Below are 42,545 nucleotides of genomic sequence, written 5' to 3'. Positions count from 1 at the left end.
TCAAGCTCAGGAGAAGGAAGACCAGCGTCTTGAGCAGCTCAACCTGTTTGAATAGCGGCTGCCTTCAGGCAGCTCAAGTTGTTTAACCGCTTTGAGCGGTTCAGAATCTCAAGCCACCGGCTTTGCCGGTGGTACTTGACTCAGATGGCCGAAGAAGGCGCGGTGCAGGTCTTCAGGCCGGTGCTTGGCAATGACTACATCCTCGGCGCGGTGGGCGTGCTGCAATTCGAGGTGACAATGGCGCGGCTGAAGGATGAATACGGCGTGGAGGCAATCTCCGAGGGCATCAATTACAATCTGGCCCGCTGGGTGAGCTGCGACGACCCGAAGAAGCTGAAGGCGTTCGAGGCCAAATGCCAGGGCAACTTAGCCTTTGACGCGGAAGGGCATCTCGCCTTTCTTGCTTGCTGACGGCCAGTGGCGGCTCAAGCACACTGCCGAGCTGTTCCCGGAGAGTGTGTTTCATAAGACAAGGGAGCATAATTAATAATAGGTAAACCCCCGGCAAAGCCGGGGGTTTACCTATTATTAATTATGGGCTATTCTTTCTGGAGAGAGTCAAGGTTATAGGTCAGAGCCGCACTCAGAGCTGATAAAACGAATGATATTTGATCCTGTTCCAATCAAAGCACAACTCATCCCTGCCATCAGAAGAATTGGCGAAAAAGGGAGCAGCGCAGATGCCTTTGACGGAACAGGCATTATTGACCGATTGGCAAGATTGCAAAACCCAGATGTACATAGCCAGCATGAGCGGGAACGATTCAACGAAATCATCAAGTTTCTCCGTGATGTTGTTGATCGTCCCGACGCTGTTCTTGAAATTCCTTACGAACGCGACACTATCCTTGTTCACATGGACGGCAGAGTGCTGCCCATTGAATCACTGGGAACAGGCATTCATGAGGTGATCATTCTGGCTGCCGCTGCAACCGTGCTTTCTGAACATGTTGTCTGCATTGAAGAACCTGAACTGCATCTCAATCCCATTCTTCAGCGCAAGCTAATCCGTTACCTTTCTGCGAACACCACCAATCAGTATTTCATCACCACCCATTCCGCCGTGCTGATGGACGTTCCTGATGCCGAGATTTATCACATCAAGCTAGTCAACGGCTCATCTGTAGTTGAGCAGGTGACATCCGACCGCCAGAAATCAGCGGTGTGCGAAGATTTAGGCTATCATCCGTCTGATCTGTTTCAAGCAAACTGCATCGTCTGGGTGGAAGGGCCGTCAGACAGAATCTATCTGAACTGGTGGCTGAAAAGCATGGCCTCAGACCTCGTTGAAGGAATTCAGTACAGCATCATGTTTTATGGCGGCAGGCTGCTGTCGCATCTGTCTAATGCAGAAATTGAAACGCAACATCTTGACAATTTTATCTCGTTGCGCAAATTAAACAACAGAAGCGTAATCCTGATCGACAGCGACAAGAAGAGTGCTCGTTCACCAATCAATGCAACTAAATCACGATTGAAAAAAGAATTTGATAATGGGCCGGGCCATGCGTGGATAACCGAAGGTCGGGAAATTGAAAATTATCTTCCTGCGGAATGGATTGAAGCGGCAATAAAGGAAATTCACCCGCAGGCAAAGAAAATTGGCCCGTTTGAGAAATACGACAATACGCTGAAGATTATCGGTGGTGGAAAAGGAAAAGAAACGCAAGCCGATAAAGTTAAGGTGGCACGTCACATAACGGACATAACGGAAAACCATGATCCTGATTTTTCACTTTACGATCTCAAACAGCAGGTCAGGTTTATCCGGGAGTCAAATCCGGCTCCAGCTTCCTCGGAAAAGAAGCAACGAGTCCCGGCATCGCCTTAGCCGGAGCTGAAAATGTGCTTATGACGCTCACGCCGGTCGGCTATGCGTCGTCGCGGAACTTCATGGAAACCTTCTACGACAAATGGCTGAGTTCGGAACAGAACATCAGCCCGGCGGAGGCATTGCATCAAACCCGGCTGCAATTCATCCGCGACAAAAAGCCGACAAAGGACTGGGCACCGTTTGTGCTAGTGGGGAAGTGAAACTGTACGCGGCAGACAAGCTGCTGTACAATCCATCTAAAGGGCTTGCTCATCAGCAAACAATCGTGCCGGAAAGGTGACAACATGGAAAACGTGCAGTACATCTCAGATGAAAATAACAAAATAACCGGGGTGATTGTTCCCATTCGCCTGTGGCGCGAGCTGCAAGCTGACAAGGAAACGGCGTACCTCCTGAAAAGCGTGACGATGCGGGAAAGACTGCTCCAGGCTAAACGAAGAAAGGATGGAATCTCGTTCGAGGATGCCTGTGAGAAACTTGGAATTTGATCCTTCTGCCTTTGATGATCTGGCGTGTCAATCTCCGCTGAAGCTTATCCGCGAGGGAAAGCCGATGAAGGATCAGCAACCAATCGCTTGCAATTCACGGCATAGCCTCTTAAAGTAAGGCAAAAAATAACCTCTGCATAATTCAGGACAAATCATGTTTGATATCTTCATCAAGACGCACTTTTCCGGCGGCCATCATCTGCGTGAGTATCCCGGTAACTGCGAAAGACCGCACGGTCATAACTGGAAGGTCAAAGTAACCATTCGTGCGCGGCAGTTGGACAAGCTCGGCATGGGCGTTGATTTCAAAGTGCTGAAGCAGCAGGTGAATGCCGTGGTGGATGAGCTGGATCACCACGATCTAAACGAGCATCCTGCCTTCCAAGACCGCAATCCCTCGTCCGAGCATATTGCCCAGTTTCTCTTTGATCAGTTAAAAGAGACGCTGGCCACGGAACGGTATCAGCTCCATTCGGTTGAAGTACGGGAAACCGACTCCAGCGGCGTGATTTATTACGGCGAATCAAGGTAAACAAGCTGAATCTGATAACAGCTCCATCGTTGCCTTTTCCACCTCCTCTACGCTGACCAGTTCCATACATTGAAAATGCCCCTGCGGGCAATGGGTTTTCATGCAGGGGCTGCACGGTATGGACTTGCGTACAACAGTTGCCCGCGTGGAAAAGGGGCCGGTGGCAATGTGGTTAGTGGAACCGAACACTGCGACTAAGGGCGTGTTCAAGGCAGCGGCCACGTGCATCAGCCCAGAATCGTTGGTGACAAAGACCTGGCAACGCGCGATGCAGGCTAAGGCCAATGCCAGACTGGTTTTGCCGGTTAAATCTAGTACCCGCTCCCCTACGGCGGTCACAATTTCCGCCGCCGCCTTCTGATCCGCCTTTGTTCCAAAAATTACGATCAGGCCACCGGTTGCCTTGGCTAATCGTCCAGCAAGGGCAGCGTATTTTGCGCTGGGCCACCGTTTGGCCGGGCCGTAGGCTGCGCCAGGATTAAGACCTATGACCGGTGCATTTTGCCTCCCTCCCTGCAAGGCCTGCCTCAGCAATTTCTCTGCCTCCTGCACTGCTGCTGGATCAAGAAAAAGCTCTAACGTATCTTCGGCACACTGTAAGCCCAGACCCACCAGCATCTCCTGGTAATAATGCACCTGATGTTTTTTATCGATATCTGGGTGCTTGCGTACTCCGTGCGTTAGCAGCAGCCCTCGACCATCGGTGGTGTAGCCTGCCCGTACCGGAATGCGGGCGAGAAAGGCGATTAGGGCTGCTTCAAAGGCATTCTGGAGAAGGATGGCGAGGTCAAAATCAGCAGCCCGCAGCTCGGCGGCCAGGCGGATTTTGCCCATTAGCCCTTGGTGCCGCCCCTGTTTGTCGTAGAGGATAATACGGTCAATATGCGGACAAGCGGTGAAGACATCTGCCACCCAAGGCTGGGCCAGCATGGTGATATGCGCCTCTGGGAAATTGCGGCGAATGCTCCGCACCGCAGGCGTGGTCATGACCGCATCGCCGATCCAGTTAGTCGAACGGATCAGGATGCGGCGGGGAACAACGCGAGGAAAGAGTTTCATTTTTGACAGGAACTCATTAAGAAGAGTATAGTAAGGATAGATAAGAGGACACAGGTTGCATTCGCAGAGGTATTATTATGAAAAAGGCACCGTTTCTTTCACTGCCGGTTTGGCTCCAGGAAATCTTCAGTGATCCGTTTAAAAAGTATCTGATCCTTTCCCTCTGTCTGCTTGGCATTGGCATCTATTTTGCAGAACAGCACACTGCGGAGCATGTCGATTCCACCCAGCAAGATATTGTCTTCTTTTTTCACAACCAATGCCCGCATTGTCAACAACAAAAGAAATTCAATCCCTACCTAAAAAACAAGTACCCAGACCTGCACTGGGTAGAATATGACACCGCAATCCAAGAAAACAACAGGCTTTTTGCCGACTTTGTCCAGCGCAGCGGCCTGAATCAGCAGCATATCGGGGTGCCCTTAACGTTTATCGGACCCTATGTGGTTGCCGGATTTGACAGCCAGGAAACAACCGGTGCTGCTCTCGAAAGAGCGATCCAAGCCTATCAGCAAAACGATCCGTCTCTTTTTAAAAAGGAAGACGGATACCGGACAGAGAAAGAGACGGTAACACTGCCGCTTATTGGAGAGATCAAGTACGCCGATTACTCCCTTTTTTCCCTAGCCGTTGTTTTGGGGTTGGTTGATGGCTTCAATCCCTGCGCCATGTGGGTGCTAGTGTATCTTATCTCCATCATTTTGACCTTAAACAGCCGCAAGAAAATCTGGCTCTTGGTCGGTACCTTTGTCGGGGCTTCAGGGGTGCTCTATTTCCTGTTCATGACTGCTTGGCTCAATGCCTTTCTCGTCCTGGGCTATCTCCGCATTCTGACCTTACTCATCGGGCTGGTCGCCGTCGGCACCGGCATTCTGAATTTTCGGGAATACATCCAGACTAAGGGCGAGCTGGTCTGCAAGATAGGGGATGCCCAGTCCAAGAAAAAGACGATGAACCGGATTAATCAGATCGCACAGGCCCCGCTCAATCTTTTTACCATCTTCAACATTATTGTCCTGGCCTTTATCATCAACTCCATTGAGTTTGCCTGTTCCGCTGCCCTGCCCGCCATTTACACTCATGCCCTTTCTTTGAAAGCCCTGCCCGCGATTCAGCACTATGCCTACATCCTGCTCTATGACTTTTTCTTCATGCTGGATGATCTGATCATTTTCAGCCTTGCTGTTCTGGCAGTCAACACCGATATCGGCCAGCGATATGCAAAATACTGCAAAATCATCGGCGGCATCGTTCTCCTGCTCCTGGGCGGCATCATGGTCTTTCATCCCGGTCTGCTGCGTTAGCAGAACATTCAGCAACAGGCAGGGTTGCGTGCCATAGTACAGCAAGGAGCAATCGGTTTGAAGCGGAAAACGAACCATTTCCTCCTGATTGGTCACGTGTACGGCTCGTTTACTAAGGAGTTTGGCCGAGTAGGAAAGGAGTTATACTCGGCAAGAAAGAAGTTGAAGTCGGCAGCAGAGGAGTTTGGCTTGGCAAAACTCCTTTCGTAGTTAGCCACAAAGGAGTTTTGCCGACTACAACTCCTTTCCTACTCGGTAAGACTCCTTTGGTACTCGGCCAAACTCCTTTTCTGCCGAGTAAGATTCCTTTCCAAGTCGGCAGAACTCCTCTTTTGCCAAGCCAAACTCCTTGGCAAGCGAGCAAGAAAGGTTCACTCCCCGCTGCAAGAGGTCTAATAAAAAAGCCCGGCTTTTTAGCCGGGCCTTGAAACCGAAAGACGACAAGGGCAACCCGCAATACTCCGGGCTGCCTGCCCTACAATCTACCTCTCAGTGCTTGCTGGCTCCTTCAGCACCGATTCCCACATACGTCCGTACCTTCTCGGACTCAAACAGCTCCTCTGCTTCCTTCTCCCGCTTCATCAGGGAAACCAGAATGCCCAGCAGGAAGGACAGGCCCATCGAGAACACGCCTGGGTTCTTCATCTTGAAGGGCGCGGGCTTCACGGCGGCCTTCTTGGTGTCCACCTCAGCCTTGGCAGCAGTCAATTCAGCTTCCTTGCTTGCCTTCACTTCAGGGGTGATGTCGGCTGCTTTGAGGGCCTTCTCGATGCCAGCGACCTTATCCGTGGCAGCAGTCAGCTCTTTCTTCGGTGCAGCCTGCATAACATCCTCATACACGGTCGGCGACAGCATAATCAGTGTCACCGCCACGATCATGCCAGTGAAGATGCTGGTTACTGCGCCTGCGGTGGTGAATCGCTTCCAGACGATAGACAGCAGCAGGGCCGGGAAGTTCGCACTGGCGGCCACGGCAAAGGCCAGACCGACCATGAAAGCCACGTTCTGCCCCTTGAACAGGATGCCCAGCAGGATGGCGGTGATGCCTAGACCAATCGTGGCGGCCTTGGCCACCTTCATCTCTTCTTTCTCATTCGCTCTGCCACTGCGGAACACACCCACGTAGAGGTCATGCGACAGTGCCGAGGCACCGGCCAGCGTCAGACCAGCAACGACCGCCAGAATGGTGGCAAAGGCGACTGCGGCCAAGAAGCCCAACAGCAGGCTGCCGCCCAAATTCTCAGCCAAGACCATGGCGGCCATGTTGCCGCCTTTGTCGATGGCCATGATGATGTCTTTGCCCACCAGCACTGCTGCGCCGAAGCCAATGGTCACGGTGAGGATGTAAAAGTAGCCGATGAAACCCGTTGCGTAGAACACGGACTTGCGCGCCTCGCGGGCATCGGGCACCGTGTAGAAGCGCATCAGGATATGCGGCAAACCGGCGGTACCAAACATCAGGGCGAGACCCAGCGAAAAGGCATCGAGCGGATCAGAAACCAAGCCGCCCGGCTCCAGGAACTGGGGGGTGTATTTCGTCGCCGCCCGCTGAAACAGCTCGCCGTAGCTCCAGCCCACCTGGCTCAAGGTCAGGAGCACCAGCAGGGTTGCGCCGCCCAGCAGCAGCACGGCCTTGATGATCTGCACCCACGTGGTGGCGAGCATTCCGCCAAACAAAACATAGGCAATCATCAGGCCGCCAACGATGTACAAAGCCCATTCATAGGGCAGGCCAAACATCAGTTTGATCAGCGTGCCTGCTCCGACCATCTGCGCGGTCAAATAAAAGAGCACCGTGACCAAAGAACCGATGGCCGCTGCGGTTTTGATTGGCTTTTGTTTGAGACGGAACGCCACCACGTCGGAGAAGGTGAATTTACCGAGGTTGCGCAGCGGCTCGGAGATCAGGAACATGACGATGGGCCAGCCGACCAGCCAGCCGACCGAGTAGATCAGGCCGTCATAGCCCTTAGTTGACACCAAACCAGCGATGCCGAGAAAGGAAGCCGCGCTCATGTAGTCGCCAGCCAAGGCCAGGCCGTTCTGGAAGCCGGTGATGCCGCCGCCTGCGGCGTAGAACTGACTGGCGGTTTTAGTTTTCTTCGCTGCCCAGTAGGTGATGCCCAAGGTGGCAACGACGAAGAGCAAGAAGCAAAGGATGGCAACCGGGTTTAGGGTGCCGATGACAGTCTGCGGTGCTTGCGTTGGCATTCTGCTCAACCTCCAAAGCGTTTTTTGATGCGTTTGACCTTCTCGTCATAAACGCTGTTGGCCCAGAAAATGTAAATGCCGGTCAGCACCCAGGAAAGGATGATCACGCCGACCGCGATAGGAATGCCGATGGTGATTGCGGAACCCTCGGCCAGCTTGCTGGCGAGAAAAGGCTTGTTGTAAGCGATCAGCGCAATGAAGCCGAAGTACAGCACCAGCTCAGTGATGGTCAAAATCAGAGAAACCTTGTCCTTCTGACGGGCAAGTTCCTTGAACTCAGGGTCTTCAAGGATGGCGTGGGGCGTTTTGTCGCTCATTGTTGTCCTCCTTTTACCGGTTGATGGTGATGGGCCTGTGTTTTTTTTTTCATGCGCGGCTCCTGGATAAATAGTTAGTCAGAAGTGAAACCTGTTGATGTGCAAGATTGCAGCTCAATACAGCATGTTGTCAGATGTAGGGGCGAACCCCTATGTTCGCCCTGTTCCCGCCAGTCATGGGCAGGCACAGGGGCCTGCCCCTACGAATTGCGGGGTCGCTTTTCCGCCAGCCGGAGCCACATAACGGCCCAAAAGGTCTGCTTAACGGCTCTCAGGAGCCATTGAACGGCTCGCTGGATCGGTTCAACGTATCCAGGGATACGTTTTCCCTATCGCCAGATACGTTGACCGTATCATCGCCATACGTTCCGCGTATTCTGAGATGCGTTTTTCGGTCAGCGACCGAAATCGCCCACCTTGTAGGGGCGAAAAATTTTTCGCCTCTACGGATTCCACCCTTCGCATACCACGCTGTTGCAGGGCGACAATCAGCCCTACAAGCAATTACATACCATATTGTACAAAAAATTGCCGTAAAGAAATTGAGACTGATTATTTTTTATACCGCAGCACTCAATTTTGGCGCAGCAGCAGCGGTCGCCCGACGTTGTGAAGCTGCCGCAGGGTTTTCACCTGGCCATTATCCAGTTTTTTCAGGAGAAAGAGGAAGAGATAGGCGCATTGAAGGGCATCTTCGAGGGCATCATGAGCCTTGAAGCGCGGCAGCTTGAATTCTTCGGCCAGCTCATTCAAATTGCATGGAAAAGATTGGTCGCAGTAGCCGTGCTCACAGACATAGCTGGTCTCTTTATACGCCTTGACCAAGCGCAGGGTGTCAATGGTTGGGTTAGCCAGAGTGCCGCCGAGCACCTTTTTGGTCGCTCGATTGAGATAACCGAGGTCGATCTCAAGAAAATGCCCGACCAGCAGGGCATCACCGCAGAATTCGACAAACTCCGGCAGCACCACCTTGATTGGCTGGGCAGCACGGAGCTGATCTGGCGTGATCTGATGAATAAACGTGGCTTGATTGTGTTTGAGATTCAAGGGCCGCACCAGACTATGAAAGACCGTGCCCATTTCAATCTGCATATTGCTGATCTTGACCGCGCCAATGGAAATAATTTCGTCCTTGTAGCTCAGTCCAGTCAATTCGGTGTCCAATACGACGAAGCTGTAGTCGGTCAGCGGCCTATTTTGGTCGAATTGAGCGAAGCGGCGGCGGTTCTCCACCAGCAAAGGATGCGGCTGGCGCTGTTCCAGCAGCTCCCGCAGATAACTGAGCAGGCTCATAGCGCAGGAAAGCAGGTTTTCAGCACACCGTGCAGCCGGTCAATCACCTCAAAGGCATCGCGGAGCATTCGCCGGTCGAGTTCCGACAAATCCGCTGGCGCGATGTGATTATCAGGCGGTGTGTTTACTTCAAGCTGATTGAGCTGATGCACCAGCCGAAGCTGCATCTGCATCTCGTAGGCATCAGTCGCTGCTGCCAGCAGTTCCTCGCTGAGAATCTTTTCTTTGCCCAACACCTGGAGCCTGGCCAAGGTGTTTGTCTCACGGATGCCGTGCTGCAAGGCCAAGATGCGGGCGAAATTGACAAAGGGGGTCAAGCCCTGCACCTTGATGTCGAGCTTGTTCTTGTGCTCGCCGTCCTTCTCGACAATGAAGTTTTTGAAGAAGGAGAGCGGTGCTTTGGCAGACAAGCACTGTCGGGCGAGGTGAAAGAGGTACAGCTCGCTTTTTTTGGTCAATCTGTGCAAGTGCTGGCGCAGTTCGTCGGCTAAAATGGCCTTGCCAAAGCCTGCCCGGAAATCAAAAAAGATGCTGGCATTCAGCACTTCCTCTGGCTCAGGCAAGGCAGCCCAGTCGCTAAAGCATTGTTTCCAGACTGAGAGCGGTTGCCGCCATTTTGGATTCACTGCCATGATTTCGCCAGGGCAAAGCGGGTAGCCGCACTGCACCAGATGGTCGATGGCAAGACGAGCAAGGCAGGTGAAATACGCTTCGCAGTCAGCAGCCTGCTGCTCATCTGCCGGGTCTTCATAAATGATGGCATTGTCCTGGTCTGTACGGAAGGTTTGCTCCTTTCGACCCTCAGAACCCATCAGCAGCCAGCAGTAATCGACCGGCGGCGGCCCCAGTTCTTCCTCTAAAAGGGTGAGTAGCCGCTCCAAAATTTGATCGTTGAGGACCGCAATCATGCGCGAGATGTTTCCTGCCCTGGCCCCTTCCTTAATCAGATTGCGGATTAACTCTGGAATCTTGCGCGAGAGCGGATACAGCCCGGCAATGGTCTGTTGCCTGCCGATTTCTTTGAATAATGAGTAGGGCGCATGGCCTTGGAGCAAGGCAATGTCATGCGAAGTGATCACGCCGATGATTTTATCCTTCTGCTCCACGGCCAAATGATGGATGGAACCGGACATCATCCTCAGCAATGCGTCAAAACAGGAGGCTTGAGACAGAACCGTAGCCACTGGCGCGGACATCACCGCCCGAATTGGCTCATTATAGTCGCGGCCTGGGGCCAAGACCTTGTTGCGCAGGTCACGGTCGGTGACAATGCCGATGATCTTCTCCTCGTCGCCCGGCTCGTGGATGAGCAGCGAGGCCACCCGGAACTCGGCCATCTTGCTGGCCGCCTCGCGGATACTGCTGTCCGCTGCCACCTTGCGCGGCTCCTGTCGGATGATGTCACCAACCTGAATGGAGAAGAGATGCAGGCTACTGTCGCTGCTTCGACCTACTCGGTGGCGACGTAGCTCGCTGTAGGCGGCAGCCACAACCTTTTCCGAGAAGCTCTTCAGGTAGTATTGGGAGAATCCGGGCTGGCTTTTGATCAGCTCAAGGAAGACTGCTTTTGGCAAAAGATAGCAAAAGGTGTCTTCTACGGTTTCCACGTCCAGATTCGCTGGTGTGCCGCGAATAATACCGAGTGCGCCGATGTATTCGCCCTCGCCGCGCCAGTCCTTGAGCGTGACTGCACCCTCATCATCGATGAGAAACGACTTTACCCCGCCCTGTTGAATCAAATAGAGGTAGTTGATCTCACTCTTGCCTGCTTGCAGCAGCCGTGTACCCTTGGGAAAGAAGTCCACTTTCACCTGGCGGGCCACCTGACTGATGACTTCCGGGGCCAGTTCCTTGAACGGCATGATCTTGCCGAGGAATTCGGCCACAACTGCCGGAGCTGCGGAATGCGCATTGCCTTTCATCGAATTCATCTCCTGGAACAGACAGCTTGGACGGCTGCTACAGCCTAATCATGGCTATCTTAGCGGCAGAGTGGCACTCTGGTAAACAGAAAAAAGCAGGGCAGAGAGAGCCATTTCTGCCGGGTTGCGTTTTTTTCTTGGCAGGAGCGGCCCTTTTTGTGTATGATTTTAAATTTTAGTGTCCCCGCAGCCGCGTATCGACAAGGTGTCAGAGAGCGTGAACGTTCCATTTGCAGAGATTCCCAAAACAGGCAGCCATTACGCAGTAAGCGATGATGCTTGGCTGGCAGAGACTGGCTTGCTGCGCATAGCTCCAGTTGCAGCAGAGTTAAATCTTCAGTGCAAAGGCGAGAGTCGGGCTGAGGTAGAGGGCTTTCTGCGCACGGCTGTGCGGCTTACTTGCGATCGTTGTCTGAACGACTACGACTTTACTGTCGATGCTACCTTTCATCTGGTATTAGAAGTACCGGATGAAGCTGACTGGAAGGTCAAAGAGCTGGAATGCACGGCTGCCGACTTTGACGTGGTGCAGGTTGATGAACCAATCGCTGACTTGGAAGACATCCTCCGGCAGCAGTTGTATCTGAGCTTGCCGATCAAGCAAGTTTGCTCGCCAGACTGCCAAGGTCTCTGCCCGCATTGCGGTGCTGATCTGAACTGCGGTGGCTGTACCTGCTCGTCCGAGGAGGCGAAGAATTCCCCCTTTGCCGCTTTAGCGGCGTTAAAGAAGATAAAATAATCCATTCTGCCCTGCTTCAGGGCAGAGACGCACTGTTCAAGGAGAAGACAAATGGCCTTACCAAAGAGAAGACATTCCTATTCCCGTACCCACAAGCGGAGAGCACACGATTTTCTTACCGCTCCTTCCGTAGGCCGTTGTCCTGAATGCGACGAGCCAAAGATGCCGCACCAGCTTTGCTCTGGCTGCGGCAAGTACAAGGGCAAAGCCATTTATCAGCTGGGCGACGAGCTGGCTTAAGCCGCTGTGAGAATAGCCCTTGATGCCATGGGCGGCGACCGAGGCACCGGGCCGCTGATTGACGGAGCTGTCCAGGCTGTCGAGCAGCATCCAGGGCTTGAAGTGATCCTGCTCGGCCCAGAAGACTTGCTTCGCAAGGAGCTGGCCCAGCGGGGCAAAGGCGCGGAGACGCGCCTTTCCGTCGTTCATGCCCCGCAGACTGTCTCGATGGACGAGGCGGCGGTGGACTCAGTGCGCCGAAAAAAGGACTCCACCATCATGGTGGGCTTTGATCTGGTCAAGCAAGGCCAGGCAGATGCTTTGGTTTCCGCTGGTCATTCTGGTGCGACTATGACTGCCGCCATCCTCCAGCTTGGACGGCTGAAGGGCATTTCCCGGCCCAGCATTGCCAGCGTATTCCCAACGCTCAAAGAACCGGTACTGGTGACAGACATCGGTGCCAACGTGGACTGCCGCCCGCAGCATCTCTATCAGTTCGCGGTCATGGCCTCGTCCTGCTCTGAGCTGCTACTGAACCGGGCTAAGCCCCGCGTTGGGCTTCTCAGCATCGGCGAGGAACCGGGCAAAGGCAACGCGGCAGTGAAGGAAGCCTACGATCTGCTCAAGGCAAGCAGCTTGAACTTTATCGGTAATGTCGAAGGCCGCGATGTGTATAGCGGCGATGTCGATGTGGTTGTCTGCGATGGCTTTGTCGGCAACATCGTCCTGAAGATCAGTGAAGGACTGGCCGAAGCGATCCAGCAGATGCTCAAGACCGAGATTAAGAAATCTTTAGGTGCCAGCCTTGCCTCCTTCTTCATCCGCCCGGCCTTCCGTGCCTTCCGCAAGCGGGTGGATTACGCCGAATACGGCGGCGCGCCCTTGCTCGGCATCAACGGCGTGGGCATCATTTGTCATGGCACTTCCTCCGCAGTGGCCATCCGCAACGCCATTAAGGAAGCAGCCAAGATGGCTGAATGCCAGGTCAACGCGGCCATCACCCGTCATCTCCAGCAGGAAGCGGTGCAGGCATGAGGCGGGCAGCTGTCCTTGGCACTGGCTCTTGTCTGCCTGAACGGCTGCTAACCAACGCGGAGCTGGAGCAGATGGTGGAGACCTCGGACGAGTGGATCACTGCTCGCACTGGCATCCGCACGCGCCGCATTGCCGGCGAGAACGAGCAGAACTACCAGCTTGCCGCGCAGGCCGCCCGCCGCGCCTTAGATGCCGCCGAAGTCCGTGCTGAGGAGATCGGCCTGATCATCGTTGCCACCATCAGCCCGCACATGCTGGTGCCTTCCTGCGCCTGCTTTGTTCAGACCGAGATCGGGGCAGCGAAGGCCTTCGCCTTTGACTTGAACGCCGCTTGCTCCGGCTTTCTCTACGGCTTGGATGTGGCGGCTAAATACGTGGCCGCTGATCCGAACATGAAGGTGCTGGTGATCGGCTCGGAGACCTTATCTGCCCGCGTTGATTGGGAAGACCGCAACACCTGCATCCTCTTTGGTGACGGAGCCGGGGCCTGCGTGGTTGGCAGCGCGGAAGGGCGCGGCATCATCGGCAGCCGCCTCTATTCTGACGGCAGTTTGTGGAACTTGCTCTGCATGGACAGCCCGGCCAGCCGCAACCCAGACCTGATTGCCCCGGCCAGCAAAGGCTGCTTTATCCAAATGGCAGGCCGCGATGTGTTTAAGTACGCAGTCCGGGCCATGGAAAACGCGGTCACAGACCTGCTGACCCAGCAGCAGCTTTCTATCCAGGACATCGCCCTGATCATTCCGCATCAAGCCAACATCCGCATCTTGGACAATCTTGCCGAACGTCTCGGCGCGCAGCCAAGTCAGATTTTCTGCAACGTCGATAAATACGGCAATACCTCGGCAGCCAGCATTCCCATTGCCTTGGATGAGGCGGTGCGCGAAGGTCGGCTGCATCGCGGTGACAAGCTGCTGCTCTGCTCCTTCGGTGGCGGCTTTACCTGGGGTTCGATGCTGCTGGAGTGGTAGCTGATGATGCAGACAGCGATCTGGTCTCGATGCAGGCATCGGGGCAAACCGCATGCAGGCTTGCGAATGAACCGCAAGCATACATGCGAACAGATCGTAAGCCTGCATGCGAATACATTGCAAGCACGCATCGAGATGCCCTCGTCTCTATGCAAAGGAGAACACGGTGGATTACTTTCTGACTGAAGAACAGCGGATGATCAAAGAGACCGCCCGCGAGCTGGCCAATGAAAAGATCATTCCCAAGCGGGCCGAGCTGGACGAGCGCGACGAGTTCGCCGCCGAGCTGCTGGCTGACATCGCCAAAGCTGATCTCTTTGCCGTGCTGGTGCCGGAAGCCTACGGCGGCATGGGCACTGGCGCGTTTGACATTGTGCTGGCTCTGGAGGAGCTGGCGCGGGGCTGCGTCGGCGTGGCCACCAGCTTTGCCGCCTGCGGGCTTGGCATTTTGCCGATTCTCATTTCCGGCAGCGAGGAGCTGAAGCAGAAGTATCTGCCGAGCGTGGCGGAGGGTAAACGCTGGGCCGCGTTCGGCCTGACTGAGGCCAATGCCGGTTCTGATGCCGCAGGCATCCGCAGCACGGCTGTGGACGGCGGCGACTGCTGGATACTCAACGGCACCAAGCAGTGGATCACTAACGGCGGCGAGGCGCAGATTTACTCCATCATAGCCCTGACCAACCCGGAGAAGGGCATTCGTGGGGCCTCGATGTTTGTGGTGGAGGACGGCGACCCCGGCTTCTCCTACGGTAAGAAGGAAAGCAAGATGGGCATCCGCGCCTCAGCCACCCGCGAGCTGGTGATGAAGGACTGCCGCATTCCCAAGGATAGGCTGATCGGCAGAAAGGGCACCGGCTTTATCACGGTGATGAAGACCTTGGATGTGTCGCGGCCCGGCATTGCCAGCTTGGGCGTTGGCTTGGCGCAAGCGGCGCTTGACGAAGCGGCACGTTACGCCAAGCAGCGCGTCCAGTTCGGCAAGCCGATCATCAGCTTTCAAGCTGTGCAGCACATGCTGGCTGACATGGCTATTCAAACCGAGGCGGCGCGGGGCTTGGTCTATGGCGCGGCCCGGCACATTGACGCGCATCCTGAGGACGCAAGCAAGATTTCATCCATGTGCAAGGTCTTTGCCACGGATGCAGCCATGAAAGTGACGACAGATGCGGTGCAGGTTATGGGCGGCTACGGCTACATGAAGGAGTATCCGGTCGAAAAGATGATGCGCGATGCCAAGATCCTGCAAATCTATGAAGGCACCAACCAGATTCAGCGCAATGTCATTGGCCAGGAACTGAACCGGGAATACGCATGAAGATCATCGTCTGCATCAAGCAGGTGCCAGATGCCAAGGACGTGCGTCTTGACCCCAAGACTAACACCTTGGCCCGCGAAGGTGTGGCTGCAATCATGAATCCCTTTGACCGTCATGCCTTGGAAGAGGCGGTGCGCTTGAAGGAGCAGCTCGGCGGCACGGTCACGGCTTTGTCGATGGGGCCGCCGCAGGCCAAGGACGTGCTGCTGGAGGCGATCTCCTGCGGCGCAGACGAGGGCGTACTGGTCTCTGATCGGGCCTTTGCTGGCGCGGACACGTGGGCGACCTCCTACACCCTTGCCAAGGCAGTGCAGAGCTTGGGCGCGTTTGATCTGATACTCTGCGGCAAGCAGGCGATTGACGGCGACACAGCGCAAGTCGGGCCGGGCTTGGCGGCGCAGCTCAAGCTGCCCTATGTCACCTGTGTGCAGAAGACCCGCGAGGCTTCGGCGGCCATGCTGCGGGTGGAGCGGATGATGGATGACGGCTACGATGTGGTGCAGCTGCCGCTGCCTGCCTTGCTGACTGTGGTCAAGGATATCAACGAGCCACGGGTGCCCTCGCTGAAGGGCAAGATGCGGGCGAAGAAGGCGGAAATCAAGGTGCTGTCTGCTGCGGACATCAAGGCGGAGCCGCAGTGCATCGGCTTGGCTGGTTCGCCGACCAAGGTGGCGCGGGTGTTCTCGCCAGAGCCGCGCGGCAACCGGAGGATGTTTTCTGGCACAGCGGTGGAGCAGGTGAGTCAGTTGGTGGCGGAGATTAAGGGGTATTTATGAGAACAGTCAAATATACCTGTTGGCAAGACGGAGAGTTCTATTTAGGCTATCTGAATGATTATCCTGAGTATCAGACTCAGGGGTATTCAAAGGAAGAGCTGATTGCTAACCTGAAAGACTTGCTGAATGATATTGAATCGGACGAGATTCCGTATCTTCGGAAAGTGGAAGAATTGGTTCTTGCCTGATGAAGCGAAGAGAGCTGATCAAGCTGCTCCAAGAAATGGGATGTACCCTTGTGAGACATGGCGGTGCGCATGACTGGTACACGAATACAGAAACGAAGCAGTCTCAGGCTGTTCCGCGTCATGCCGAGATAAATGAGAACTTGGCAAAGTCAATACTCAAGAAAATGAGCGGTAAATAATTGACCAACTTAAATTCAATGCGGAGCTGATTGCCATGAAGATTTATACCGTTATTGCTTTCTTCGCAGTATTAAGTTTTGCTGATATTGCAGCAACAGCAGAACTCCCAATTCCACGCAGTGTTCCCGGAGACAAAGGGAAGTATTTCCTTTTGGAAATGCAAAAGAACGGAGATGTTGTCACAGCTTTGCATAAACGTGTCGGCGTTGACAGCGTTGGATACACCAAAACAGAGACCAACTGCGCAACTATGCAAATGCGAGAGTTGGGCTATAGCGAAGAGTCTCCTGCGGCTATAAAAGAAAATCCAACAAAGTGGTTCGATCTTGTACCGGGTTCCAGCAAGAGTGACTTGGCAAATTTTGTCTGTAAACAATAGCAGTCAAGCAAGCCAAACTTTCTGAGCGAAATAATATGCTCATAGTTGACACCACCTTATGTATCGGCTGCGGAGTCTGCGAAGCCAACTGCGCCTTTGGAGCTATCATCCTCAAGGACGGCGTTGCCGTGGTCGGCGATGGATGCAAGCTCTGCGGCTCCTGCGTGGACAACTGCGAACCCGGTGCCTTGCGCATTGAAACCGCCGCCAAAGCCGCGCCAAGCGACCTGTCCGCGTGGTCTGGCATCTGGGTCTTTGCCGAAGCACGGCACGGCGTGGTTGCGCCAGTGGCTTTCGAGCTGCTGGGCATCGGCAGAAAGCTGGCTGATCAGCGCGGCACTGCGCTGACCGCCGTACTGCTGGGTGCCAATGTCGAAAACAAGGCTGCCGAGCTGATCGCGGCGGGCGCGGATAAGGTGCTGCTCGCCGATGACCCCGCCCTTGCTCAGTACCGCGAGGACGTGTACGGCAAGGTCTTGGAGCATTTGATTCTTCAGCATAAACCTGAAGTGGTGCTGGCCGGGGCAACTGCCATTGGTCGTTCAGTCATTCCGCAGGTGGCGAATGCCTTGGGCGCGGGCCTGACTGCCGACTGCACCGCCCTTGCCATCCGCCCGGAAGACGGTGTGCTGCTGCAAACCCGCCCGGCTTTTGGCGGCAACATCATGGCAACCATCGAATGCCCGCAGACACGGCCTCAGATGGCGACCGTGCGGCCTAATGTCATGGCTCCGCTTGCGCCTGATTCGGCCCGTGTTGGCGAGGTGATCAAGGTTGCTCTTGCGCCGGAGCTGCTGGCTTCCAAGGTCGAGGTGCTGGAAACGGTGTTCAGCCAAGAGCAGCAGGCGAATATTCAGGAAAAGGAAGTGCTGGTCAGCGGCGGGCGCGGCTTGGCAAGCGAGAAAGGCTTTGCCCTGCTCCACGAGCTGGCGACCGAGCTGAACGGCGCGGTGTCCGCCTCGCGGGCCGCTGTGGATGCAGGCTGGATAGGCTATCCCTGTCAAGTTGGCCAGACCGGCAAGACGGTCAGCCCCAAGCTCTACATCGCCTGCGGCATTTCCGGCGCGGTGCAGCACACGGTCGGGATGCAGTCCGCCGAAACCATTGTCGCCATCAACCGGGACGAAAAAGCCCCGATCTTCGACCTCGCCACCTACGGCTTGGTCGGCGATCTATTTGAAATCCTTCCCCTGCTGACGCAGAAAATCAGGGAGCAGCGCAGGCTATGACACTTGCAGAAAAAACAGCGTTAGTCACCGGCGGCAGCCGAGGCATAGGCCGGGCAATCTGCCTGCGTTTGGCCGCTCAGGGCGCGAACGTCGGCATCAACTACGTCAGCCGGGCCGCTGCTGCTGAAGAGGTTTTGGCGGAAATTACCGCTGCGGGCGGCAAGGGCTTTGTCATCGGCTTTGACGTGACCGACAGCGCGGCAGTGCAGAACGCGGTGAAAACAATTTCCACAGACCACGGCGGAGTTGATATACTGATCAACAACGCCGGCATCACCCGCGACGGCCTGATGGCCCGGATGAAGGACGAGGACTGGGACGCGGTGCTGAACACCAATCTCAAGGGCGCGTTTGTCTGCTCGAAAGAGGCGATGCGCGGGATGATGAAGAAACGCTGGGGCCGGATTATCAACATCAGCTCGGTGATCGGTTGCGTCGGCAACGCGGGCCAAGTGAACTACGCGGCAGCCAAGGCAGGGCTGATCGGCCTGACCAAATCAATGGCCAAAGAGCTGGCCTCGCGTAAAATTACGGTCAACTGCGTTGCGCCGGGGTATATTGTCACGGACATGACCACCGAGCTGCCAGAGGAGATCAAGGAGAGCATCCTTGCCAACATTCCGCTCGGCAGCATCGGCCAGCCGGAAGACGTGGCCGCCGCCGTGGCCTATCTCGCCGCCGAGGAAAGCGGCTATGTCACCGGTCAGACGCTGCATGTCAATGGCGGCATGTACATGGGCAATTAAGGCGGAAAGCCTGCCTCAAATGCCTTGCTGGGCACTGCGAACGCCGCATCCGAGGCTTCAAACGAGGCGTTTTACGCTTCAAGTGCCTCGCTCGCGGTTTACAATGAGGCATTTGATGTTTCAAACGTTGCATTCGACGCTTGAAACGAGGCGTTTGAAGCGTTGAATGAAGCATTCGCAGCTTCAAATGAGGCATTTGATGTTTTAAACGTCGCATTCGATGCGTGCAATGGGGCGTTTGAAGCGTTGAATGAGGTGCTTGCGGTTGCAAACGAGGTATTTCAAGCTTCAAACATCTCGTTCGCAGTGTGAAACGAGGCGTTCGCAGCCGCAAGTGGAGCGTTTGCAAGCGCGGACAAGGCAGTTCAGCGCGAGGAACAACTGTTCGGAACGGCGGATTTCCGTCCGAAATTTTTGCATATCTAAAAAAGAACTATCAGGAGAACGAGCATGGCAGTTGCAGAGAAGATGATCGACATCATTGTGGAGCAGCTCAGTGTAGATAAAGAGAAAGTAGTGCCAAAAGCCTCTTTTATTGATGACCTCGGCGCAGATTCTTTGGATCAGGTCGAATTGATCATGGCGATGGAAGAAGAGTTTGATGTGGAGATCCCGGATGAGGATGCCGAGAAAATTAAGACTGTTCAGGATGCCATTACCTACGTAGAGCAGCATCAGGCATAGCTGGTGTCGCACGGCATAGGGTCAGAAGCCGACAAAATCAACAGGATCAGTTGGATGAAACGACGGGTTGTGGTGACTGGGGTCGGCCTCGTGACCCCGCTGGGTACTGGAACAGATAAGACGTGGCAAGGGCTGATGAGCGGGCGCAGTGGTGTCGGGCCGATCACTCGCTTTGATGCTTCTGCTCATGCCTCGCGAATTGCCGCCGAGGTCAAGGACTTTGAGCCAGAACGCTGGTTTGAGCCGAAGCAGGCTAAAAATCTTGATCATTTTGTCCAGTATGGCGTGGCCGCAGCAGTAATGGCAGCAGAGGACAGCGGCTTGGAAATCACCGAGGCCCTGGCAGAGCGGGTTGGCGTGATCACCGGCTGCGGCATGGGCGGGTTGCCAACGATTGAGGAATACCATTCGGTACTGCTGGCCAAGGGGCCGCGCCGGATTACCCCCTTTTTGGTGCCGAGGATGATCCCCAATATGCCTTCTGGCCACATATCCATGCGGCTAGGAGCTAAAGGCCCGAATCTGGCTCTATCCACCGCCTGCGCTGCTGGTACCCATGCCGTAGGCGAGGCCTATCGGCACATTCTTTTTGGCGATTGCGATATCGCTGTTACCGGCGGTGCGGAGTCGGTTATTTGTCCGATGGCGGTTGGTGGTTTTGCGGCGATGAAAGCCCTTTCCACCCGCAACGAAGATCCTGAACATGCTTCGCGGCCTTTTGATCGCGACCGCGACGGCTTCGTCATGGCTGAAGGCGCAGGCATGATCCTGATTGAGGAGTTGGAGTCAGCCAAGCGGCGCGGGGCCAAGATTTACGCGGAGCTGGTCGGCTACGGCCTGAGCAGCGATGCCTATCATATTGCCGCGCCGCCCGACAACGGCGAAGGCGCGGCCCGCTGCATGAAAATGGCCCTCCGCAGCGCGGGCATGAACCCGGACGAGATTGACTACATCAACGCCCACGGCACTTCCACGCCGCTCAACGACAGTTGCGAGACGGCGGCGATCAAGACGGTCTTCGGCGATCATGCCTACAAACTGGCGGTCAGCTCGACCAAATCCATGACCGGCCACATGCTCGGCGGCGCAGGCGGCATTGAGGCGGCTTTTACCGCGCTCACGTTGTATCATCAGTGCATTCCGCCAACCACGAATTACGAGAATCCTGATCCGGCCTGCGATTTGGACTATGTGCCGAATACGGCCCGCGAGACAAAAATCCAGGCGGCAATGTCCAATTCCTTTGGCTTCGGCGGCACCAACGGGGTCATTATCATGAAGCGGTTTGAAGGCTGAGATCGTGAGAATTGCTGTTGGCAGTGACCACGGCGGCTTTGAGCTGAAGCAGCAGGTGATTGAGTTTTTGATCAAGGCCGGGCATGAGGTCGAATCAGTAGGCTGCTTCGGTCTGGCATCGGTGGATTATCCTGATTTCGCTGAAAAGGTCTGCGCCTTAGTACAATCAGGCACCTGCGAGCGAGGCATCCTCATCTGCGGCACCGGCATCGGCATGTCCATCGCCGCCAACCGGCACCGGGACATCCGGGCCGCGCTCTGCCACGAAGCCTTCACCGCCCGCATGAGCCGCGAACACAACAACGCCAACGTCCTCTGCCTCGGCGCACGGGTGATCGGCCCGGAGCTAGCCTTGGAAATCGTGCGCACTTGGATGGCGACGGAGTTCGCAGGCGGCAGGCACCAGTGCAGGCTGGATATGCTGAGTTGACCATGAAAATCCCGCATCCTGTCCAGTATCAGGGCAGCAAGAGAAATCTTGCCCCGCTGATCTTGCAGTATTTTCCGGCAAAAGTTGAACGGCTGGTTGAGCCGTTTGCCGGGACAGGGGCGGTGAGCATCGCCTGCGCCGCTGTAGGCAGGGCGGAACGGTATTGGCTCAATGATTGCAACAAGCCGCTGGCTGAACTCTTGCAGAGTATCATCAACATACCGGACGAGCTGGCTGATTTTTACAAAACTCTGTGGCATGAGCAGCTTGCGGACAGCGAAGGGCATTATTACAAAGCGCGAAAGGACTTTAACAACACGAGCGATCCCGGCATTTTTCTCTATCTGCTCTCCCGCTGTGTGAAAGGCGCGGTGCGCTACAACAGCGTGGGTGAATTCAATCAAAGCCCTGATAAGCGGCGAAAGGGTGCAAAACCGGAGACGATGCGGAACAACATCTGCGGTGTTTCCGCCTTGCTCAAAGGCAGGACAGCAGTTTCCTGTCTGCATTATCAAGAGATGCTGGAGGATATAGAAAAAACAGATTTGGTCTATATGGATCCGCCTTATCAAGGAGTCTGCGGCGAGCGCGACAGCAGATATTGCTCCGGCATAAACCATGATGAGTTTGTTGATTTTCTGCATGAGTTGAATAAAAAAGAGGTGCCGTATCTCATCAGCTATGATGGCTGCTGCGGCAACAGGACATACGGCAAAGAGCTGCCTGACAGTTTGAAATTGAAACGGCTGGAAATAGAAGCGGGCAGGTCATCGCAAGCCACGCTGCTGGGTAAAAAAGAAATCACCCGCGAATCGCTCTATCTTTCCGAGCTATTGTTGCAGCACCAAGCAGCAGAGCCGCAGAAATGCAAAAAGCCGCAGTGGGGGCAGCTGCCGCTCTTTGAAAAAAAGAAAGCGTATGTCCGACTGTGATGAGAGAATTTTGGCCTTATGTCGGGAAGTCACTGCCAAACGTCCGCGCACAGTCATTGAGCATATCATTCAGTACGGCTTTGTCACCACGGAAGAACTGAAAGAGCGGCACGGCTACAATCATCCGCCACGAGCGGTGCGCGATGTCCGGGAACATAGCATTCCGCTGGAAACTTTCCGCGTGACTGGCTCAGACGGCAGAAAAATCGCCGCCTACCGCTTTGGCAGATTTGAGCAGGCAGCAACGAGGAAACTTTCCGGCAGAACCGTCTTGTCGAAAAAGCTGAAAGAGGCTTTGCTGGAGAAACATGGCTGCCGCTGCTGCATCTACCGAGAAGAGCTTGCCGCCAACGAGCTTCAGATTGATCATCGGATTCCGTTTGCAATTCAGGGCGACAAGACTTCTGGCGAACTGAACCCAGATGATTTTATGCTGCTCTCTGCTTCGGCAAACCGCGCGAAATCATGGTGCTGCGAGCATTGCGACAACTGGATCAGTCTGAAAAATCCTGCGGTCTGCGCTGAATGCTACTGGGCATATCCTGAGCAGTATTCGCATACTGCCATGCGTCCGCTGCGGCGGCTTGATCTGCTCTGGCAGGGCGAAGAGATCAGCCAGTATGAAGCCTTGAAGGATCGGGCGGCGAATCAGGAGCAGGAAATGCCCGCCTTCATCAAAGAGATCATCAGCAGGGAGCTGAAGCGCAGTGGCAGCTCTTCAGCGGCAGAATGAGAAGGAAAATTCAAACGGATGCTTCCGGCAGCCCTCACGGTGCTGCCGTTTTTTATTGCATGACATGCAAATCATACAGAAGGCGAATATCATGGCGACCTTGAAACAGACTGACCCAGATGTGCATCAATATATTCAGTACGAGCTGGAGCGGCAGGCCAACCAGCTGGAACTGATCGCCTCGGAGAACATCGTCTCTCCGGCGGTGCTGGAGGCGCAGGGGTCTATTTTCACCAACAAATACGCGGAAGGATATCCCGGCAAACGCTACTACGGCGGCTGCGACTACGCCGACAAGATCGAGTTGCTGGCCATTGAGCGGGCCAAGGAGATTTTTGGAGCCGAGTACGTCAACGTCCAGCCGCATTCGGGCAGCCAAGCCAACATGGCGGTCTATTTCGCTGCCCTCAAGCCTGGCGACACCGTGCTGGGCATGGACTTGGCCCACGGCGGCCATCTCACGCATGGCGCGGCGGTCTCCTTCTCTGGCAAGCTCTTCCATTTCGTCTCCTACGGAGTGCGGCCTGACACCGAGACCATTGACATGGCCGAGGTAGAGCGCATCGCCTTAGAGCACCGGCCCAAGCTGATCGTGGCCGGTGCCAGTGCCTATCCGCGCATCATTGATTTCGAGGGCTTCCGCCGCATTGCCGATAAGGTCGGTGCCCTGTTCATGGTGGATATGGCCCACATCGCCGGATTGGTGGCTGCCGGAGTGCATCCCTCGCCCGTGCCGCACGCCCACTTTGTCACCACAACCACCCACAAGACCCTGCGCGGTCCCAGAGGCGGGATGATTCTGGCGAAGAAGGAATATGCCAAGGCGTTGGACTCCAACATCTTCCCCGGCATTCAGGGCGGGCCGCTGGTACATGTGATGGCAGCTAAGGCGGTCAGCTTCAAAGAGGCAATGACCGAGGAGTACCGCCAATATCAGCGGCAGGTTGTGACCAACGCCCAGACGCTGGCTGCGCAGCTCACAGGCCACGGCTTCCGCATTGTCTCTGGCGGCACAGACAACCACCTGCTGCTGATTGACCTGAGCAGCAAGGGGCTGACCGGCAAAGAGGCCGAGCATCTGCTCGAAGAGGCGGGTCTGACCGTGAACAAAAACGCCATCCCCTTTGACACCCAGCCGCGCTTCGTCACCAGCGGCATCCGCATCGGCACGCCGTCCGTGACCACCAGAGGACTGAAAGAGCCGGAGATGGCCAAAATCGCCGACTGGATCAATCGGGTGCTGACCTCCAGAACTCCGGCGGTGATCGCCCAAGTGCGGCAGGAAGTGCGGGAACTCTGCGAGGCTGTACCGCTTTATCCTGAGATGGCACGGGATGAGGAGTTTGCGGCCTAACTTCTTGAATACATGCAGGCGATGCTTCTCGCAGCCGGATTCGGCACCCGGCTGCGTCCATACACCCTTATCTGTCCCAAACCACTCTTTCCTATCTGCAATGTGCCTTTATTGCACATTCTGCTCGATAAGCTGGTCAAAGCTGGCTGTGGGCGGGTGGTAGTCAACAGTCACCATCTCGCCCCGCAGATAGCCGCCGCTGTTGCAGACCGGCCAGAGGTCATTCTTCAGCACGAGCAGGAAGTGCTTGGTACTGGCGGCGGCCTCCGCAAGGCCTTAGCGCATTTTACTGACGGGCCGGTTTTAGTGATGAACGCTGATCTTTATCATCATATCGACCTGCGCCGTCTGCTCATGACCCATACCGCAGGCAACTCCGCTGTCACCCTGGCTCTGCACGACTACCCCCGCTTCAACACCGTCCGGGTGCAGGGCAGTAGGGTTTGCGGTTTTGGCCAAGCGATAGAGGGCGAAACCCGGCTGGCTTTCACAGGCATCCACATCGTCAATCGGGAGGTAGTTGCGCAGATTCCAGCGCAAGGCTTTTTCCACATTATTGATCTCTACGAGCAGCTCGCGCAACGCGGCCAGATCGGCTTTCTCCGGGTTGACGGCTGCTTCTGGCAGGACATTGGCACTCCCGCTGATTACCTTGACTTGCACCGCCGCCTGCTCGCAGAAACACCGCCGTCTTGGGTCATAAGCAGCCAAGCCCAAATCGGTGCAGGGGTGATTTTTGACGACTGGGGTGTGGTTGGTTCTGGCGCGGTGATTGGCGAAAAAGCACAGCTTACACGATGTATAGTCTGGGAAAATGCCAGAGTCGAGCCAGGAATGCAGCTAGTTGATCAAATTATCTCTCCAGCAGGGACTGCGTAAATTCCTTTCTTGCTCGTTTGGCAAGGAGTTTGGCTCGGCCAGAAAGGAGTTCTACTCGGCAGGAAAGCAGTTCGGCTTGGCCAAACTGCTTTCTTAGTTAGCCGCAAAGGAGTTTGGCCGACTCAAACTCCTTTCCAAGTCGGCAAGACTTCTTTTCTGCCGAGTAGAACTCCTTTGCTACTCGGCTAAACTCCTTTCCTAGCGACTACAACTTCTTTCCAAGTTGGCAGAACTCCTCTGTTGCCAAGCCAAACTCCTTGGCAACCGAGCAAGAAAGGAATGTTTTCTCCGAGTTATCAGCTCACCTTAACAGACTTTAGAGCTTTTGCAGCAAGCCGTGCAGCAAGGTGTCCTGACCAAGTTTCTCGGTCGTTGTTTCGACCAGCCTCAGCTGGTCAAACTGACTGCCGACCAGCAAAGATAGGCCTGTATCACCAATGAAATACGGGGCAATGAAGAGATACACCTCGTCCACTAGCCCTGCCCGCAGAAAAGCTCCATGCACTGCCGCGCCGCCTTCCACCAAAACTGAGGAAAGGCCAGACGTGCCCAGGCGTTGGACTACTTGCTTGAGATCAAGCTGCCCGTGGTCGTCAGCATCCACTCGATAAATAATCGCGCCTGCTTCCTCCAGCTTCTGCTGTTTTTCAGCAGCAGCCTGGTGCTCGCAAAAAATCCACGTCTGCGCCGTAGATTGCTGCTGTAGCAACTTGGCTTCTGGCGGCAGGCGGAGCTGGCTGTCTAAAATCACCCGAAGAGGGTCGCGTCCATTCTCGATCCGGGTGGTGAGCAAGGGGTTGTCAATCAATGCCGTGCCAATGCCAATCAAAATAACATCAAGCTGATTGCGCAGCTCATGCACCCGCTGCCGTGACTCCGGCCCAGTGATTGGCCCGCCCTGCCCTTGTAGTTTACTGATCTTGCCATCCAAACTCATGCCTGCCTTCATCACGACCCAGGGCAAACCAGTGAGAGAATGCTTGATAAAAGGGTGATTAAGCTGGCGGCATTCCTGTTCTAGCACGCCCATTTCCACGTCAATGCCGTGACTGCGGAGGAAATCCGCGCCACCAGCGGCTATTGGATTGGGATCAGCCATGCCAACCACCACGCGCCGGATGCCTGCCGCCAGCACAGCCTGGGTACAGGGCGGCGTTTTGCCGGTATGGTTGCAGGGTTCCAAGGTGACGTAGAGCGTTGCCCCGACACAGGCCGTTCCAGCCTCAGCAATCGCGTTGACCTCAGCGTGAGGCATTCCCGCCTTATGATGCCAGCCGCTCCCGACAACCTGTCCCTCCCGGACAAGCACGGCCCCGACGCAGGGATTCGGTGCCGTGCGGCCTTGTCCTTTTTGGGCCAGCTCAAGGGCCAGGCGCATGTAACCGCTGTCGTCCATCAATCAGGGCTGCCCGCCTTTGCCCTTGCCGAGAAAGTGCTTGAGTTCGTCCATGAACTCATTAACATCCTTGAACTGTCGATAGACCGAGGCAAAGCGAACATAGGCCACCACGTCAATCTCCGGCAAAGCCTCCATCACCCATTCGCCCAGCTGCGAGGTAGGAATCTCCTTGCCGCCCACGTCTTGAAGCCTGCGTTCGATGCGGTCCACAAAGGCATCAAGCTGCTCCATGCTCACCGGCAGCTTTTCGCAGGCTTTTTCAAGGCCAAGTAGTATCTTGCCCCGATCCCAGGATTCGCGGCGACCATCCTTTTTCACCAGCATGGGCAGGGTCATCTCGATGCGCTCATAGGTGGTGAAGCGCTGCTCGCAGGCTGTGCAGTGCCGCCGCCGCCGGGTGATGGTTTTGTCGCGGCTTAGGCGGGAATCAATCACCCGGTTGTCCAACTGGCCGCAGTAGGGACATTTCATAGAATAGAGCTAAAAGTTGAAAATAGAAAATTCAGGTATACTCTGGCTTACATCGACTGTACGCAGGAGTTACGCAGTTCGCTCAAACTTCCTGCGGAAATAGTCATACGCCGCGTTGATCTCCTTCATCTTCTCCTCAGCCACGCGCTTGAACTCCGCGCCGAGATGGGCCACCTTGTCGGGATGATACTGCATGGAAAGCTGGCGATAGGCTTTCTTGATCACGGCGAAGTCGGCGTTCTCCTCCACGCCTAAGACCGTGCGGTACCGCAGCTCCTGGCTGGCCGCTGTCGCCGGGCTTGCGCCGCTGCTGGCATGGTGGCCGTAGCGGTACTTGTTCTCAATCGTCTGCCGCTCATAGGTGCTGATCTGGAGGAAGGCGGCGATGCGGCGGGCAAGCTCCAGCTCCTGCTCCAGCACCGGCTTGGTGGTGTAGATGATCTGGTAGATCAACTCCAGCAGGATCAAGCGTGGCTCGTAGGCGAAGCTGCTGCGGAATTCGGTCAGCAGCTGCTCCAAGTCCTGGCTGCGGTCTTTAGCTTCTTTGATCAGCTGCTTGACCCAGTACATCTGCTCCTGATTATACCGGAGCGAGTTCTGGAAGAAGTCGAGCATCGTCCGCAGCTCAGACTGGGTGAAGCGTCCGTCCTCCTTGGCGATGCAGACGAGAATGTTGACTAAAAGATGGACGAAACGGTTGTGGCTGGCAGTCTGCGAGCGTTCATAGGCGGCGGCCCGCTTGCGCATGGAATAGACGAAGCCGAAGAAAGCGGCGGCTCCGACCAGCGGAACAGCTATGAGGAGGAAAAGAAGCAGCGAGACAAAATTCCCCACTGCCTGCCAGCCGCCAATGGCCAGCAGAATAAGGACTATGATCAGGAGGCAGCCGCCGCAGCCGGGCGTGCTGGATTGCCGGTTTCCCATCAGGAGGCTGGCGGGTCAGACTGATTGCGGTTCGCTGTCCGCGTCATCACGGCTGAACAGCGCGTCAACAAACTCATGCGGATCAAAGTCGCGCAGGTCGTCGGCCTGCTCGCCGATGCCGATGAAGCGCACCGGTATTTTCAACTCGTGGCAGATGTTGGCGACTATGCCGCCCTTGGCCGTGCCGTCTAATTTGGTCAGAGTCAGGCCGGTCACGCCGACCGCCTCATGAAAGAGCTTGGCCTGCGAGAGGGCGTTCTGGCCGGTGGTGGCATCCAGCACCAGCATGACCTCGTGCGGGGCAGAAGGCAGGTTCTTGCCGATCACCCGTCTGATCTTCTTCAGCTCTTCCATCAGGTTGACGCTGGTGTGCAGCCGCCCGGCAGTGTCAATGATGATCACGTCGTAGTTCTTGGCAATGCCCTTGGCCACGCCGTCAAAGACCACTGAGGAAGGATCCGCTTTCGGCGGCCCGGCATGTACCTCGACTCCGGCGCGCTCGCCCCATATCTTGAGCTGGTCAATGGCCGCAGCGCGGAAGGTGTCGCCCGCCACCAGCAGCACGGACTGTCCTGCTTTGACAAACTTGGCCGCTATCTTGCCGATGGAGGTGGTTTTGCCCACGCCGTTCACGCCCACAACCATAAGCACAAAGGGGCCATGCTCCGGCAGAGCCAGCTCCGCAGGGCGGTCGGAGGCGAGGAGGAAGGCGAGAATCTGATCGCGCAGCACCTGCTTCAATGCCTGCGGATCACTGAGCTGGTCGCGCTTGACCCGCGCCTTGGCCGTCTCCAGCAGATGCAGGGCGGTGTTCACGCCGAGATCGGCAGTGATCAGCAGCTCTTCCAGCTCGTCATACAGCTCCTGGTCAATCTTCTTCCGGCCTAACAACAGGCGGTCAAGGCGGTGGACAAACGCGTCCCGGCTCTTGCCCAGACGCTCTTGCAGCCGCTTGAACATCGAGGGTTTCTGCTGCTCAACACCTGCCGCCGGCGGTGGCCGCGAAGAGGCAGCCTCCTGTCCGGCAGGCGGAGTGGCAGCAACTGCCGCAGGCTCATCCTGTTGGAAGAATTTCTTTTTAAACCAGCCCAGCATAACTCTCAAACCTCTTGGGTGATGTCATTCTTGGTAAACAGCGGCCCTGCGCCGGAGCGCGACGCAGCCTCTCTTCCATCCATGCCCAATACATGCTGGCATGTTCCCCAAATACATGCAGGCATGTACCAGCAATACTATCTGGCATGTTTTGAAAAACATGCTGGCATGTATTGTCGGTACATGCTATATGGTTTCCACGATACATGCCAGCATGTATTTAGGATCCATGCCGGATGCAAGCCGGTGGCAATATAGGGGCGAAAAATTTTTCGCCCCTGCTCAAGTTGCAGCTTATGCAGGAAAGCTATTGCCCCGCCTGCTTGTCGAGAACAAACTCCAGAGCTTCCTCGATGGTGTGCGGGTAGCGGAACACAGCCTCCTTGCGCACCTTCTCAGGCATCTCCAGCACATCGTTCTCGTTCTGCGGCGGCAGCACCAGTTCTTTGATCCCGGCCCGCAAGGCGGCCAGCACCTTCTCATTGATGCCGCCGACTGGCAGCACGTCGCCGCGCAGGGTGATCTCACCGGTCATGGCCACGTCGCGGCGCAGCGGTTTGCCGCTGATCACCGAGTAGAGCGCGCTGACCATGGCCACGCCAGCAGAAGGGCCGTCCTTGGGAGTCGCGCCTTCCGGCACATGGACGTGCAGATCAATCTGCGAAAACACATCCTCATCAATGCTCAAGGCGGTCGCATGAGAGCGGAGATAGGTCAGGGCGGCGGCGGCGGATTCCTTCATCACGTCGCCAAGTTTGCCGGTCAGACTGAGGCCGCCTTTGCCCTTCATCTTCGAGGTCTCAATGAAGAGTATCTTGCCGCCAACTGGTGTCCACGCCAGACCTGTGGCCAATCCGGCGCCCCAGTTGCGGGCTTTGACCTCCGGGAAGTAGCGCACCACGCCGAGGTAATCATGCAGGTTCTCCGGCCTGACCACAATCTTCTCCTTGTTGCCGCGAACAATATTGGCCGCAACGCCCCGGCAGACAGAGGCCAGCTCGCGCTCCAAGTTGCGCACGCCCGCCTCACGGGTATAGGAGCGGATTAGTTCCAGCAATGCCGCGTCGCCCATCTCCAGATTGTCCGGGGTAAGCGCGTGTTCCTGAAGTTGCTTGGGCAGCAAATAGCGGCGGGCGATATCCACCTTCTCATTCTCGGTGTAACTGGACAGCTCCACCACCTCCATGCGGTCACGCAGCGGGCCGGGGATGGTGTCGAGCATGTTGGCCGTGGCGATGAAGAGTATCTTGGACAAGTCAAACTCCATGTCCAGATAATGGTCGCGGAAGGTAGCGTTCTGCTCAGGATCCAGCACTTCGAGCAAGGCGGAGGAGGGATCGCCCCGGAAATCACTGCCGAGTTTGTCTATTTCGTCTAAGAGCACCACCGGGTTCTTGGAGTCCGCCCGCTTCAGACTCTGGATGATCCGGCCCGGCAATGCGCCAATGTAGGTGCGCCGATGGCCGCGTATCTCGGCCTCGTCACGCAGTCCGCCCAAGGCCATGCGAATGAACTTGCGGCCCATGGTCTTAGCAATAGACTGACCAAGGGAAGTCTTGCCCACGCCCGGAGGACCGGCAAGGCAAAGAATCGGCCCTTGAATGTCGTTCTTCAGCTTGCGCACAGCAAGGAATTCAAGGATGCGCTTCTTCACCTGGCCGAGGCCGTAATGCTCGTTGTCCAAGTCCTGCTCGGCTTTGTCCAGATCAAGCGTGTCTTCAGTGGTCTTGTTCCACGGCAGATCGAGGATCCAGTCCACATAGTTGCGGGCCACCGAGTGTTCCGGTGAGGAAGGTGAAATCCTCTCCAAACGGGCCAGCTCTTTGTTCACCGCCTTCTGCGCTTCCTCACTCAGACCGGCGGCCTCGGCCTTCTTGCGCAGTTCGGTCAGCTCGGCCTTGCCATCAGACTCCTCCCCAAGCTCCTTGCGGATGGCCTCCATCTGCTGACGAAGAAAGAACTCCCTCTGCTTGCCGTCAATCTCCTTTTTGATGTCCTCTTGGAGCTTGTTGCTCATCGCCACCGTTTCAAGCCGCTTATTCAGCTCACGGGCTACTCGGTGCAGGAGAAGATTAATTTCGACAATTTCTAAGATTTCCTGCTCTTCCTCGACCTTGAGGTTGAGCTGTGAGGCAACTAAGTAGCCAATATGATACGGGTCGGTGATCGCGCCAAGGGTGGCAATAATCTCCTCTGGCATGTCCATCAACTTACCCAGCTTTTTAAACTGGTTGCGGATGTTGAGGATCATTGCCTGTAACTCACTGCTCTCCTCGTCAAAAAACATGGGCAGCCGGGTAATGTTACCCTTAATCCAAGGCAACTCTTGGGTGTATTCCGTCACAGCGATCTTGTGGACTCCGCTGATCAGTACATGATAATAGCCCTCATCGAATTTGGTCACATTATGGACATAGCCAACCACGCCAACCCGCTGTAAATCTTTGCTAGTGATCTCCTCGTTGACCGAGGCTTGCTTTTTATGGCACAGCACTAAGCCGATCATTCGGTCGCCGGTCATGACATGATCAACGAGCTGCATGGCCGAGGTACTCCCTATTTGGAGCGGGAATCCCATGCCGGGGAAAAAGACAAAACCATGCAGCGGCATGATCGGCAGAATGTCGGGCACGGGCAGGCTGGCAGGGTCTTTCTGTCTGCTGGCTTGAGCTTGTTCTTCCATGCGTTCTCCGGGAAGGTTATATTTATTCTTGAATGTGGACAGATTGCGCAGTATTTCATCGCATCCGGCCTCACTATACTTCCTCTGCCTGGCAGAAAGCAAGCAGCGGACAGCAGGAAGACGATTTTTCGGTAGGATGGATGCAAGAAATCATCACCCGCTGCTGTGCTGTTGTGGGAGCGGGCCAGAAGATGTTGATGACCATATATCGCTGAATATCTGCCACTGAATTTTGCATACTCCCTGGATAGGCAGCAATTGGCTTGAATTCAGTGCTACAACCATCAGGCAATGCTTCTCTTGTCCTACAGTTTTGTCCTGCTTATCACCTGTCTTGTAACGATATTGTGCATCCATAATCAGGCCTGTTGCGTAGTAGCTACTAGCAGCCGCCTGAAAGGTAGCGGAATTCCGTGTTATCAGAACATGGCTGCCGAATTTGTCCAGACTGGCACATTTTTTGAATACTCTTGTCTTAACGATGCCACTTTTGTCAGTAGAGCCAAGCGGAGGCAGTGGATGCACAGTTGCGAACTCATTGATTCCACCCTGAGAGAAGGGGAGCAAGCCCCAGGTGTTCTCTTTAATCCAGCAGCCCGCTTGCAGATTATTGCGGGCCTGTGCCAAGTTGGTATTGATGAGATTGAGCTAGGGCCAGCATCACCCTTGCAGAGCTGTTTACCAGAGCTGCTGCAAGAAGCCCGCGCCCTCACGGCCAAATCCTGCCGTCTTGCCCTCTGGTGCCGTTGTCGGGCAGAGGATATTGCCTTTGCTGCGGCTTGTCAGCCTGACGTACTTTCCCTGTCCATACCTGTTTCTGATTGCCATCTTCACACACGTTTGCGTAAAGACCGAACCTGGTTGCGCGCCACCTTAGTACGCTCTATTCGTCAAGCCTTCTCCCTAGGTATCCCGCAGGTCTCTGTTGGCTTAGAAGATGCCTCCCGAGCCGAGCTACCCTTTGTCCTGGAAACAGCGCAGCTGGCGGAGCAGCACGGGGCAAGCCGGATTCGTCTTGCAGATACCGTCGGCATCTGCTCACCAGGGACGATGCGTGCCTTGGTACTTGCAGTGAAAGGCGCGATCAACCTGCCTGTTGGTGTGCACTGTCATAATGATTTCGGGATGGCCACTGCTAATTCTATCGCTGCTCTTGAGGCTGGTGCTAGCAGTCTCGATGCAGCAGTGCTGGGTTTGGGTGAACGGGCTGGTTGTTGCCGTCTTGAAGAGGCAGCTGGGTATCTGGCTTTAGTCCAGGGAAATAAAAAGTATAAACCTGAGCATCTGCCTACACTTTGTCAAACTGTAGCTGCCGCAGCTGGGAGAAGCATTGCTGCTAATCATCCTCTTGTTGGCACGGAAATATTCACTTGCGAGAGTGGCTTGCATCAACATGGCCTCAGCGTTTGTCCTGCAACCTACGAGCCTTATGCGCCTGAGCGCGTGGGCAGCCAACGCATTCTCCGCTATGGTCAAAAAACTGGCAGACGGGCAGTGGCACTCCAGTTAGAGAAGCAGGGCCTCCATCTTAAAGAAAGCGAACTCCAACAGTTAACCCGGCAGCTGCGTACCAGTGAACAGGCCCTCAGCGAACAGCAGCTGTTCTGCAAGGCTTCCAGCTTGTATCAGAAACTGGAACGTATATAGGTCTGCAAGAGTAACGTACATATGCCTGACAGACTTATGTACATAGGTCTGATAGACATACGTACATAAGTCGGAGGCGCATAAGTACGTTGGAGAAAAACAGCATCACTCGATAGAGACAACACCTTGCCCTGATCAGCAGCTTACACTTTCCCATAAGGATTCGATCACCATGAAATATACTTTTGCCGAGGACATCACACCTATCCCTGATTCAGGTAGCTCTACAGAAGCCCTGGAGTTGCAAGCGTTATACCACATCGTCAAGCTGATTGATGCGGCTGTGCATTTGGATACAGCCTTGTCAGCCATACTGAAAGTCCTGCACGACACCCTTCGTATGGAGCGGGCCACGTTGGCCTTGCTTGATGAAGATCGGCAAAGCCTCAGTATCCGGGCTTCATACGGCTTAACCGTGGAGGAGGAGCAACGTGGTGTCTATAAGCTGGATGAGGGCATCTGCGGCAAGGTTTTCAGCACTGCCTCGCCCTTCATTGTCCCAGATGTGAGCAGCGAGCCTCTGTTTCTTAATCGTACTGGGGCGCGGCAACTCTTCCGTAAGACAAAGATATCGTTCATTGGCGTACCTGTTTTATTAGGCGAGAGACCAGTGGGCGTATTGAGTGTGGACAGACTGTTTGGCCTAGAGGTTTCTTTTGAGGAAGATGTGCGGTTCTTAACCGTAGTTGCCACTTTGATTGCCCAATTTCTCAGCCTTCATCAAGCGATTTGTCGCGACCGCCAGCAACTGGTACAGGAGAACATCAGTCTCAAGGCCCAACTGCATGAGCGACACCGTAAACACTGCATCATTGGCCATTGTAAGGCGATGCAGGAAGTCTTTTGGAGTATTGAACGGGTAGCACCTAGTCAGGCCACAGTACTGCTGTTGGGTGATTCTGGCACAGGGAAGGAAATGGTTGCCCAAGCTATTCATGAGGGGAGTCCACGTCGCAATAGTCCTTTTGTGAAGATTAACTGTGCGGCCCTGCCCGAAGCCTTGTTGGAGAGTGAGCTGTTTGGGCATGAGAAAGGGGCGTTTACTGGTGCAGGCGGCACGCGCATTGGACGATTTGAGATGGCCGACAAAGGCAGTCTCTTCCTTGATGAGATTGGGGAGATGCCCTTGCCCCTGCAATCTAAGTTGCTGCGGGTCTTACAGGAGCAGCAGTTTGAACGACTGGGTTCCAACCGCACCATCAAAGTAGATGTGCGGATCATTGCCGCCACCAATGTCAGCCTGCAACAGGCTGTGCTCCAGGGCAGCTTCCGCAATGATCTGTATTATCGCCTCAACGTGGTGCCCATCATCTTGCCTTCCTTACGGGACAGGAAAGATGACATTCCTATGCTGGTTGATCATTTTCTCAAACTGAGCAACGAGCGCAATAAGAAGAAGGTGCGGATGAGCAGGGAATTTCTGGAGGCCATGACGGCGTATGACTGGCCCGGTAATGTGCGTGAGCTACAGAATCTGATTGAGCGGTTGGTGATTCTCACAGCAGATAATCTGCTCTGCCTTGATGACTTACCTGATTATTTCTTCACTCCTAAGAAACTGTCTGCACCACTGCTCACCCAGGATGTTCCAGCTTTCTCGCAACCAGCAGTGGCAACTCCGCAGCGGCGCAAGTCGTTAGAAGATCTTGAACGGGAACAAGTTGAGGCAGCTCTACTTCGGCATGGTTGGGTGCAGGCCCGGGCTGCCCGAGAGCTGGGCCTGACCCAAAGGCAGATTGGGTATAAGATCAAAAAGTTTAATCTCACTCGGCCTGATTTTGCTAGATAGAGAGGAGGAGCGGAATATGTCGTTTTTGCGAGAACGGTTAAGATTGGATGAGGATAGGTGAGCTTGTGTTTTCTCCCAAGCAAGGTAAGAACAGGGGAGAAAACAAGTAACTTATGGAAATGAGAAATGATAAAGTCAGAACGAGCTGAAAGCCTGCGTTCAGGAGGGTTTTAGATTGTACTGAAGCGCAAGGGAGTGAAAATCCGATTGCGAGGCAAAGGCTGCCGCAGGCAGAACCGCAAAGGTAAATCGGGCTGTATCGTTTTTGACGGATTGAGCAGTTTTCAGGTAAAAGAAAGGGTAGCTTGTTCATCTTCTTCATTCCCATGCCGCTGCTTGCCGGAACCGCTCCTATGTTGTGGAACACTGTCAAAAAGACTTTATGCGCTGCCCTCCCTGAAAGCGAGTACAGTCTTTGGATTCAACCGCTGGTCTGTGCGCGGGAGAGCAGTCAGCTGCTGGAAATTGCTTGCCCTGACCGCTTCTTCTGCTCTTGGGTGAGAGATCGCTATCTCAAGCTGATTGAAGCCAGTCTGGGTAGTTTAACTGGTAGCCCGCCAGTGGTTTCGCTGACTGTCTCGGCGGCTGTTGCCGCTGCGCCCCAGCCAGAGCAAAACGGCTCTGGGCAACTGCGTTTGCCCGGCTTGCCTCGCTTCAAAGCAGCGGTTCGCTCACTCCATCCTGGCTACACCTTTGAGCAGTTCATGGTCGGGGAATCGAACCTGCTGGCCCGGGCAGCCTGTCGCGCTATTGCCGATGCTGATCCTGCTTTTGGCAACAGCCTTTTTCTGACCTCCAGCACAGGTCTCGGCAAGAGTCATCTCACGCAAGCTGTCGTGCATCAGGTAATGAACAGTGCCCCGCAAACCCGGCTGCACTATCTCACAGCCCAGCAGTTCTCTGCAGAAATGGTCAAGTGCATTCGTGAGAACACGATGGAGCAGTTCTCTGGTCGATTCATTCAGGGCTGCGATTTGCTGTTAGTTGAAGATGTGCATACTCTCAGCGGCAAGACTAAAACCCAGGAAGAGCTGAACAACATCCTTGATTATCTGATCAAAGCAGGCAAGCGAGTCATCTTGACCTCCGCAGTTGCCCCGCGTTCCCTGAATGGTCTAGATGAGGACTTCCGTTCCCGCATGACTTCAGGCTTAGTCACGGACATTAAGGCCCCAGAATATAATACCAGGGCAGCGATCATTCGCCACAAGGCTGCTGGTAGCCATCTCGTCTTGGCAGACGAGCATATTCATCTCTTGGCTGAACATCTTCAGGGGGATATCCGCCGCATAGAAAGTGCCGTGCTGGGTCTGCGGGCGAAGGCCAGCCTCTCTAATGCCCCGCCAGACACCGACATGGTCCGTGAGGTGCTTGAGGGCTTGATCAGCCTTGATCTCAGCAATCGGAAAAGCCTGAGCGGCGAATCCATCCGTGAATTGGTGAGCAGTCAATTCCGAGTTTCAATTGAAGAACTCGTCTCTCGCTCTCGCAAACAGGCAGTCTCCTATCCTCGACAAATAGGCATGTATCTGACCCGCAAATACACGGAAGACTCACTCGCCAACATTGGCGGTCTCTACAATCGCGATCACTCTACAGTGCTGTATGCGATTAAAGCGGTCAGTCGCGACATTGTGCAGAAGAGCAGCGTCAGACAACAGGTAGAAATGCTGGCAGACAAACTGGAAGGAGGGAAGTGATGAGACCTCTGGTCTCATTCATCATTGAAGAGGGCTGATTAGCTCTTGCTGTTCAAGGAGCGGGGAAACAACGGCAATCAGGATGCAAAGCTATCCTAGGGCAAAACGCACCATTTCTATTCGGTTGCCAAGGAGTTTGGCCGACTACAACTCCTTTGTAAGTAAGCCGCACTCCTTTCCAGCTTACTCCAACTCCTTTCTTAGTCGCTAGAACTCTTTTTTGGCCAAGCCAAACTCCTTTGGGAGTCGGCCAGACTTCTTTCTTGCCGAGTACAACTCCTCTTCTGCCGACTACAACTCCTTTGTGGCCGAGCCAAATTCCTTGACAAACGAGTAGCACTCTTTCTTTGCTAGTTGTATCTTCCTGTAAATCCTTTTTTATTCCGACAGCACTAAACCAGACTCTTTGAGGATATCCATGCTCTTCAAAATGCTTCTTCGGTCAACAAGCTGATCGGAAAGGAACTTGTGGACAATGCTGGTCAGCAAGGTTTGAGACTGGTTCATGAATATTTTAAGTATTTCTTTTTCAAGAAGGAAGTGACAGGCTTTTCCAATATTAAATAGTAGAGTATGCCAAGCAGCAAGCTGGATAAAGCGATAGCTGTGAAGTAGTAATTAGGATGTAAATTGATACCGTAAGTAAATATTTTCCTTGAAATTCTATTTAAAATAGATATTCCAGGGTCATGGATTAAGTATATCGAATACGATGCTGAACCAAAAAACATCAATATTCTTGGATATGCCACACGATTTTTTGTAGAGCATAAACCTATAGTTAGACACATGAATCCGATGCCATTCAATAAAATATGCAGATCTTCCATGTAGGATGCATGTAGTTCCTTTTTAAGGATGAGAGATGTAAATACGATCAGCAACCCGATGAAATTATAAAAATACTTCTCTTTTTCTTTTTTCACTGCAATGGCTGCAAGCATCCCCAAGAAAAATTGCAAGTTATGGACATTCAACAAAAATCCAATGGTTGTATTTTCAGATCCGCCTAACATGAATAATATTAACAATATCCATGCACAGAAGAATACATAGAAGAATTTTTTTGAAAAGAAATACAACAAGAATGCTGTATAGAACAACATTTCATGCATGAGTGTCCAAGAAACACTCAGTGCTGGCCTTGAAGGATAATCAGGGAGTAAAAAGAGGCTGCTTGTAAAGCTTACCTCTCTGTTTCCATTGCTTAAACTTGGATACAAGTTATATATCAGCAATAAAGATACAGATATAACTATGAATGGAGGATATACTCTTATGATTCTTTTTTTGCAGAAAATTAAAGCTGCATTAAAACTGCTCTGATCATTGCAGTGTGCAGAATATATAACAAATCCACTTAAAACAAAGAAAAAATCTACACCTATGTATCCGAATTCAAAAAAACCATAGAAAGCTTTTCCTCCATAAAAAAAATCTGAACCCAAACTGGCATGATGCAACAGAACCAATACAGCAGCAAGTCCTCTTCCAACTTGCAGACCTGCATATGTTTTTTTGTCTGTGGCAGCAGCAAGTCGGTCCATCCTCAGAATTAATCACATGGAATTGAATATGATGTAAAAAAGGCTGCACCTTATGAAAAAAATCCTGCCTGACCGGGGAAAAACCGCCGCTCATTCTTTGGCCGTATAAATAAAAGGCCGCCGGAACATGCCGCCGTAATGATGCCGGACATCCGCCCGCAGAGCAAGGACATTTTTTCCCGGCTTCAGCTTGCCGCTCAGGTCAACGTCCCATTCAAAGCGGTAGTCGTTGTTCCACCAGAGCTTGTCGATCTCGCGATGCGCGATTTCCTCGCCGTTGAGATACAGCCAGCATTCATTGAACAGGCCGGGAAAGCGGATGCGCAGTTTGTCCTTCTCCTTTCCGGCGGGAATCTCCGCCTCAGTCCGGTACCAAGCAAAACCGGTGTAGCTCTGCCGGTCAGGATTGCGCACGCCCTGCGCCTGCATGTAGAGATCCGTCCGCAGCATTTCCCATTCTGAAGACGGATAGTCTTTGCGTAGATCAAGGGAATAGGTGCCTTTGTTGGCATTCCAAAAGGTCATGTCCAGCGGCCCGGCGGCAAAATTCTCTTTGCTGCCGACATTCTTCGGATCGCGACGGAAGGCCCATTCCAGCGGCAGCTTCAGCAGCAGCGCGCCCTTGTCGCCATTGACAAACGGATGCAGCTCGCGGTACTGCCTGACCTCGCCCGGCCACCACGCATAACCGTTTTCCTCCACGTTCATGCCTTTATACGTGGTGAAGATGCCGTTCATTGCTGTCAGCTTCTCGCGGATGACCAAAGCCTGCTCGCCCAGTTTGACCGCCTTGGCATAGTCAATCTCCGTAGCTGCGGCTCTGACCATGTCCAAATACAAATTGGTCAAATCGCAGCTCATCCGGGTGAAGGCAATGCGGTCGAGCCAGAGTTTTTCCTTGCCGGAAAGCGCAGTTTTTTTGCGCAAAGGCTCGACCAGCTTTTCCGCCTCCTGCATCTCCTCCCGCATCAATTGCAACAGCTCAGGGCTGTAAATGGCTGGCGCGGCGAAATATTCATGCTCAGTAACGATGGTTTCATCCCAGGCTTTGTAAATCGCATCCCAGTAAACCTGCATCGGTTCTGCTGCTGGGCCGTAGAATTTCTCGTAAAAATCTCTCAGCAGGGCGGGAACATCCGCGTCCGGGTTCCACATCAGCTGGCCCCGGAGATAGAGATTGAGAAAAGTGGTGGCGATGGCGTTGCGGCTTTCGGTGCTGACACCAAGTATCCCGGCTTTGCGGTACTGCTGGACATCCTGCGCAAAAGCCTGATGCGATGGATTGGGAATGTCGCGCCAGACCAGCATTCCTTGATCGTAATCATAGACAGAGAGCCGTCCGTCCATCACTTTGGCCCATTTGTGCAAAAATTCCTTATATTCTTGGCGCGGCGGCGACTGAATGGAATCCATGCCGTGATTGGGATCAATGTCTATCGGTGCCAGCTCGCAGAAAAGCGGCTTTTCCGCTTTCATTTCCCGCACCGGCGGAATGGTCATGTTGCTGTAGGCGAGAAAACCTATTTTGGCCTGGCTGTTTGGGTGTTTCTGCTGAAGTATTTTCGCCACGCTGTTGTACAGCTCAAGGAACGCGTCTGTCATGCTCCAGCGGAGATAATACTTGTCCCATTGCAGCTTCATTAGCTCTTTGTCGCCGGGATATTCGGAATCATACACCCCGTCTTCCATGCTTAACGAGAAGCTCTCGCCTGCGGCGTATTTCGCTTCCACCTTCGCGGCGATGTGCGCGGCAGTTTCCGGCGCGGTCAACGAGATATTGAACACGCTCTTGCCCAAATCCTGCACATATTGGCCAATGGCGTGGCCAGCCGGAGGAAAACCGGCCTTGTCCTTGCCGACAGTCATGAAATTGCGCCGCTGGAAATCCTCCATGCCGTTCGTATCGCCCAGCCAGGAAATCCAATATGTCCTGATCTCGAAAGGCGGCGCGTATGCGTAATCTAATTCGCCAATCGTCAGCCGCCGCTGCTCTGGAATGCTTTCGCCGAATTCAGTCGGCATGAACCAGCGGCAGCCCCAGCGGCGCAGCAGCTCGGCAACTGCGTAATAATGGCTGCTGTCGTTACTGCCAGCCAGATAAACGCGGTTGCCGCTGCGTTTGAGAACAATCGCGTCGCTGCGCAGAAGGCCTTTGACCGTGACCGGTTTTTTCAGGGCCTCGGCAAGACTGCTCTCGGCCTTCAGTGCTTCTTGGCCGATGAGCAGCAGCGGCTCTTTGCTTTTCAGGGCGGCGGCGATGGCCTCCGGCGTGTCGGCAATGGCAGGCTTTGCCCCGGACATCATCTCGATGTATTTGGCCAAGTCCTGCGCGGCCAGCTTTTCCTCCGGCCCGGCCTGCGCGGCGGCAACAATCACAGCGGCGGTCTTGCCCTGATCAGCAATCACCAGTTCATCCGCAGGTTTTTCCGCCGCGCTGGCGAAAGAAGCGGCGAGCAGCGCGATGAGCAGCAGAAGTTTCTTCACAGAACCGCCGTCACTGTGCTGCTCGGCCCGCCTTCGCCTGCCTTGTTGACCGCAATCACGCGGTATTCAAACTCTTTGCCGCGAGTCTGATTGTTGATTATCGCTTCGGTGTTTAGAAAACGCATGTTTCCACCCTCCTTGCTTTGATGTTTGCTGTGCTTCTTGAATTGCAAGACCGCATATGCCTCAATGCCAGTATTTTCCCGGTATTTTTTCGTTTATTCTCAGAGAAAACTCGTTTGAACCGCCCTGATTTAAATTTAAATCGGGGCGTTTTGCGTTAAAATCAGTACGATTTAAATTTAAATTGCCCTGATTCAAATTGAAATCGGGGCAATTTAAGTGTGAACTGAGCCGATTCACATTGAAATTACCCCGTTTTTGATCGAAATCGCCTTGATTTAAGTTGAAAACGTGATAATTCACATTGAAATCGTGTCAATGTCAATCGAAAACAGGGTGATTTCAGTGTGAATCGGGTTGATTTAAATTGATTTTGGGGCGATTTAAACGGCAGACAACCAAGACGCGAACGCCTGACGGCTTTTTGGGTTCAGCATTGCTTAACCCTTTATTCGATAACATTGTTCTGGGAATGATTCAAACACTATAGAAGTACACCTCTGACAGCTCAGATTTACCGAGGCTAATGGCGATGGAGTTTATGATAATTTCAGTTTCGTGCTCTTTTTAATGAGTTATGCGCCGCTTGATGGTATCATATTATTTATTGTTTCCAACAGTTTATTCTTTTCCTTTATTAGTTCGCTCATTGATTTATTGCTTTCGTAAAGTTCCTTCTGAAGAATAGCGGCATTGAAATGAATTTTTATTCTGGCTAAGACTTCCTCGCGTTGAAATGGTTTAGTTATATAATCTATACCGCCAGCATTAAATGCTTCTATTTTATCTTCAACACTAAATAATGCTGTTATAAATATAACAGGAATATGCCTTATTGAAGGTATATTCTTTAACCTTCGACAGACCTCAAATCCATCCATTTCTGGCATAAGAATATCAAGAAGAATTATATCTGCATCTCCATTTTTTGCCATTTCAATTCCATGCTTACCGTCTTGCGTTACACGTACATTTATATCCGCATCTTTAAGAAAATTTAATAGACACTTCAAACTTTCTGGCTGATCATCAATAATAAGTATTGAAGGCGTATTATATGCAATTTTAACTCTTAAATTTTTAATCAATACAGGATATTCTTTTCTTGGAGAATTGCATAGATCTAAAGCGTTTTTCCCGAAATTAAACGCCTCGTCAAAAGGTCTTCCTGCTCCTATTGCATCATAAAATCCAACGGCAAACTCGATTGCCGATCTGTCGCTAATTTCTTTTTTTAATCCAACAATGTACGGAATACATGAGCTGATTGCTTCAGCTTGCGATTCAGAATAGCAAGCATTAAAAAAGACACATTCTATGTGAGACGAAAAAAGTTCAAATAATCCAGATAGAGCATCAGGATTAACAACCACAGAATTTCCATCTTCTCTTTCCAAAATGATACCGTCTTCTCCAGAATGACCGCAAAAATGTACAATATTTGGTTCGTACTCAAAAAAAGACCTACGAACATCTCTAAGACGAACAGCAAGTTTTGAGTGAATACTCCACCGGCTTAAAGCCGGTGGCTTCGATTGACAGCTAAAGCTGGCGTGGTCAGCTTCGCCGACTCTCTCATACCTCACCGTCAATCTTAAAATTGTTGTCAGAAGTGCTGTCTTGTTCTTCAATTGTGAT

At 53.9% G+C, this 42,545-nt stretch carries 46 protein-coding genes; 30 read left to right on the top strand and 16 right to left on the bottom strand.

Annotation, left to right across the window (positions count from 1 at the left end; genetic code table 11):
- Positions 1 to 144 precede the first annotated feature (144 nt).
- From ACNKIB_RS12475 to queD, 5 genes are all read left to right on the top strand, one after another.
- Positions 145 to 411 carry a hypothetical protein gene (locus tag ACNKIB_RS12475; protein WP_417910893.1) on the top strand — a complete coding sequence of 89 codons (267 nt, stop codon included), beginning with the start codon at positions 145 to 147 and terminating at the stop codon, positions 409 to 411.
- Positions 412 to 601: 190 nt separating this feature from the next.
- Positions 602 to 1,831 carry an ATP-dependent nuclease gene (locus ACNKIB_RS12470; protein ID WP_417910892.1) on the top strand — a complete coding sequence of 410 codons (1,230 nt, stop codon included), beginning with the start codon at positions 602 to 604 and terminating at the stop codon, positions 1,829 to 1,831.
- A 20-nt stretch (positions 1,832 to 1,851) separates the two neighbouring features.
- A complete protein-coding gene (locus ACNKIB_RS12465; RefSeq protein ID WP_417910891.1) occupies positions 1,852 to 2,034 on the top strand; it encodes a CHAT domain-containing protein in 183 nt (60 codons plus the stop codon).
- An 84-nt stretch (positions 2,035 to 2,118) separates the two neighbouring features.
- A complete protein-coding gene (locus ACNKIB_RS12460) occupies positions 2,119 to 2,322 on the top strand; it encodes a prevent-host-death protein (RefSeq protein WP_417910890.1) in 204 nt (67 codons plus the stop codon).
- Between the two features lie 154 nt (positions 2,323 to 2,476).
- Complete coding sequence (gene queD / locus ACNKIB_RS12455; RefSeq protein ID WP_417910889.1) at positions 2,477 to 2,854, top strand: 6-carboxytetrahydropterin synthase QueD; 378 nt, start codon at positions 2,477 to 2,479, stop codon at positions 2,852 to 2,854.
- Here queD and waaF read toward each other — a convergent pair.
- On the bottom strand, positions 2,846 to 3,913 hold the full coding sequence (gene waaF / locus ACNKIB_RS12450) for a lipopolysaccharide heptosyltransferase II (RefSeq protein WP_417910888.1): 1,068 nt from the start codon (positions 3,911 to 3,913) through the stop codon (positions 2,846 to 2,848). The genes queD and waaF overlap by 9 nt on opposite strands.
- Before the next feature lie 77 nt (positions 3,914 to 3,990).
- On the opposite strand from waaF, the gene ACNKIB_RS12445 reads away from it, so the two are divergent.
- Both ACNKIB_RS12445 and ACNKIB_RS12440 read left to right on the top strand, forming a co-directional pair.
- Positions 3,991 to 5,217: a hypothetical protein gene (locus ACNKIB_RS12445; RefSeq protein WP_417910887.1), complete on the top strand. Its 1,227-nt coding sequence runs from the start codon at positions 3,991 to 3,993 to the stop codon at positions 5,215 to 5,217.
- Positions 5,218 to 5,274: 57 nt separating this feature from the next.
- Complete coding sequence (locus tag ACNKIB_RS12440; RefSeq protein ID WP_417910886.1) at positions 5,275 to 5,427, top strand: hypothetical protein; 153 nt, start codon at positions 5,275 to 5,277, stop codon at positions 5,425 to 5,427.
- 24 nt (positions 5,428 to 5,451) lie between these two features.
- On the opposite strand, the gene ACNKIB_RS12435 is transcribed toward ACNKIB_RS12440, so the two are convergent.
- From ACNKIB_RS12435 to ACNKIB_RS12415, 5 genes are all read right to left on the bottom strand, one after another.
- Positions 5,452 to 5,592 carry a hypothetical protein gene (locus tag ACNKIB_RS12435; RefSeq protein ID WP_417910885.1) on the bottom strand — a complete coding sequence of 47 codons (141 nt, stop codon included), beginning with the start codon at positions 5,590 to 5,592 and terminating at the stop codon, positions 5,452 to 5,454.
- Positions 5,593 to 5,706: 114 nt separating this feature from the next.
- Entirely contained in the window at positions 5,707 to 7,428 is a 1,722-nt protein-coding gene (locus tag ACNKIB_RS12430) for a sodium:solute symporter family transporter (RefSeq protein ID WP_417910884.1), read from the bottom strand.
- Positions 7,429 to 7,433: 5 nt separating this feature from the next.
- Positions 7,434 to 7,745: a DUF485 domain-containing protein gene (locus tag ACNKIB_RS12425; protein WP_417910883.1), complete on the bottom strand. Its 312-nt coding sequence runs from the start codon at positions 7,743 to 7,745 to the stop codon at positions 7,434 to 7,436.
- A 573-nt stretch (positions 7,746 to 8,318) separates the two neighbouring features.
- Positions 8,319 to 9,038 (bottom strand): PolC-type DNA polymerase III, encoded by a 720-nt coding sequence (locus tag ACNKIB_RS12420; protein ID WP_417910882.1) that lies wholly within the window; start codon positions 9,036 to 9,038, stop codon positions 8,319 to 8,321.
- Positions 9,035 to 10,960, bottom strand: coding sequence for a DUF294 nucleotidyltransferase-like domain-containing protein (locus tag ACNKIB_RS12415; RefSeq protein WP_417910881.1), 1,926 nt, complete (start codon positions 10,958 to 10,960; stop codon positions 9,035 to 9,037). The genes ACNKIB_RS12420 and ACNKIB_RS12415 overlap by 4 nt, the downstream gene beginning before the upstream one ends.
- A 217-nt stretch (positions 10,961 to 11,177) precedes the next feature.
- Between ACNKIB_RS12415 and ACNKIB_RS12410 the strand changes: the two genes are divergently transcribed.
- The 20 genes from ACNKIB_RS12410 to ACNKIB_RS12315 all read left to right on the top strand — a co-directional run bounded on the left by ACNKIB_RS12410 (position 11,178) and on the right by ACNKIB_RS12315 (position 25,142).
- Positions 11,178 to 11,699, top strand: coding sequence for a YceD family protein (locus ACNKIB_RS12410; RefSeq protein WP_417910880.1), 522 nt, complete (start codon positions 11,178 to 11,180; stop codon positions 11,697 to 11,699).
- A gap of 51 nt (positions 11,700 to 11,750) precedes the next feature.
- Positions 11,751 to 11,939, top strand: a complete 189-nt coding sequence (gene rpmF / locus ACNKIB_RS12405; protein ID WP_417910879.1) for a 50S ribosomal protein L32 — start codon at positions 11,751 to 11,753, stop codon at positions 11,937 to 11,939.
- Positions 11,940 to 11,945: 6 nt separating this feature from the next.
- The gene (gene plsX / locus ACNKIB_RS12400) at positions 11,946 to 12,953 is read left to right on the top strand and encodes a phosphate acyltransferase PlsX (RefSeq protein ID WP_417910878.1); all 1,008 of its coding nucleotides are present in this window, start codon (positions 11,946 to 11,948) and stop codon (positions 12,951 to 12,953) included.
- Positions 12,950 to 13,924 (top strand): beta-ketoacyl-ACP synthase III, encoded by a 975-nt coding sequence (locus ACNKIB_RS12395; RefSeq protein ID WP_417910895.1) that lies wholly within the window; start codon positions 12,950 to 12,952, stop codon positions 13,922 to 13,924. The genes plsX and ACNKIB_RS12395 overlap by 4 nt, the downstream gene beginning before the upstream one ends.
- A gap of 166 nt (positions 13,925 to 14,090) precedes the next feature.
- A complete protein-coding gene (locus ACNKIB_RS12390; protein ID WP_417910877.1) occupies positions 14,091 to 15,239 on the top strand; it encodes an acyl-CoA dehydrogenase family protein in 1,149 nt (382 codons plus the stop codon).
- Positions 15,236 to 16,015, top strand: a complete 780-nt coding sequence (locus ACNKIB_RS12385) for an electron transfer flavoprotein subunit beta/FixA family protein (RefSeq protein WP_417910876.1) — start codon at positions 15,236 to 15,238, stop codon at positions 16,013 to 16,015. The genes ACNKIB_RS12390 and ACNKIB_RS12385 overlap by 4 nt, the downstream gene beginning before the upstream one ends.
- A complete protein-coding gene (locus ACNKIB_RS12380; RefSeq protein ID WP_417910875.1) occupies positions 16,012 to 16,203 on the top strand; it encodes a type II toxin-antitoxin system HicB family antitoxin in 192 nt (63 codons plus the stop codon). Before ACNKIB_RS12385 ends, ACNKIB_RS12380 begins: the two co-directional genes overlap by 4 nt.
- Positions 16,203 to 16,382, top strand: coding sequence for a type II toxin-antitoxin system HicA family toxin (locus ACNKIB_RS12375; RefSeq protein WP_417910874.1), 180 nt, complete (start codon positions 16,203 to 16,205; stop codon positions 16,380 to 16,382). Before ACNKIB_RS12380 ends, ACNKIB_RS12375 begins: the two co-directional genes overlap by 1 nt.
- Positions 16,383 to 16,417: 35 nt before the next feature.
- Positions 16,418 to 16,762, top strand: coding sequence for a hypothetical protein (locus tag ACNKIB_RS12370; RefSeq protein WP_417910873.1), 345 nt, complete (start codon positions 16,418 to 16,420; stop codon positions 16,760 to 16,762).
- Between the two features lie 35 nt (positions 16,763 to 16,797).
- A complete protein-coding gene (locus tag ACNKIB_RS12365) occupies positions 16,798 to 17,991 on the top strand; it encodes an FAD-binding protein (RefSeq protein WP_417910872.1) in 1,194 nt (397 codons plus the stop codon).
- Positions 17,988 to 18,737 (top strand): 3-oxoacyl-[acyl-carrier-protein] reductase, encoded by a 750-nt coding sequence (gene fabG, locus ACNKIB_RS12360; protein ID WP_417910871.1) that lies wholly within the window; start codon positions 17,988 to 17,990, stop codon positions 18,735 to 18,737. Before ACNKIB_RS12365 ends, fabG begins: the two co-directional genes overlap by 4 nt.
- A gap of 162 nt (positions 18,738 to 18,899) precedes the next feature.
- Positions 18,900 to 19,049, top strand: coding sequence for a hypothetical protein (locus tag ACNKIB_RS12355; protein ID WP_417910870.1), 150 nt, complete (start codon positions 18,900 to 18,902; stop codon positions 19,047 to 19,049).
- A 138-nt stretch (positions 19,050 to 19,187) separates the two neighbouring features.
- The gene (locus tag ACNKIB_RS12350; protein ID WP_417910869.1) at positions 19,188 to 19,421 is read left to right on the top strand and encodes an acyl carrier protein; all 234 of its coding nucleotides are present in this window, start codon (positions 19,188 to 19,190) and stop codon (positions 19,419 to 19,421) included.
- Positions 19,422 to 19,475: 54 nt separating this feature from the next.
- Positions 19,476 to 20,717, top strand: a complete 1,242-nt coding sequence (gene fabF / locus ACNKIB_RS12345) for a beta-ketoacyl-ACP synthase II (RefSeq protein WP_417910868.1) — start codon at positions 19,476 to 19,478, stop codon at positions 20,715 to 20,717.
- Positions 20,718 to 20,721: 4 nt separating this feature from the next.
- A complete protein-coding gene (gene rpiB / locus ACNKIB_RS12340) occupies positions 20,722 to 21,147 on the top strand; it encodes a ribose 5-phosphate isomerase B (RefSeq protein WP_417910894.1) in 426 nt (141 codons plus the stop codon).
- A 2-nt stretch (positions 21,148 to 21,149) separates the two neighbouring features.
- Positions 21,150 to 22,079, top strand: a complete 930-nt coding sequence (locus ACNKIB_RS12335) for a DNA adenine methylase (protein WP_417910867.1) — start codon at positions 21,150 to 21,152, stop codon at positions 22,077 to 22,079.
- Positions 22,066 to 22,812, top strand: coding sequence for an HNH endonuclease (locus ACNKIB_RS12330; protein ID WP_417910866.1), 747 nt, complete (start codon positions 22,066 to 22,068; stop codon positions 22,810 to 22,812). Before ACNKIB_RS12335 ends, ACNKIB_RS12330 begins: the two co-directional genes overlap by 14 nt.
- Before the next feature lie 91 nt (positions 22,813 to 22,903).
- Entirely contained in the window at positions 22,904 to 24,166 is a 1,263-nt protein-coding gene (glyA, locus tag ACNKIB_RS12325; RefSeq protein WP_417910865.1) for a serine hydroxymethyltransferase, read from the top strand.
- 21 nt (positions 24,167 to 24,187) lie between these two features.
- Positions 24,188 to 25,045, top strand: coding sequence for a sugar phosphate nucleotidyltransferase (locus ACNKIB_RS12320; protein WP_417910864.1), 858 nt, complete (start codon positions 24,188 to 24,190; stop codon positions 25,043 to 25,045).
- Positions 25,011 to 25,142 carry a hypothetical protein gene (locus tag ACNKIB_RS12315; protein WP_417910863.1) on the top strand — a complete coding sequence of 44 codons (132 nt, stop codon included), beginning with the start codon at positions 25,011 to 25,013 and terminating at the stop codon, positions 25,140 to 25,142. Before ACNKIB_RS12320 ends, ACNKIB_RS12315 begins: the two co-directional genes overlap by 35 nt.
- Before the next feature lie 219 nt (positions 25,143 to 25,361).
- Here ACNKIB_RS12315 and ribD read toward each other — a convergent pair whose 3' ends face one another.
- The 5 genes from ribD to lon form a co-directional block, all read right to left on the bottom strand.
- A complete protein-coding gene (gene ribD, locus ACNKIB_RS12310) occupies positions 25,362 to 26,441 on the bottom strand; it encodes a bifunctional diaminohydroxyphosphoribosylaminopyrimidine deaminase/5-amino-6-(5-phosphoribosylamino)uracil reductase RibD (RefSeq protein WP_417910862.1) in 1,080 nt (359 codons plus the stop codon).
- Positions 26,442 to 26,444: 3 nt separating this feature from the next.
- Positions 26,445 to 26,915, bottom strand: coding sequence for a transcriptional regulator NrdR (nrdR, locus tag ACNKIB_RS12305; RefSeq protein WP_417910861.1), 471 nt, complete (start codon positions 26,913 to 26,915; stop codon positions 26,445 to 26,447).
- 69 nt (positions 26,916 to 26,984) lie between these two features.
- On the bottom strand, positions 26,985 to 27,839 hold the full coding sequence (locus ACNKIB_RS12300; RefSeq protein WP_417910860.1) for a DnaJ domain-containing protein: 855 nt from the start codon (positions 27,837 to 27,839) through the stop codon (positions 26,985 to 26,987).
- Positions 27,840 to 27,854: 15 nt separating this feature from the next.
- Entirely contained in the window at positions 27,855 to 28,934 is a 1,080-nt protein-coding gene (ftsY, locus tag ACNKIB_RS12295; RefSeq protein WP_417910859.1) for a signal recognition particle-docking protein FtsY, read from the bottom strand.
- A 307-nt stretch (positions 28,935 to 29,241) separates the two neighbouring features.
- A complete protein-coding gene (lon, locus tag ACNKIB_RS12290) occupies positions 29,242 to 31,617 on the bottom strand; it encodes an endopeptidase La (protein ID WP_417910858.1) in 2,376 nt (791 codons plus the stop codon).
- Positions 31,618 to 32,136: 519 nt separating this feature from the next.
- Between lon and ACNKIB_RS12285 the strand changes: the two genes are divergently transcribed.
- The 3 genes from ACNKIB_RS12285 to dnaA all read left to right on the top strand — a co-directional run bounded on the left by ACNKIB_RS12285 (position 32,137) and on the right by dnaA (position 36,753).
- Complete coding sequence (locus ACNKIB_RS12285) at positions 32,137 to 33,264, top strand: hypothetical protein (RefSeq protein ID WP_417910857.1); 1,128 nt, start codon at positions 32,137 to 32,139, stop codon at positions 33,262 to 33,264.
- 172 nt (positions 33,265 to 33,436) lie between these two features.
- The gene (nifA, locus tag ACNKIB_RS12280; protein WP_417910856.1) at positions 33,437 to 35,053 is read left to right on the top strand and encodes a nif-specific transcriptional activator NifA; all 1,617 of its coding nucleotides are present in this window, start codon (positions 33,437 to 33,439) and stop codon (positions 35,051 to 35,053) included.
- 353 nt (positions 35,054 to 35,406) lie between these two features.
- Positions 35,407 to 36,753 (top strand): chromosomal replication initiator protein DnaA, encoded by a 1,347-nt coding sequence (gene dnaA / locus ACNKIB_RS12275; RefSeq protein ID WP_417910855.1) that lies wholly within the window; start codon positions 35,407 to 35,409, stop codon positions 36,751 to 36,753.
- A 378-nt stretch (positions 36,754 to 37,131) separates the two neighbouring features.
- Here dnaA and ACNKIB_RS12270 read toward each other — a convergent pair whose 3' ends face one another.
- The 5 genes from ACNKIB_RS12270 to ACNKIB_RS12250 form a co-directional block, all read right to left on the bottom strand.
- Positions 37,132 to 37,260, bottom strand: a complete 129-nt coding sequence (locus tag ACNKIB_RS12270; protein WP_417910854.1) for a hypothetical protein — start codon at positions 37,258 to 37,260, stop codon at positions 37,132 to 37,134.
- A complete protein-coding gene (locus tag ACNKIB_RS12265) occupies positions 37,257 to 38,300 on the bottom strand; it encodes an acyltransferase family protein (protein ID WP_417910853.1) in 1,044 nt (347 codons plus the stop codon). Before ACNKIB_RS12265 ends, ACNKIB_RS12270 begins: the two co-directional genes overlap by 4 nt.
- A 90-nt stretch (positions 38,301 to 38,390) precedes the next feature.
- On the bottom strand, positions 38,391 to 40,784 hold the full coding sequence (locus tag ACNKIB_RS12260; RefSeq protein ID WP_417910852.1) for a DUF4838 domain-containing protein: 2,394 nt from the start codon (positions 40,782 to 40,784) through the stop codon (positions 38,391 to 38,393).
- Positions 40,781 to 40,909: a fibronectin type III domain-containing protein gene (locus ACNKIB_RS12255; RefSeq protein ID WP_417910851.1), complete on the bottom strand. Its 129-nt coding sequence runs from the start codon at positions 40,907 to 40,909 to the stop codon at positions 40,781 to 40,783. The genes ACNKIB_RS12260 and ACNKIB_RS12255 overlap by 4 nt, the downstream gene beginning before the upstream one ends.
- Before the next feature lie 573 nt (positions 40,910 to 41,482).
- Positions 41,483 to 42,545: response regulator (locus tag ACNKIB_RS12250; RefSeq protein ID WP_417910850.1), on the bottom strand; the 1,063-nt coding region annotated here is incomplete at its 5' end.

Source organism: Candidatus Electronema sp. PJ (genome assembly GCF_048287395.1).
GTDB lineage: Bacteria > Desulfobacterota > Desulfobulbia > Desulfobulbales > Desulfobulbaceae > Electronema.
This window is presented reverse-complemented; position numbering and strand designations above follow the sequence as displayed.

Coding starts and splice junctions, on each gene's coding strand:
- ACNKIB_RS12475 (WP_417910893.1), top strand. CDS start 145: ATGGCCGAAGAAGGCGCGGTGCAGGTCTTCAGGCCGGTGCTTGGCAAT.
- ACNKIB_RS12470 (WP_417910892.1), top strand. CDS start 602: ATGATATTTGATCCTGTTCCAATCAAAGCACAACTCATCCCTGCCATC.
- ACNKIB_RS12465 (WP_417910891.1), top strand. CDS start 1,852: ATGACGCTCACGCCGGTCGGCTATGCGTCGTCGCGGAACTTCATGGAA.
- ACNKIB_RS12460 (WP_417910890.1), top strand. CDS start 2,119: ATGGAAAACGTGCAGTACATCTCAGATGAAAATAACAAAATAACCGGG.
- queD (WP_417910889.1), top strand. CDS start 2,477: ATGTTTGATATCTTCATCAAGACGCACTTTTCCGGCGGCCATCATCTG.
- waaF (WP_417910888.1), bottom strand. CDS start 3,913: ATGAAACTCTTTCCTCGCGTTGTTCCCCGCCGCATCCTGATCCGTTCG.
- ACNKIB_RS12445 (WP_417910887.1), top strand. CDS start 3,991: ATGAAAAAGGCACCGTTTCTTTCACTGCCGGTTTGGCTCCAGGAAATC.
- ACNKIB_RS12430 (WP_417910884.1), bottom strand. CDS start 7,428: ATGCCAACGCAAGCACCGCAGACTGTCATCGGCACCCTAAACCCGGTT.
- ACNKIB_RS12425 (WP_417910883.1), bottom strand. CDS start 7,745: ATGAGCGACAAAACGCCCCACGCCATCCTTGAAGACCCTGAGTTCAAG.
- ACNKIB_RS12420 (WP_417910882.1), bottom strand. CDS start 9,038: ATGAGCCTGCTCAGTTATCTGCGGGAGCTGCTGGAACAGCGCCAGCCG.
- ACNKIB_RS12415 (WP_417910881.1), bottom strand. CDS start 10,960: ATGAAAGGCAATGCGCATTCCGCAGCTCCGGCAGTTGTGGCCGAATTC.
- rpmF (WP_417910879.1), top strand. CDS start 11,751: ATGGCCTTACCAAAGAGAAGACATTCCTATTCCCGTACCCACAAGCGG.
- ACNKIB_RS12395 (WP_417910895.1), top strand. CDS start 12,950: ATGAGGCGGGCAGCTGTCCTTGGCACTGGCTCTTGTCTGCCTGAACGG.
- ACNKIB_RS12385 (WP_417910876.1), top strand. CDS start 15,236: ATGAAGATCATCGTCTGCATCAAGCAGGTGCCAGATGCCAAGGACGTG.
- ACNKIB_RS12380 (WP_417910875.1), top strand. CDS start 16,012: ATGAGAACAGTCAAATATACCTGTTGGCAAGACGGAGAGTTCTATTTA.
- ACNKIB_RS12375 (WP_417910874.1), top strand. CDS start 16,203: ATGAAGCGAAGAGAGCTGATCAAGCTGCTCCAAGAAATGGGATGTACC.
- ACNKIB_RS12370 (WP_417910873.1), top strand. CDS start 16,418: ATGAAGATTTATACCGTTATTGCTTTCTTCGCAGTATTAAGTTTTGCT.
- ACNKIB_RS12365 (WP_417910872.1), top strand. CDS start 16,798: ATGCTCATAGTTGACACCACCTTATGTATCGGCTGCGGAGTCTGCGAA.
- fabG (WP_417910871.1), top strand. CDS start 17,988: ATGACACTTGCAGAAAAAACAGCGTTAGTCACCGGCGGCAGCCGAGGC.
- ACNKIB_RS12350 (WP_417910869.1), top strand. CDS start 19,188: ATGGCAGTTGCAGAGAAGATGATCGACATCATTGTGGAGCAGCTCAGT.
- fabF (WP_417910868.1), top strand. CDS start 19,476: ATGAAACGACGGGTTGTGGTGACTGGGGTCGGCCTCGTGACCCCGCTG.
- ACNKIB_RS12335 (WP_417910867.1), top strand. CDS start 21,150: ATGAAAATCCCGCATCCTGTCCAGTATCAGGGCAGCAAGAGAAATCTT.
- ACNKIB_RS12330 (WP_417910866.1), top strand. CDS start 22,066: ATGTCCGACTGTGATGAGAGAATTTTGGCCTTATGTCGGGAAGTCACT.
- glyA (WP_417910865.1), top strand. CDS start 22,904: ATGGCGACCTTGAAACAGACTGACCCAGATGTGCATCAATATATTCAG.
- ACNKIB_RS12320 (WP_417910864.1), top strand. CDS start 24,188: ATGCTTCTCGCAGCCGGATTCGGCACCCGGCTGCGTCCATACACCCTT.
- ribD (WP_417910862.1), bottom strand. CDS start 26,441: ATGGACGACAGCGGTTACATGCGCCTGGCCCTTGAGCTGGCCCAAAAA.
- nrdR (WP_417910861.1), bottom strand. CDS start 26,915: ATGAAATGTCCCTACTGCGGCCAGTTGGACAACCGGGTGATTGATTCC.
- ACNKIB_RS12300 (WP_417910860.1), bottom strand. CDS start 27,839: ATGGGAAACCGGCAATCCAGCACGCCCGGCTGCGGCGGCTGCCTCCTG.
- ftsY (WP_417910859.1), bottom strand. CDS start 28,934: ATGCTGGGCTGGTTTAAAAAGAAATTCTTCCAACAGGATGAGCCTGCG.
- lon (WP_417910858.1), bottom strand. CDS start 31,617: ATGGAAGAACAAGCTCAAGCCAGCAGACAGAAAGACCCTGCCAGCCTG.
- ACNKIB_RS12285 (WP_417910857.1), top strand. CDS start 32,137: ATGCACAGTTGCGAACTCATTGATTCCACCCTGAGAGAAGGGGAGCAA.
- nifA (WP_417910856.1), top strand. CDS start 33,437: ATGAAATATACTTTTGCCGAGGACATCACACCTATCCCTGATTCAGGT.
- dnaA (WP_417910855.1), top strand. CDS start 35,407: ATGTTGTGGAACACTGTCAAAAAGACTTTATGCGCTGCCCTCCCTGAA.
- ACNKIB_RS12270 (WP_417910854.1), bottom strand. CDS start 37,260: ATGAACCAGTCTCAAACCTTGCTGACCAGCATTGTCCACAAGTTCCTT.
- ACNKIB_RS12265 (WP_417910853.1), bottom strand. CDS start 38,300: ATGGACCGACTTGCTGCTGCCACAGACAAAAAAACATATGCAGGTCTG.
- ACNKIB_RS12255 (WP_417910851.1), bottom strand. CDS start 40,909: ATGCGTTTTCTAAACACCGAAGCGATAATCAACAATCAGACTCGCGGC.